This window comes from Celeribacter baekdonensis, assembly GCF_900102315.1.
Lineage (GTDB): Bacteria > Pseudomonadota > Alphaproteobacteria > Rhodobacterales > Rhodobacteraceae > Celeribacter > Celeribacter baekdonensis.
Window position 1 is genome coordinate 1 of sequence record NZ_FNBL01000003.1, and the last position, 56,324, is coordinate 56,324.

Annotated in this window: 58 protein-coding genes (1 of these 58 running past the window's edge); 28 read left to right on the forward strand and 30 right to left on the reverse strand. The window is 57.4% G+C overall.

The annotated features are described in order from the left end of the window. On the reverse strand, positions 1-369 hold a 369-nt coding region (locus tag BLT54_RS06500; RefSeq protein WP_342707844.1), incomplete at its 3' end, for a hypothetical protein. A gap of 232 nt (positions 370-601) precedes the next feature. Here BLT54_RS06500 and BLT54_RS06505 point away from each other — a divergent pair. The 11 genes from BLT54_RS06505 to BLT54_RS22500 all read left to right on the forward strand — a co-directional run bounded on the left by BLT54_RS06505 (position 602) and on the right by BLT54_RS22500 (position 8,616). Next, positions 602-1,456, forward strand: coding sequence for an HpcH/HpaI aldolase/citrate lyase family protein (locus BLT54_RS06505; RefSeq protein WP_074642560.1), 855 nt, complete (start codon positions 602-604; stop codon positions 1,454-1,456). 2 nt (positions 1,457-1,458) lie between these two features. Then, positions 1,459-2,016: an NnrU family protein gene (locus tag BLT54_RS06510; RefSeq protein ID WP_074642563.1), complete on the forward strand. Its 558-nt coding sequence runs from the start codon at positions 1,459-1,461 to the stop codon at positions 2,014-2,016. Further along, positions 2,013-2,216: a DUF1737 domain-containing protein gene (locus BLT54_RS06515; protein ID WP_074642566.1), complete on the forward strand. Its 204-nt coding sequence runs from the start codon at positions 2,013-2,015 to the stop codon at positions 2,214-2,216. The genes BLT54_RS06510 and BLT54_RS06515 overlap by 4 nt, the downstream gene beginning before the upstream one ends. Position 2,217: 1 nt before the next feature. Then, positions 2,218-3,249, forward strand: a complete 1,032-nt coding sequence (locus BLT54_RS06520) for a MaoC family dehydratase (protein ID WP_074642569.1) — start codon at positions 2,218-2,220, stop codon at positions 3,247-3,249. A gap of 316 nt (positions 3,250-3,565) precedes the next feature. Continuing rightward, on the forward strand, positions 3,566-3,955 hold the full coding sequence (gene sdhC, locus BLT54_RS06525; RefSeq protein WP_074642573.1) for a succinate dehydrogenase, cytochrome b556 subunit: 390 nt from the start codon (positions 3,566-3,568) through the stop codon (positions 3,953-3,955). 10 nt (positions 3,956-3,965) lie between these two features. Then, positions 3,966-4,337, forward strand: a complete 372-nt coding sequence (locus BLT54_RS06530; protein WP_074642575.1) for a succinate dehydrogenase, hydrophobic membrane anchor protein — start codon at positions 3,966-3,968, stop codon at positions 4,335-4,337. An 11-nt stretch (positions 4,338-4,348) separates the two neighbouring features. Then, positions 4,349-6,157 carry a succinate dehydrogenase flavoprotein subunit gene (gene sdhA, locus BLT54_RS06535; protein WP_074642578.1) on the forward strand — a complete coding sequence of 603 codons (1,809 nt, stop codon included), beginning with the start codon at positions 4,349-4,351 and terminating at the stop codon, positions 6,155-6,157. Between the two features lie 11 nt (positions 6,158-6,168). Beyond that, on the forward strand, positions 6,169-6,948 hold the full coding sequence (locus BLT54_RS06540) for a succinate dehydrogenase iron-sulfur subunit (protein WP_009573375.1): 780 nt from the start codon (positions 6,169-6,171) through the stop codon (positions 6,946-6,948). A 185-nt stretch (positions 6,949-7,133) separates the two neighbouring features. Beyond that, positions 7,134-7,955 carry a hypothetical protein gene (locus BLT54_RS06545; RefSeq protein WP_074642581.1) on the forward strand — a complete coding sequence of 274 codons (822 nt, stop codon included), beginning with the start codon at positions 7,134-7,136 and terminating at the stop codon, positions 7,953-7,955. Positions 7,956-8,065: 110 nt separating this feature from the next. Next, entirely contained in the window at positions 8,066-8,269 is a 204-nt protein-coding gene (locus BLT54_RS06550) for a hypothetical protein (RefSeq protein ID WP_074642585.1), read from the forward strand. 170 nt (positions 8,270-8,439) lie between these two features. Beyond that, on the forward strand, positions 8,440-8,616 hold the full coding sequence (locus BLT54_RS22500) for a hypothetical protein (RefSeq protein WP_157789832.1): 177 nt from the start codon (positions 8,440-8,442) through the stop codon (positions 8,614-8,616). A 74-nt stretch (positions 8,617-8,690) separates the two neighbouring features. On the opposite strand, the gene BLT54_RS06555 is transcribed toward BLT54_RS22500, so the two are convergent. The 3 genes from BLT54_RS06555 to BLT54_RS06565 form a co-directional block, all read right to left on the reverse strand. After that, the gene (locus tag BLT54_RS06555) at positions 8,691-9,680 is read right to left on the reverse strand and encodes an aldo/keto reductase (RefSeq protein ID WP_245707965.1); all 990 of its coding nucleotides are present in this window, start codon (positions 9,678-9,680) and stop codon (positions 8,691-8,693) included. A 108-nt stretch (positions 9,681-9,788) separates the two neighbouring features. Next, on the reverse strand, positions 9,789-10,496 hold the full coding sequence (deoD, locus tag BLT54_RS06560; protein WP_009573371.1) for a purine-nucleoside phosphorylase: 708 nt from the start codon (positions 10,494-10,496) through the stop codon (positions 9,789-9,791). A 60-nt stretch (positions 10,497-10,556) separates the two neighbouring features. Then, on the reverse strand, positions 10,557-12,524 hold the full coding sequence (locus BLT54_RS06565) for a methylmalonyl-CoA mutase family protein (RefSeq protein WP_074642588.1): 1,968 nt from the start codon (positions 12,522-12,524) through the stop codon (positions 10,557-10,559). A gap of 433 nt (positions 12,525-12,957) precedes the next feature. On the opposite strand from BLT54_RS06565, the gene ccrA reads away from it, so the two are divergent. The 4 genes from ccrA (at position 12,958) to BLT54_RS06585 (ending at position 17,946) form a co-directional block, all read left to right on the forward strand. Then, positions 12,958-14,238 (forward strand): crotonyl-CoA carboxylase/reductase, encoded by a 1,281-nt coding sequence (gene ccrA / locus BLT54_RS06570; protein WP_074642590.1) that lies wholly within the window; start codon positions 12,958-12,960, stop codon positions 14,236-14,238. Between the two features lie 480 nt (positions 14,239-14,718). After that, positions 14,719-15,432 carry a helix-turn-helix transcriptional regulator gene (locus BLT54_RS06575; RefSeq protein WP_074642593.1) on the forward strand — a complete coding sequence of 238 codons (714 nt, stop codon included), beginning with the start codon at positions 14,719-14,721 and terminating at the stop codon, positions 15,430-15,432. Positions 15,433-15,594: 162 nt separating this feature from the next. Next, complete coding sequence (locus BLT54_RS06580) at positions 15,595-16,233, forward strand: acyl-homoserine-lactone synthase (RefSeq protein ID WP_074642596.1); 639 nt, start codon at positions 15,595-15,597, stop codon at positions 16,231-16,233. Between the two features lie 159 nt (positions 16,234-16,392). Then, positions 16,393-17,946 (forward strand): ATP-dependent DNA helicase, encoded by a 1,554-nt coding sequence (locus BLT54_RS06585; protein ID WP_074642598.1) that lies wholly within the window; start codon positions 16,393-16,395, stop codon positions 17,944-17,946. On the opposite strand, the gene BLT54_RS06590 is transcribed toward BLT54_RS06585, so the two are convergent. The 10 genes from BLT54_RS06590 to BLT54_RS06635 form a co-directional block, all read right to left on the reverse strand. After that, positions 17,947-18,693 carry a TIGR02186 family protein gene (locus BLT54_RS06590; RefSeq protein WP_074643479.1) on the reverse strand — a complete coding sequence of 249 codons (747 nt, stop codon included), beginning with the start codon at positions 18,691-18,693 and terminating at the stop codon, positions 17,947-17,949. Further along, complete coding sequence (locus tag BLT54_RS06595; RefSeq protein ID WP_074642601.1) at positions 18,693-19,601, reverse strand: sulfite exporter TauE/SafE family protein; 909 nt, start codon at positions 19,599-19,601, stop codon at positions 18,693-18,695. The genes BLT54_RS06590 and BLT54_RS06595 overlap by 1 nt, the downstream gene beginning before the upstream one ends. 122 nt (positions 19,602-19,723) lie before the next feature. Next, a complete protein-coding gene (locus tag BLT54_RS06600) occupies positions 19,724-20,686 on the reverse strand; it encodes an ABC transporter permease (protein ID WP_074642605.1) in 963 nt (320 codons plus the stop codon). A gap of 2 nt (positions 20,687-20,688) precedes the next feature. Then, entirely contained in the window at positions 20,689-21,786 is a 1,098-nt protein-coding gene (locus tag BLT54_RS06605) for an ABC transporter permease (RefSeq protein ID WP_074642608.1), read from the reverse strand. Further along, complete coding sequence (locus tag BLT54_RS06610) at positions 21,783-23,393, reverse strand: ABC transporter ATP-binding protein (protein WP_176832835.1); 1,611 nt, start codon at positions 23,391-23,393, stop codon at positions 21,783-21,785. Before BLT54_RS06610 ends, BLT54_RS06605 begins: the two co-directional genes overlap by 4 nt. Before the next feature lie 13 nt (positions 23,394-23,406). Then, complete coding sequence (locus tag BLT54_RS06615) at positions 23,407-24,396, reverse strand: BMP family lipoprotein (RefSeq protein ID WP_074642612.1); 990 nt, start codon at positions 24,394-24,396, stop codon at positions 23,407-23,409. Positions 24,397-24,602: 206 nt separating this feature from the next. Continuing rightward, positions 24,603-25,025, reverse strand: coding sequence for a GNAT family N-acetyltransferase (locus BLT54_RS06620; RefSeq protein WP_074642615.1), 423 nt, complete (start codon positions 25,023-25,025; stop codon positions 24,603-24,605). 9 nt (positions 25,026-25,034) lie between these two features. After that, a complete protein-coding gene (locus tag BLT54_RS06625; protein WP_074642619.1) occupies positions 25,035-25,598 on the reverse strand; it encodes a NifU family protein in 564 nt (187 codons plus the stop codon). Between the two features lie 95 nt (positions 25,599-25,693). Further along, entirely contained in the window at positions 25,694-26,173 is a 480-nt protein-coding gene (locus tag BLT54_RS06630) for a DUF2267 domain-containing protein (RefSeq protein WP_074642621.1), read from the reverse strand. 1 nt (position 26,174) lies between these two features. Then, positions 26,175-26,630 (reverse strand): universal stress protein, encoded by a 456-nt coding sequence (locus BLT54_RS06635; RefSeq protein WP_074642624.1) that lies wholly within the window; start codon positions 26,628-26,630, stop codon positions 26,175-26,177. 383 nt (positions 26,631-27,013) lie between these two features. On the opposite strand from BLT54_RS06635, the gene BLT54_RS06640 reads away from it, so the two are divergent. Then, positions 27,014-27,598: a L,D-transpeptidase gene (locus tag BLT54_RS06640; protein ID WP_074642626.1), complete on the forward strand. Its 585-nt coding sequence runs from the start codon at positions 27,014-27,016 to the stop codon at positions 27,596-27,598. Between the two features lie 73 nt (positions 27,599-27,671). Here the strand turns inward: BLT54_RS06640 and trpS are convergent, their stop codons facing one another. Further along, positions 27,672-28,688, reverse strand: a complete 1,017-nt coding sequence (gene trpS, locus BLT54_RS06645) for a tryptophan--tRNA ligase (RefSeq protein ID WP_074642629.1) — start codon at positions 28,686-28,688, stop codon at positions 27,672-27,674. 78 nt (positions 28,689-28,766) lie between these two features. On the opposite strand from trpS, the gene BLT54_RS06650 reads away from it, so the two are divergent. After that, complete coding sequence (locus BLT54_RS06650) at positions 28,767-29,465, forward strand: rhomboid family intramembrane serine protease (protein WP_074642631.1); 699 nt, start codon at positions 28,767-28,769, stop codon at positions 29,463-29,465. 14 nt (positions 29,466-29,479) lie between these two features. On the opposite strand, the gene murJ is transcribed toward BLT54_RS06650, so the two are convergent. The 3 genes from murJ to BLT54_RS06665 are packed head-to-tail and all read right to left on the reverse strand — an operon-like array spanning position 29,480 to position 34,990. Next, on the reverse strand, positions 29,480-31,033 hold the full coding sequence (gene murJ / locus BLT54_RS06655; protein WP_074642634.1) for a murein biosynthesis integral membrane protein MurJ: 1,554 nt from the start codon (positions 31,031-31,033) through the stop codon (positions 29,480-29,482). Continuing rightward, on the reverse strand, positions 31,030-33,852 hold the full coding sequence (locus BLT54_RS06660) for a [protein-PII] uridylyltransferase (RefSeq protein ID WP_425429328.1): 2,823 nt from the start codon (positions 33,850-33,852) through the stop codon (positions 31,030-31,032). The genes murJ and BLT54_RS06660 overlap by 4 nt, the downstream gene beginning before the upstream one ends. Then, positions 33,812-34,990, reverse strand: coding sequence for a penicillin-binding protein activator (locus tag BLT54_RS06665; protein ID WP_074642636.1), 1,179 nt, complete (start codon positions 34,988-34,990; stop codon positions 33,812-33,814). The genes BLT54_RS06660 and BLT54_RS06665 overlap by 41 nt, the downstream gene beginning before the upstream one ends. Before the next feature lie 112 nt (positions 34,991-35,102). Between BLT54_RS06665 and rsmI the strand changes: the two genes are divergently transcribed. The 4 genes from rsmI to BLT54_RS06685 all read left to right on the forward strand — a co-directional run bounded on the left by rsmI (position 35,103) and on the right by BLT54_RS06685 (position 38,322). Next, a complete protein-coding gene (gene rsmI / locus BLT54_RS06670; RefSeq protein WP_074642638.1) occupies positions 35,103-35,972 on the forward strand; it encodes a 16S rRNA (cytidine(1402)-2'-O)-methyltransferase in 870 nt (289 codons plus the stop codon). Positions 35,973-35,981: 9 nt separating this feature from the next. Further along, positions 35,982-36,377, forward strand: a complete 396-nt coding sequence (locus BLT54_RS06675) for a YraN family protein (RefSeq protein WP_176832836.1) — start codon at positions 35,982-35,984, stop codon at positions 36,375-36,377. Between the two features lie 92 nt (positions 36,378-36,469). Beyond that, positions 36,470-37,423: a glutathione synthase gene (gene gshB / locus BLT54_RS06680; RefSeq protein ID WP_281241880.1), complete on the forward strand. Its 954-nt coding sequence runs from the start codon at positions 36,470-36,472 to the stop codon at positions 37,421-37,423. Then, on the forward strand, positions 37,420-38,322 hold the full coding sequence (locus BLT54_RS06685) for an alpha/beta hydrolase (protein WP_074642644.1): 903 nt from the start codon (positions 37,420-37,422) through the stop codon (positions 38,320-38,322). The genes gshB and BLT54_RS06685 overlap by 4 nt, the downstream gene beginning before the upstream one ends. Positions 38,323-38,329: 7 nt before the next feature. On the opposite strand, the gene BLT54_RS06690 is transcribed toward BLT54_RS06685, so the two are convergent. The 4 genes from BLT54_RS06690 to cobU all read right to left on the reverse strand — a co-directional run bounded on the left by BLT54_RS06690 (position 38,330) and on the right by cobU (position 41,805). Beyond that, complete coding sequence (locus BLT54_RS06690; protein WP_074642646.1) at positions 38,330-39,841, reverse strand: YifB family Mg chelatase-like AAA ATPase; 1,512 nt, start codon at positions 39,839-39,841, stop codon at positions 38,330-38,332. A gap of 98 nt (positions 39,842-39,939) precedes the next feature. After that, positions 39,940-40,626 (reverse strand): glutathione S-transferase, encoded by a 687-nt coding sequence (locus BLT54_RS06695; protein ID WP_074642649.1) that lies wholly within the window; start codon positions 40,624-40,626, stop codon positions 39,940-39,942. Positions 40,627-40,705: 79 nt separating this feature from the next. Then, positions 40,706-41,275 (reverse strand): histidine phosphatase family protein, encoded by a 570-nt coding sequence (locus tag BLT54_RS06700; RefSeq protein ID WP_074642651.1) that lies wholly within the window; start codon positions 41,273-41,275, stop codon positions 40,706-40,708. After that, positions 41,272-41,805, reverse strand: a complete 534-nt coding sequence (gene cobU, locus BLT54_RS06705; RefSeq protein WP_083351726.1) for a bifunctional adenosylcobinamide kinase/adenosylcobinamide-phosphate guanylyltransferase — start codon at positions 41,803-41,805, stop codon at positions 41,272-41,274. The genes BLT54_RS06700 and cobU overlap by 4 nt, the downstream gene beginning before the upstream one ends. 124 nt (positions 41,806-41,929) lie before the next feature. On the opposite strand from cobU, the gene BLT54_RS06710 reads away from it, so the two are divergent. The 5 genes from BLT54_RS06710 to BLT54_RS06730 all read left to right on the forward strand — a co-directional run bounded on the left by BLT54_RS06710 (position 41,930) and on the right by BLT54_RS06730 (position 47,749). After that, positions 41,930-42,811 (forward strand): RNA polymerase factor sigma-32, encoded by an 882-nt coding sequence (locus BLT54_RS06710; RefSeq protein WP_074642656.1) that lies wholly within the window; start codon positions 41,930-41,932, stop codon positions 42,809-42,811. Between the two features lie 122 nt (positions 42,812-42,933). After that, a complete protein-coding gene (coaBC, locus tag BLT54_RS06715; protein WP_074642658.1) occupies positions 42,934-44,145 on the forward strand; it encodes a bifunctional phosphopantothenoylcysteine decarboxylase/phosphopantothenate--cysteine ligase CoaBC in 1,212 nt (403 codons plus the stop codon). Positions 44,146-44,167: 22 nt separating this feature from the next. Continuing rightward, positions 44,168-44,635, forward strand: coding sequence for a dUTP diphosphatase (dut, locus tag BLT54_RS06720; RefSeq protein ID WP_074643490.1), 468 nt, complete (start codon positions 44,168-44,170; stop codon positions 44,633-44,635). Then, positions 44,635-45,675 (forward strand): HesA/MoeB/ThiF family protein, encoded by a 1,041-nt coding sequence (locus tag BLT54_RS06725; protein WP_074642660.1) that lies wholly within the window; start codon positions 44,635-44,637, stop codon positions 45,673-45,675. Before dut ends, BLT54_RS06725 begins: the two co-directional genes overlap by 1 nt. Before the next feature lie 52 nt (positions 45,676-45,727). Beyond that, a complete protein-coding gene (locus BLT54_RS06730; protein ID WP_074642663.1) occupies positions 45,728-47,749 on the forward strand; it encodes a M3 family metallopeptidase in 2,022 nt (673 codons plus the stop codon). Between the two features lie 5 nt (positions 47,750-47,754). Here the strand turns inward: BLT54_RS06730 and BLT54_RS06735 are convergent, their stop codons facing one another. Genes BLT54_RS06735 through BLT54_RS06745 form a run of 3 tightly spaced genes read right to left on the reverse strand, consistent with a single transcriptional unit; the run spans position 47,755 to position 50,123 of the window. Then, on the reverse strand, positions 47,755-48,633 hold the full coding sequence (locus tag BLT54_RS06735; protein WP_074642665.1) for a cation diffusion facilitator family transporter: 879 nt from the start codon (positions 48,631-48,633) through the stop codon (positions 47,755-47,757). Positions 48,634-48,680: 47 nt separating this feature from the next. Next, complete coding sequence (locus BLT54_RS06740; RefSeq protein WP_083351727.1) at positions 48,681-49,670, reverse strand: capsular polysaccharide export protein, LipB/KpsS family; 990 nt, start codon at positions 49,668-49,670, stop codon at positions 48,681-48,683. A 6-nt stretch (positions 49,671-49,676) separates the two neighbouring features. Further along, the gene (locus tag BLT54_RS06745; RefSeq protein WP_245707967.1) at positions 49,677-50,123 is read right to left on the reverse strand and encodes an SH3 domain-containing protein; all 447 of its coding nucleotides are present in this window, start codon (positions 50,121-50,123) and stop codon (positions 49,677-49,679) included. Between the two features lie 288 nt (positions 50,124-50,411). Between BLT54_RS06745 and BLT54_RS06750 the strand changes: the two genes are divergently transcribed. Then, positions 50,412-51,398: a 2-hydroxyacid dehydrogenase gene (locus BLT54_RS06750; RefSeq protein WP_074642669.1), complete on the forward strand. Its 987-nt coding sequence runs from the start codon at positions 50,412-50,414 to the stop codon at positions 51,396-51,398. A gap of 50 nt (positions 51,399-51,448) precedes the next feature. Here BLT54_RS06750 and BLT54_RS06755 read toward each other — a convergent pair whose 3' ends face one another. The 3 genes from BLT54_RS06755 to panC form a co-directional block, all read right to left on the reverse strand. Next, entirely contained in the window at positions 51,449-52,366 is a 918-nt protein-coding gene (locus tag BLT54_RS06755) for a pirin family protein (RefSeq protein ID WP_074642673.1), read from the reverse strand. Positions 52,367-52,742: 376 nt separating this feature from the next. Continuing rightward, the gene (gene panB / locus BLT54_RS06760) at positions 52,743-53,567 is read right to left on the reverse strand and encodes a 3-methyl-2-oxobutanoate hydroxymethyltransferase (protein WP_074642676.1); all 825 of its coding nucleotides are present in this window, start codon (positions 53,565-53,567) and stop codon (positions 52,743-52,745) included. A gap of 34 nt (positions 53,568-53,601) precedes the next feature. Then, positions 53,602-54,450, reverse strand: a complete 849-nt coding sequence (panC, locus tag BLT54_RS06765) for a pantoate--beta-alanine ligase (RefSeq protein ID WP_074642678.1) — start codon at positions 54,448-54,450, stop codon at positions 53,602-53,604. A gap of 197 nt (positions 54,451-54,647) precedes the next feature. Here panC and BLT54_RS06770 point away from each other — a divergent pair, with 197 nt between their 5' ends. After that, a complete protein-coding gene (locus BLT54_RS06770; protein WP_074642681.1) occupies positions 54,648-55,136 on the forward strand; it encodes a hypothetical protein in 489 nt (162 codons plus the stop codon). A gap of 61 nt (positions 55,137-55,197) precedes the next feature. Here the strand turns inward: BLT54_RS06770 and BLT54_RS06775 are convergent, their stop codons facing one another. Next, positions 55,198-55,536, reverse strand: a complete 339-nt coding sequence (locus BLT54_RS06775) for a carboxymuconolactone decarboxylase family protein (protein ID WP_074642683.1) — start codon at positions 55,534-55,536, stop codon at positions 55,198-55,200. 200 nt (positions 55,537-55,736) lie between these two features. Beyond that, a protein-coding gene (locus BLT54_RS06780; protein WP_074642686.1) for a BMP family ABC transporter substrate-binding protein crosses the window boundary here: on the reverse strand, positions 55,737-56,324 show its 3' portion. 495 nt of this gene lie beyond the right edge of the window; only the last 588 of its 1,083 coding nucleotides appear in the window; its start codon lies beyond the right edge, outside the window — the gene reads right to left on this strand; it ends in the stop codon at positions 55,737-55,739.

The window sequence follows — 56,324 nt, forward strand, 5'->3', positions numbered from 1 at the left end:
CAAAACATAAACAGGCCGGACAGACGACGGTACTGACGAAAATAACCGCAGAAATTGCCAGAAAACGCTTGCAATGCGGGAGCCACCCACAGAGGTCATTTCAAACGCCTGTCCAGAGGCGATGAGGCAGCTCACGCCATTGGGTTGGGTCATCAAAAGCGTCCATGTGCCGGTCTCGGTGGAGGCAAAGAGTTCCACAACACCGTTGTTCGGTGCAAGGCCGATGGATTGGCGGCTTTCACCATATTGGGTGCCCAGCCGCTCAAGCACTTGATCGCGTTGACCGCAGGATTGTTGCGCGGTGGCCGGAGCGGGGAGGGTGAAACACCCAAACGCCCCGATCAAAGCGGCAAGAGAGAGCAGTTTCATCGTCTTATCCTTTTCTTACGTGGGGCGTCCTATGGTGATGATTGGACATCAAGAGAAAACCATGCGGAAATCCTGCCGCAAGAGCGTTGAAAATATGGTTAATACGCCGGGCTGAGAGGTGATGTATGGGGGGCTTGTCGGGTAAAGTTTCTGCACTGCGGAAATTTTGACCTTGCATAATGGTGCGCTTGTGTGGCCTCTTGCGCAACAATATTGCGGAGGAAAAGAATCAATGTCCCAAGTCACCAATCGCCCCTATCGGTCTGCTCTTTACATCCCTGGTTCGAAAGAACGGGCGCTGGAAAAGGCCAAAGGCCTGGCCTGTGACGCGATCTTGTTTGATCTAGAAGACGCCGTCGCCCCCGATGAAAAAGAAAACGCCCGTGCCTTGCTCAAAGCCACATTGGCGGCAGGCGGCTATGGCAACCGGGCGAAAATCGTTCGGGTCAACGGGTTTGACACCCAATGGGGCCGCGATGATGTGGCGGCTTTCGTTGGCATGGACATTGACGGCATTCTGTTGCCGAAAGTTGAAAGCGCGGCGATGGTCGAAGCTTTGGCGCAAGCGATCCCGGACGTACCGCTTTGGGCGATGATGGAAACGCCTTTGGGGATGCTCAACGCCGCAGAGATTGCCGCCCACCCGCGCATGGCCGGGTTTGTGATGGGCACCAATGATTTGGCGAAAGAATTGAACACCCGCTTTCGCGCCGATCGCCTGCCGATGATGGGCGGGCTGCATCTGTGCCTCATTGCGGCCAAGGCCTATGGGATTGTTGCGCTTGATGGCGTCTATAATGCGTTCAAGGACGAAGACGGCCTGAAATTTGAATGCGATCAGGGCCGCGACATGGGATTTGATGGCAAAACCTTGATCCATCCGGCGCAATTGGACGTGGCCAATGCCGCGTTTGCACCCTCGGAGGCGGAAATTGATTTGGCGAAACGCCAGATCGAAGCCTTTGAGGCCGCAGAGGCCGCGGGCGAAGGTGTTGCAGTTGTGGATGGTAAAATCGTGGAGAATCTCCATATCGTAACGGCACGGGCGACCCTCGCCAAAGCTGATGCGATCAAATCAATGGAGTGATCATGACCCTTCTCATTCTCGGGCTGCTGCTGTGGAGCGGTGCCCATCTTTTTAAACGCGTGGCACCCGATGCGCGCGCCAAACTCGGCGACAAGGGCAGGGGGGGCATCGCGATTGCGCTGTTTGCCGCGCTGATCCTGATGGTTCTGGGCTTTCGGAACTCTGAGACCGTCGATCTTTATGCGATGCCATCCTATCTGCGCCATGTAAACAACACGCTGATGATTGTTGCGGTGTTTTTGTTGGCGCTGGGCCATTCCAAAAGCCGTGTGCGTGCCAAAATGCGTCACCCGATGCTGACCTCCGTTGTGGTCTGGGGCGTGGCGCATCTTTTGGTCAATGCCGATGCGGCATCAATCGTGCTGTTTGGTGGCATGACCCTTTGGGCCTTGGCCGAGATGGCACTGATCAACCGCGCAGAGCCAAAGCCCGTCGCCTATGCGGGCGGGTCTCTGGCCGGTGACATTCGTTTGGTGATCATCAGCCTTGTGGTCTTTGCCGTGATCGCGGGCCTTCATATTGCGCTGGGCTATAACCCGTTTGTGGGGGGGATCGCATGAAAGCCTACCGCCTCCTGACCGAGGACGACACATCGGCCTTTTGTCACAAGGTGACAGAGGCATTGAACACAGGCTGGGCGCTCTACGGATCGCCCTGTTACGCCTATGACGAGAGCACCGGAAAAATGCGCTGTGCGCAGGCGGTGACGAAAGAGGCGGACGGGGACTATAGCCCGGACGTGAAACTGGGAGGACTTTAGGGTGAAAACCAATTCGGGACATTTTTTCGAGGATTATAAGATCGGGCAGGTGATCGAACATGCTGTACCGCGCACGATTTCGGGCGGTGAGCGGGCGATGTATCACGCGCTCTACCCGGCGCGTCATGCGCTTTATTCCTCGGATGAATTTGCGGAAAACTGCGGGTTGGACAAAAGCCCGCTGGATGATCTGATTGCCTTCCATGTGGTGTTTGGCAAATCCGTCCCGGATATTTCCCTGAATGCTGTCGCCAACCTTGGTTATGCCGAGGGGCGGTGGTTAAAGCCGGTCTATCCCGGTGACACGCTGCGCTCCGTATCTGAGGTGATCGGCCTCAAACAGAACTCCAACGGCACATCCGGCGTTGTCTATGTCCGCACCACCGGTCTCAATCAATTTGATGTGCCGGTGTTAGAATATGTGCGTTGGGTGATGGTGCGCAAACGCGATCTGGACGCGCCTGCGCCCGAAACCGTGATCCCGGAGTTGAAGGACGTTGTTGCGCCGGAGGATTTGAGTATCCCCGAGGGGCTTGATTTTCTGCGCTACAATTTCACGCTGGCGGGTGAGCAGCATCGCTTTGCCGATTATGAGATCGGCGAAAAGATTGATCACGTCGATGGCGTGACGATTGAAGAAGCCGAGCACATGTTGGCAACGCGCCTGTGGCAGAATACCGCCAAAGTGCATTTCGATGCGACCAATCGCGAGGATGGCAAACGCTTGATCTATGGCGGCCATGTGATTTCGATGGCGCGGGCCTTGTCGTTCAACGGGCTGGCCAATGCGCAGATGATCGTGGGTCTGAACGGCGGCGCTCACGCGAACCCTTGTTTCACCGGCGATACGGTGCGCGCCTATACCGAAGTGCTCGATAAGGCCGAAACCCCTGCGCCGGGCGTCGGTGCGTTGCGGTTACGCCTTGTGGCCTACAAACACGGCGCGCCGGAGTTTGCCTATAAGGACGCGGCGGGCAAATATCACCCGGATGTTTTGTTGGATCTGGATTATTGGGCGGTTGTGCCACAGTGATGAGGCTCAATCCTGGATTTGTGTCTTGATTTTGTGATCGCAAAAAGGGCCGCGCAGGGGATGTGCGGCCCTTTTTCTGTCCTCGGTGCTGTCGTGGCGTGGATTCGAGGAATGTTTATGTTGAGTAAAACCCTAAGAAAAATGATTTGCCCTCGTTTGTGATCACAGCATAAAATTAGTGATCACAAATGCAAAAATCTAAGGGTGAAATGACAAAATTTAGGCGATGTTAGCGCACTCAACTGATGACTTCGGTCCAGAAAGGTATAATACCAAAGCCAACCTATAACTGCACCCATCGTGAAAGGACGTCACCATGGCTGATGTGAACCGCGGCAATCGCCCGCTGTCCCCCTTCATGTTCGTCAAATATTATCGGCTTCAAATGACCGCGTTTTCCTCGGTCATGGTTCGGATCACAGGCAATGCGCTGATCGCGGCGTCTTTCCTGTGCGTCTGGTGGCTACTCGCCGCCGCAACTGGCCCTGAGTATTTCGAATTCGTCGATTGGCTGATCCGCTCTTGGGTCGGTGACATCGTGATGTTCCTGTCCGTTTGGGCGCTTTGGTATCACCTCGGTGGTGGCATCCGGCACCTGATCTGGGATGCGGGCTATTGCCTTGATGTCGACGTGTCCGAAAAAATGGGATGGGCCATGATCATCGGCGCGACCATCCTGACCGTTCTCACCGCTTTTGTGGTCTAAGGAGGCACCCATGTCATTTCTCACAGATCGCAAACTCGCAGTTGGCCTTGGCGCCGCAAAACACGGCGCAGATCACCACTGGTTCATGATCACCTCTTCGATCGGCCTGTTGATCCTGATCCCGCTGTTCATTTTCACCTTTGGCTGCGCGCTGGGTGGCACCTATGAAGAGGTGCTGGCCTATTACAGCCGCCCATTCCCCTCCATCGTGGCAGGGCTGACCATCATCGTGTCGATGCTACACATGATGCGCGGCTGGCAAATGATGGTCGAGGATTACACCTCCGGATTTTTCCGCAAGTTCCTCGTGATCGGGATGAACTTCTTCTGCTACGCCTTGATCGCAGCAGGCCTGTTCTCCCTCGTGAAACTCGCGCTGTAAGGAAGACCGATATGACCGCTGCATATGAATATGAAACCCACGACTATGACGTCGTTGTCGTTGGTGCGGGGGGCTCTGGCCTGCGCGCCACATTGGGCATGGCCGAACAAGGTCTGCGCACCGCCTGTGTGACCAAAGTGTTCCCGACCCGCTCCCACACGGTTGCGGCACAGGGCGGCATCGCCGCGTCCCTGTCCAACATGGGCCCGGACAACTGGCAATGGCACATGTACGACACCGTCAAAGGCTCTGACTGGTTGGGCGACACGGATGCGATGGAATACCTCGCTCGCGAAGCCCCCAAAGCGGTTTATGAGCTTGAACATTATGGCGTGCCGTTTTCGCGTACCGAAGAGGGCAAGATTTACCAACGCCCCTTCGGCGGTCACACCACCGAATTCGGCGAAGGCCCGCCCGTGCAGCGCACCTGCGCGGCGGCTGACCGCACCGGTCACGCGATCCTGCACACGCTTTACGGCCAGTCTCTGAAAGAGAAAGCCGAGTTTTACGTCGAATATTTCGCCATCGACCTGATCATGTCCGAAGACGGCCAATGTCAGGGTGTGCTGTGCTGGAAACTCGACGACGGCACCTTCCACGTCTTCAACGCCAAGATGGTGGTTCTGGCGACCGGCGGCTATGGCCGTGCGTTCTTTTCCGCCACCTCCGCACACACCTGTACCGGTGACGGCGGCGGTATGGTGGCGCGGGCGGGTCTGGCGCTTCAGGATATGGAATTCGTTCAGTTCCACCCGACCGGCATCTACGGTTCCGGCTGTTTGATCACCGAAGGCGCGCGCGGCGAGGGGGGGTATCTGACCAACTCCGAAGGCGAACGCTTTATGGAACGTTATGCGCCGACCTACAAAGACCTCGCGCCGCGTGACTATGTGTCCCGCTCCATGACCATGGAAATTCGCGAAGGCCGCGGTGTGGGCGAGCATAAAGACCACATCTTCCTCAACCTCAGCCACCTTCCGCCGGAAGCTTTGGCCGAACGTCTGCCGGGCATTTCCGAATCCGCGAAAATTTTCGCCGGTGTGGATGTGACCAAAGAACCGATCCCGGTTTTGCCGACGGTGCACTACAACATGGGCGGTATCCCCACCAACTATCACGGTGAGGTTCTCAACCCGACCAAAGACGATCCGACCGCGATCGTTCCGGGCCTGATGGCCGTGGGTGAGGCGGGCTGTGCCTCTGTGCATGGGGCGAACCGTCTTGGCTCCAACTCGCTCATCGACCTCGTGGTCTTTGGCCGTGCCGCCGCCATCCGCGCTGGCGGGATCGTTGATCCGAAAACGCCGAACCCGGAGCTGAACCAGGCCTCCATCGACAAGGCCTTTGCCCGCTTTGACGGTCTGCGTCACGCCAATGGCGCTGTCGCAACTGCCGAGCTGCGCCTTGAGATGCAGCGCACGATGCAATCTGACGCCGCCGTGTTCCGCACCGACAAAACCCTCAAAGAGGGCGTCGAGAAGATGACCGAAGTTGCCGCCAAAATGGATGATCTGAAAGTCACGGATCGCTCCTTGGTGTGGAACTCCGATCTAATGGAAACGCTGGAACTGGCCAACCTGATGCCCAACGCTTTGGCGACCATTCACGGCGCTGAGGCCCGCAAAGAATCCCGTGGTGCGCATGCCCACGAAGATTACCCGCAGCGGGATGATAAGAACTGGCGGATCCACACGATCAGCCGGGTCGAAGGCAACAAGGTTGATCTGAGCTACCGTCCGATCATCGAGACGCCTTTGACCACTGAGGCCGAAGGCGGCATCAGCCTTGCAAAAATCGCGCCCAAAGCGCGGACGTTCTAAGGGGATCAGAAATGGTACAGTTTAACCTGCCGAAGAACTCCAAAATCGTCACGGGCAAGACCTGGCCGAAGCCCGAGGGCGCGACCAATGTCCGCAAGTTTCAGATCTATCGCTGGAACCCTGATGATGAGAAAAACCCAAGCGTTGACACCTATTTCCTCGATATGGATCGGTGTGGCCCGATGGTTTTGGACGCGCTCATCAAGATCAAGAATGAGATCGACCCAACCCTGACCTTCCGCCGCTCTTGCCGTGAAGGGATTTGTGGCTCCTGTGCGATGAACATCGACGGGATCAACACGCTGGCCTGTATCTACGGTCTGGACGAGATCAAGGGCGATGTCCGCATCTTCCCATTGCCGCATATGTCGGTGGTCAAAGACCTCATCCCCGATCTGACCCATTTCTACGCGCAACACGCGTCGATCATGCCCTGGCTTGAGACCAAGACCAATCGCCCGGCGAAAGAATGGCGTCAGTCGATTGAAGACCGTAAGAAACTCGATGGCTTGTATGAATGCGTGATGTGTGCGTCTTGTTCCACATCCTGCCCGTCTTACTGGTGGAATGGCGACAAATACCTCGGCCCAGCCGCTTTGCTTCATGCCTACCGCTGGATCATCGACTCGCGCGATGAGGCGACGGGGGAACGTCTGGACGAATTGGAAGATCCGTTCAAACTCTACCGCTGCCACACCATCATGAACTGTGCCAAGACCTGTCCGAAAGGTCTGAACCCGGCCAAAGCCATTGCGCATATCAAAAAGCTGATGTTGGAGCGCGCGCACTAAACGCGTGTATCAGAGACGAAATATGGCGCGCTCATCAAGTGCGGCACTACAGTCTACAAAGGGCGCATCTTAGGATGCGCCTTTTTCGTTGAGGCGGGGAGAGCGCCTTTTGGGCCGAGACAGGTTGCCAATGTCAGCAAAACTTGCGATGGGCAATGTCACAGATGTATCAATGAGGTGGTGAGATGAGTGCCAGCCCCCCAGACCTGACCTTGTTGCCTGCAACGTCCGTGCCGGCAGAGGACACGACCGCGCCACTCCGGTTTTCTTTTGTCAGCCTTGTCACAAACCCAGAGCAATATACTGCGATGGTGAAAAGTTTTATCGCCAAAGGGTTTACCACCGACATTTGCGAATATCTTTATGGCGATAACAGGGGCGGGAACGCGTTTGACGGGTTTTCTGGGCTCAACCGACTGATCCGCGCGGCGCGCGGCACATATGTCATTTGCCTCCATCAAGATGTTGTGGCCAGTGATGATGGTATCGACGTTCTGGAAGAGCGCCTTGCCGATTTGCATCGCTGTGATCCCAACTGGGGCGTTGCTGCGAATGCCGGGCGGGTTGGCAAGCAGTACCATCTTCGGATCAGTGATAAACACGGGATGCAACGCAAGCGCGGTGATTTGCCATCACAGGTCGATGTTGTGGACGAGAATTTCTTTATTCTGCGACGTGATCGCCTTGTCTTTCTGTCCTATGATCTCAAAGGGTTTCACCTGTACGGCCTCGATATTGTACTCAAGGCGCAGGCCCTTGGTCTGACAGCTTATGCCATTGACTTCCTCGTGACTCATATGGGGGCTGCGACCGTGGATGAACGCTATTTGGCCTGTCAGGATCAATTCGAAGCCAAGATGGAAAAACTGATGCCCAACCGTGTTGTCCAAACGCTGGCGGAGCCGATCGAGCTGCGTGGCCATCGGTATCGGTTCTTCTATCGGTCATTGCGCCGCTATTTGCGCAGACAGAAAATACTTCGGCGGGCCGAGCGTCAAAAACGCTAAAGCGCTTCAGTCCCATACGCGTCTCGCCCAAACCTGTGTGTCAGGTTTTCTTCGAACCGCTCTTTAGATGTCGCTACTTTGCCTGGTAAGGTGGCGACAGGACCATCATCATGCTTCTCCTCGCCCCCATTCTCATCATTGGTCTCTATGTCGCCATGTACATCCTGCGCACGGAGAAAACGGGGGCGTGCAAATGGCGTCAGGTGAGCAAGGGGGCGGAGGGTGTGGATTGGGCCTGTCCGGTCTGTGGCGCCACGGCACAGACGGCTTCGGGGGAGCCAAAGCACTGTGGCGGACGGATGCCGAAGCTCTGATCTTGTCACCGGATTATGGTTTACACACCGTTGAACTTTCTGCATTGCAGCGACCGCATGGCGAGTATGCGTGTTTTAGGGGCTGTATTGCGCCGCAGCGCGGCATATTTCAAAGTTAAGGGAGGGCGAACCGGCATTTCTATGCACGGACCCTTATTGGAGTGACGACTATGACCTTGCACGATGTTGCACTGACCGCAAAAGACACTGCAGACTCGGCGATGAAAGTCACGGAGTGGCTTGAATATTACGCCCCGGCCACACCGGCTGCGCAATCGAGCGAACAAATCGTTCCAAGCAAACTTGCCGTTTTGGATCAGATGTACGCCTATTACTGCGCGGATTGATGTCTGCCCTCACGGAATTCAAAAAGCCCCGCAGAGGATGCGGGGCTTTTTCATGTCTGGCGTGGTGGAAAGGCTTAGCAATAGCGCTCGACACCAACCATTTGCGCGTCTGAGTAGCGATCCCCATGGGCCCAGCCCACGGGCAGAACCTCTTCGATGTCCCAAAGATCGTCCTCGGAGAGAGAAATCGACGTGGCATCAACCCATTCGGCCAAATGCGCCGCCGTGCGTGTGCCGGGAATGGGCATCATGTGATCGCCCTGATGCAGCACCCACGCCAGTGCCAAGGCCGATGTGGTCACGCCTTTCTTGGCGGCATGGGCACGGAAAGCACGGACATGATCCATATTGGCGGACCAATTTGGCTCCATAAAGCGCGGGTTCACTTTGCGGAAATCATGAGATTCAAAATTGGGTGGATCAAGATCGACATCACCCAATACCCCACGCCCCAAGGGAGAGAAGGGGATGAAGGCGATGCCCAAGTCTTCACAGGTCTGGATGACGCCCAATTCCGGCTGACGCGACCAAAGCGAATATTCGTTTTGCACCGCCCGGAGCGGCACCACCCGATGCGCGCGCTGGATGGTTGACGGCGCGACCTCGGAGAGGCCCCAGGCGTCGATCAACCCCTCTTCGATCAACCGCCCCATGGTTTCGGCCACCTCTTCGACAGGGCGTTCCTGTTCGCGGCGGTGAATGTAATAAAGTTCAACCTTGTCGCGGTTCAGTTTCTCAAGCGAACTTTCAAGTTCGGCACGGATGTAATCCGCCTCATTGGAAAAGCCGCGCGGCGGTCCGGGCACGATACCCACCTTGGTGGCCAGCGTCACTTTCGCTTGGGTTTCTTTCAAATACCGTCCGACGATGCGCTCAGAGCGCCCCATACCATAGATATTGGCGGTGTCCCAAAAGTCGATGCCCGCGGCCTCGACCGTGGCCAATGTTTCAAGGCTGGTGTCATCATCGGCGGGGCCAAAAAAGCCCGCAAAGCTCATGCAACCAAATCCGATGGCGCTGACCATTGGACCGTCTGTTCCCAGTTGGCGTTTGGGCATGGACATGAAAGGCCCTCCTTATCGTCTGATTTTATGGGAAAGGGCCACCCGTCTGGGCAGCCCTTGGATAGTTAGGTTGCAGGTGCAGAAAAACAAGCCGCAGAGCGCGATATTTTAGGCAAAAGCCGCCTCAAGCGCGATTTCGACCATGTCGCCAAAGCTGCGTTCGCGATCCGTCGAGGGCAGGGCCTCATGGGTCAGCAAATGATCCGAGACGGTCATGATGCCAAGCGCGCGCACGCCATGACGGGCGGCGAGATTATAAAGTTCAGCGGCTTCCATTTCGACGCCCAAGATGCCGTGACGCACCATGATCTCGGTCAGGTCGGGCCGTTCGTCATAAAACACATCAGAGGAATAAATCCCGCCGACATGCACGCCAGTGTCTTTGGTCCGCGCGGCCGCGACGGCGGCCTCAAGCAGGCCATAATCGGCACAAGGCGCAAAGTTCAGCTCTTTGAAAATGCCGCGCGAGGGGGTCGAGAGCGTGGTGGCGGTCATTGCGATCACCACGTCACGCACCTTGATGTGATGCTGCATCGCGCCACAAGACCCGATGCGGATCAGGGTTTTGGCACCATACTCGGTGATCAATTCATTGGCGTAGATCGACAGGGAGGGCATCCCCATGCCGGAGCCGTGAATGGTGACGCGATTGCCTTTGTAAGTGCCGGTAAAGCCCAACATGCCGCGCACTTCGTTGACCAAAACGGCGTCATCAAGAAAATTCTCAGCCGCCCATTTGGCGCGATAGGGATCGCCCGGCATCAAAACGGTTTCGGCAATCTCTCCGGCTTTAGCGGCAATATGGGGGGTCGGCATCAGGGCACCTCTTGGTTTGAGTTGCCCCGACTATAGCTTTGATTTTCGCGGGGACCAGCCTTACTCCGCAGCCTCTGACGCGGGATCGACCAAACCGACGATGTCAAACATGATGCGGTTGAGTTCGAAATCTTTCGGCGTGTAGACGCGGGCCACACCCATCGCCAAAAGCGCCTTTTCATCCGCTTCGGGAATGATGCCACCCACGACCACCGGGATATGGCCCAACCCGGCCTCTTTCATCCGCTCCATCAAGTCCGCCATGAGCGGCATATGCGACCCCGACAGGATCGACAGGCCCACCACATGGGCCGCGTCGCGCCCTGCGGCTTCGACAATCTCAGAGGGGGTCAGGCGGATGCCCTCATAGGTGATGTCCATCCCTGCGTCGCGGGCGCGGGCGGCGATTTGTTCGGCACCGTTCGAGTGGCCATCAAGGCCGGGTTTGCCGACGAGGAATTTGAGTTTACGGCCCAGCGAGGTCGAGACACGCGCCACCTCGTCACGGATTTCGTCCAAGCCTTCGGTGCGGTTCGACGGGTTCACGGACACCCCGGTCGGGCCACGGTACTGACCAAAGGCTGCGCGGACCATGTCGCCCCATTCGCCCGTCGTCGCCCCGGCTTTGGCGGCCTCAATCGAGGCGGGCATGATGTTGGTGCCGGATTTCGCCGCCTCGCGCAATTTGGTCAGCGCGGCTTGCACGGCGACCTCGTTGCGTGACTGCCGCCACTCTTGCAAACGCCCGATTTGATCGGCTTCGGCCTCTGGGTCGGATTTCATGATCGCGCCATCCCCGGTGGTCAGCGGCGACGGTTCGCCCACGGTCCAGCGGTTCACCCCGACGACAACGGTCTCGCCGCCTTCGATCTTGGAAATGCGCTCGGCGTTGCTTTCGACCAGCCGCGACTTCATATATTCAATCGCCTCAATCGCGCCGCCCATGCCGTCAAGCGTGTCAAGTTCGGCGCGCGCACCCGCTTTCAACTCGCTCACCTTGCGGTCCACGGCGGGGTTGTTGTCGAACAGGTCGTCATATTCCAACAGGTCGGTTTCATAGGCGAGGATTTGCTGCATCCGCAGCGACCATTGTTGATCAAACGGACGCGGCAGGCCGAGCGCCTCGTTCCATGCGGGCAATTGCACGGCGCGGGCGCGGGCGGTTTTGGACAGGGTGACGGCAAGCATTTCGATCAGGATGCGGTAGACGTTGTTTTCCGGCTGCTGCTCGGTGAGGCCCAGCGAGTTGACTTGGACACCGTAGCGGAAGCGGCGGAATTTCGGGTCCTCGACGCCGTATCGATCACGGGTGATTTCGTCCCACAGCTCGACAAAGGCGCGCATTTTGCACAGCTCGGTGACGAACCGGATGCCCGCGTTGACGAAAAACGAAATCCGCCCGACCATTTCCGGGAAGGCCTCGGCGGGCACTTTTTCTTTCAGGTCATCCAGCACGGCAATCGCGGTGGCCAAAGCAAAAGCCAGTTCTTGCTCTGGCGTCGCCCCGGCCTCTTGCAGGTGATAGGAACAGATGTTCATCGGATTCCATTTGGGCAGATGCTCACGCGTATAGGCGGCGACATCGGTGATCATTCGCAGCGACGGACGCGGCGGGCACACATATGTCCCGCGCGACAGGTATTCTTTGATGATGTCGTTTTGCACCGTGCCCTGAAGTTTCGACACATCTGCGCCTTGCTCTTCGGCGGCGGCGATATAAAGCGCCAACAACCACGGGGCGGTGGCGTTGATTGTCATCGACGTGTTCATTTGTTCGAGCGGAATGTCTTTGAACAACATCCGCATATCGCCCAAATGCGCCACCGGCACGCCGACTTTGCCGACCTCGCCTTTGGCCAGTTCATGATCGCTGTCATAGCCGGTCTGAGTGGGCAGATCGAAGGCCACGGACAGGCCGGTCTGACCCTTGGACAGGTTGGTGCGATAGAGCGCGTTGGAGGCTTTCGCTGTCGAATGGCCCGCATAGGTACGGAAGAGCCAGGGTTTATCCTTTTTCGTATCAGTCATGGCGGGCCTCGTTCGCTGTATCATCTTTCGATGGGCAATAATATTTCTCAGAAGCGTTTATGCGTGGAATAATGTGCCAATGTCAATTCGCCGCGATGCGGCAGGGCGCGAAAAGAGGCGATTTTCCAAGTGACGTAAGGATATTGTCTCGCCCTTTGGTCGTAGGCGGCCTTGTTTTTGCGGGGTTTTTGCGGGGATTTTCTCAAAATGCTGCGATTGCTCGGTTATAAAATTTCAAAAATTGCTGCATCAGCATTGCATAATTACTTTTCAAATCGTATCTAGAGGGCAGAGAGCCCGCGATTCTGCATCGCGGCGCAGGGCGGGGCCCTTTTGATGAAGCACAGTTGGTTGCGTCAAAAGGGTCCCAAACAAAACAGATAAAAGATGAGCCTTTGGGGCGACCCGGCCCCGAAGTTATGGAGGACTGAAGATGGCGCTTGATACGAAGCTGACGACCTACACAGCCGAAGAAAAAGATCTCTATGAGGTCGGTGAAATGCCGCCCATGGGCTATGTTCCAGCCAAAATGTACGCTTGGGCGATCCGCCGCGAACGTCACGGCGAACCTGAAACCTCCTTTAAACAAGAAGTCGTTGAAACGCCGACGCTTGAGCCGCATGAGGTGCTTGTGCTCGTGATGGCGGCTGGCGTGAACTACAATGGCGTTTGGGCCGGTCTCGGCGTGCCAATCTCGCCGTTCGACGGTCACGGCGCAGAATATCATATCGCGGGCTCCGACGCCTCCGGCATCGTTTGGGCGGTTGGCTCGGCGGTGAAAAATTGGAAAGTCGGCGACGAGGTTGTGATCCATTGCAACCAGGACGACGGCGATGACGAAGAGTGCAACGGCGGCGACCCGATGTATTCCCCGTCACAGCGGATTTGGGGCTATGAAACCCCGGATGGGTCTTTCGCGCAATTCACCCGCGTTCAAGCACAACAGCTTTTGCCGCGTCCGACCCACCTGACGTGGGAAGAGAGCGCCTGCTACACGCTGACGTTGGCCACCGCGTACCGGATGCTCTTTGGCCACCCGCCGCATGAGTTGAAACCGGGCATGAACGTTTTGGTCTGGGGCGCGTCTGGCGGTCTGGGCACCTATGCGATTCAGTTGATCAATGCCGCAGGCGCGAATGCGATTGGCGTGATCTCGGACGAAAGCAAACGTGATTTCGTCATGGGGCTGGGCGCAAAAGGCGTGATCAACCGCAAAGATTTCACCTGCTGGGGCCAACTCCCGACCGTGAACACGCCGGAATATACCGCGTGGTTCAATGAGGCGCGTAAATTCGGCAAAGCGATCTGGGACATCACCGGCAAAGGCAAGAACGTCGATATCGTGTTTGAACACCCCGGCGAGAGCACCTTTCCGGTCTCCAGCTTCGTCTGTAAAAAAGGTGGGATGGTTGTGATCTGTGCCGGGACCACCGGCTACAACCTGACCTTTGACGTGCGCTATATCTGGATGCATCAAAAGCGTTTGCAGGGCTCGCATTTCGCCCATCTCAAACAGGCGGCTGCCGCCAACCTGATGATGATCGAAAAGCGCATTCATCCGTTCCTGTCGGAAACCTTCACGTGGGATGAAATTCCCGCAGCCCACACGAAAATGCTGCGCAACGAGCATAAGCCGGGCAACATGTCCGTGCTGGTACAAGCGCCGACAACCGGGCTGCACACGCTGCAAGACGTAATCGACGCGGGCAAATAAGCCCTCTGCGCCAAGCCGAAATGGTTCAATGTCCCGCCCTTCCTCAGAGGGGCGGGATTTTTTTTGCCCGTGGGTTTTCTTCTGAAATGGAGATCAACTCAAGGTTGATAAATTCGGTTGCGCTGGCGAATCTCAGGTGAGTCGGTTTTGACCGGGAAATTTCATTGCGCAACTCTCAGAAAATAAACGAATTATTATAATTCATAGGGTTAGTGAAATTAGGCTCGCTATTTATGGGGAGGCCATATCCGCGAATTTCAAAATGCAAAAGCACCGTCTAGGGTTGTACGTGCAACCACTTTGATAACCGAAAGAGGGTTTACATGCGCAACGATTGGATACTTGATGTACTCACAGACCTGCGGACGTTTGCAGAGCAGAATGGCCTGACAGCGAGTGCTGAGCAGTTGGGCGATGTCTGCCTTGTCGTCGCGGCGGAGCTTTCTAACACGGGCCCGGAGTCGGAACAGGTGGGGGTGCATGACGGCGGATTTGCAAGACTTTCTGGAGGATATCCAGCGAGTTGAAACGTTCGAAGGCTTTCAAAGCGCAACGGAGGATTTGCGTGACCTCTTAGCGATTTCTCATGTGGTCTATCATTGGGTCAATAGCGTGGGGGAAAGGTTCGGCGCAGGCACATATTCCTCCGAATGGGTCGACCGCTACCTTGAAAAAGACTACCTACGCATGGACCCGGTGATTTTTGGATGTTTCCAACGCTTCACACCCGTCAACTGGAAGCAACTGGACTGGTCCTCTAAGGCCGCAAAAACATTCTTTCGCGATGCGTTGGATTATGGGGTTGGGAACCAAGGCTACACCATCCCCATCCGGGGACCAAACGGTCAGTTCGCCCTGTTTACGTTGAACCATACGGCTACGGATGAGGAATGGGATCGCCTGATTTCCCGCATCCAAAGAGATCTCGTCGTTGTTGCTCATGAGTTTAACAAAAAGGCTTTGGCTTTTGAGGCCGTCGACGAAAACCAAACGACTCCGACGCTTTCCCCCCGTGAATTGTCCGCGATCACCCATATTGCCAAAGGGTTGAGCCGGGCACAGGCGGCGGCAGAGCTTGGGATTTCCGAGCATACGCTGCGGGTCTATATCGAATCGGCACGCCACAAACTTGGGGCGTTGAACACGACTCACGCCGTTGCGCGGGCCCTGTCGATGGGGGTGATCATCGTTTAAGAGGCTCTATCAAGGGTGGTTTGTCCCGTGTTGCGCTTAAATAGTAAGCATAGAACGCAAGGTGAACATATGTCACCCCCTCGCGTACGCTTTGGATAGGTTATGGTTAACACTTGGATCGTAGCGTCCTCTCCAGTTGATGGAGACAGGAGCACTCACCCCATGCTGCGCTATATTTACGGCGATGACCTTTACCATTTTCCGCGTCTGCGCGATACCATGTTTCGTGACCGCGCCGATCAGTTCAAAAATCGTCTTGGATGGGACGTGCAGGTGAACGAGGCTGGTGAAGAACGCGACGAATATGATGACATCAATCCGCTCTATGTGATTTGGCAAAAAACCGACGGCACCCATGGCGGGTCGATGCGGTTTTTGCCGACAACTGGCGACACGATGGTCAATGACCATTTTTCCCATCTCACGGACGGCGTGCGCATTGAAAGCCCGTTCATTTGGGAATGCACCCGGTTTTGCCTTGCCCCCGGTGCGGATCGTCGGGTGACCGCCGCACTGACCTTGGCGGCAGGTGAGATCATGGAAGAATTCCAGCTCAAACATTTCGTTGGTGTTTTTGATCCGCGCATGGAGCGGATTTATTCCCTCATGGGCCTCGTCCCGGATGTGTTGGGCCGTGTCGGCGAAGGGCGCGACGTCATTGGCATTGGCCTATGGGAAATGCGCGAAGAGATTTTTACCCCCACATTGGCGCGTGCAGGGATTGATCGGGCGACCTCAAAACGCTGGTTCCGTGCCGCTTTTGATCATCCGCAATGGGATGATATGCGCGCGATTGCCTAAATCTTTCCCTCTGGTGTCCCTGACGGCGGGTCTTTAAAGCGTAACTCCTTAAGCCTGACATAAGGGAAGGGGACGCGCCCAGGATCATTTTGGTCTTTTGGGCGTTTCGACCAAAATCTCTGATACAGGTTTGCTTCGAAACGCTTTAGGGTCGCCGCCATGACTGGAACCGCGCTTACATTCTCTGACGATCAGGCCGACGCCTATGACGCCATCAGCGCCGTGCTGAAACAGGTGGGGGTTGATCTTGAGGATGGGCTGATTTTGCCCATGGCGTCAACGGACACGCAAATTCGCGCGGTGATCGGCAAGGCGGGATCGGGCAAAACCCTTTTGTTGGCAGAGCTGTACAAGGCTCTGGATGAGGCGGGCGTCGATATCGTTTCCGGCGATTGGGAAGGCCGCAAGAAAAAGGAACGCCGCACCTTGGCGATTCTTGCGCCAACCAACAAAGCCGCCTCGGTCTTGCGCACCCGCGGCGTGCCCGCAACCACCATCCATCGCATTCTCTACACCCCGGTCTATGACCCGGAATATGAAAAAATCGCCGAATGGCTGGCGGGCAATGGCGAGCGCCCGGATGTCGAAGCCCTTTCGGTTGAGGGTCTGACAGATGAGGCCTTGGATCGGGCCTATGCCTTTTATCAAACCCATAAATCCATCCCCGGCGCTTTGGCGGCGGCTGGCCTGCGTGGCTCTGATTTCATCACCGGGTGGAAGCGCCGCGAAGACCCGCTCGATATCGGATTCGTCGATGAAAGCTCAATGTTGGACAAACGCCAACTCGATGATCTCAAAGAGATTTTCCCGACGCTTGTGCTGTTCGGTGACCCGGCGCAATTGGCCCCGGTCAACCAAGCCGGCGAGATGGTGTTTGAAACTTTGGGCGCGGAAAACACCTATGTGCTGCACCGTATTCACCGCCAAACCCAAGACAACCCGATCCTCGATCTGGCCCATGCTCTGGCCGATCCGCAGTTGGGGTTTGATCAGTTTGACCGCATGATCCAAGAGGCCGCCGCGCGCGACGAGCGGGTGGTCTATGCCAGCCGGGTCGAAAGCGATTTGATGGCGCGCTCGCCGGTTTTGGTCTGGCGCAATGCGACCCGCATCCGGCTGATCCAAGCGTTTCGCAATGTCCACGGCGCGCCCGTGGATGCGCTGTTGCCCGGCGAACCTTTGATCTGTGATGGCATCGAATTGCCCGCGAAACACCGCAAGAAACGGTTGGACCTTGAGGCGCGGGGCTTGATCAAAGGCGCGCAGGTCGTCTACCTCGGCCCAGGGCGCAAACCCGGCTTTTCGCGGCTACATGTGATCGGCGCGGAGGACCCGAATATCTCGGCGGCCTCCATTGTTAAAATCGAAATTCCCGATGAAGAAGAACCGTTTATCCCCTATGCCGCGCGCATGGGGGCGGCATTTTTGCATGGAGCGGCGGTGACGATTCACAAGGCGCAAGGCTCGCAATGGGACAGTGTTCAGGTCTTTGCCCCCGACATTATGGCCGCCGCGCGCGCCGGTCGGATGGAGGCGGGCATTCCGCTTTGGAAACGGCTGACCTATGTCGCCATCACCCGCGCCGAAACGCGGCTGTTGTGGGTGACGCAGGCGCGGTTGGCCAAACCGACCGCACCGCTGTCTGTTGCGGATTTGACCGCCAAAGAGGCGGCACCTTTGACACTTGAGGCACAGGTCGACGCGCTGCTGTGATCAACGCCGAAGAATGCGAAACGCCTCTGAGGCCCCCCACCCAAACAGCCCGGCAATCGCCAGCGCCATCACGCCGTAGATCAACGCCTGTTGATAGGCCAAATTATAAAGCCAACGCTCAATGCCAACTTTTTGCACGTTGATCGTGGTGCCGTAACTGTCGATCACAGCGCCGTTTCGCAGTAAAAAAATCCGCGTGGTGTAGCCACCTTCGACGATATTGGAGGGCAGGGTGATCGAGGTTTGAAACAGCGTGTCCTCGCTCAGCGTGACGACCCCTTCGCGGGTGCGGTACAGATCATCCGCCTTGCGCAGCCGGATCAAAGCCTCGCGCGCAGGCAGCCCGCGCATCCCTGGCAAAATGCGTTTGTCGGGGGTGATTTTCCAAAGACTGTCGGTCAAGGGCGGCAGTATATCGGCCAATTCCCGCGTCGAGGTGACCGTGTAAAAGGTGGGCGTGTGGCCAATCACCTGTGCCTCGACGTTGATCCAAATGCCAAAACGGCGATCTTTACGGCGGATGGTTTCGACCTTTTCAGGCCCCGCGACGGTGATGATGACATCGAGCGGCTCTCCCTCCGGCGTCGGTTGGTCGCGCTTCACTGCCCCAAAAATCAAAATTTCAGAGCCGTCAAAATTGGCCGTAATGGAAATCCGGCTTTGGCTCAGCGCGGCGACGACTTCTTCGGCACGGCCCGCACCGGGCAGCATCAACAAAGCGAACAGCAGGGCAAAAACGCGTGTCATCATGCCCCCAGTGAGTAGAGTTCTTTGGGCGGCAACAACAGATCGAAGCCCAGTTTGAGACAGACGGCCAGCACCAAAACCGCAAGCCAAATCCGCAATTGCTCGGCCTTCATTTTTAGCCCGATTTGGGTGCCGATTTGCGCACCAATGACGCCGCCGATCAGCAACAGAAACGCCAAAAACACATCTACCGTATGGTTGGTATAGGCGTGCAGCAAGGTGGTGAACCCGGCGGTGAAAATGATCTGAAACAGCGAGGTGCCGATCACAACTTTGGTTGGCATTCCAAGCAGATAGATCATCGCAGGCACCATGATGAATCCACCCCCCACGCCCATAACGGCGCCCAACATGCCCACCATAACACCCACCGCAATCGGCGGAATGGCGGAGATATAGAGCCCCGAGGCGCGGAATTTCATTTTCAGCGGCAGGTTGTGAACCCAAAGGTGTTTTTTGCGCTCCGGGCGACCACCCGGGCGGCCTTTGGCCCGTTTGATGGCACGGATGGATTCGATCAGCATCAAAAACCCGATGATGCCCAAAAACACCACATAACAGAGGGTCACAAGCAAATCGACCTGACCCATGGCTTTGAGCATGTTGAAGATCTGAATGCCGATGGCAGAGCCGACAAGCCCGCCCCCCAACAGCACAAACCCCATCTTTAAATCCACCGTCTTGCGTTTGAAATGGGCAAGCACACCGGAGACCGACGAGGCGACAATTTGGTTGGCAGAGGTGGCCACCGCCACAGCGGGCGGGATGCCGACAAAGAACAAGAGCGGCGTGATCAAAAATCCGCCGCCGACGCCAAACATGCCCGATAATACGCCCACAATCCCGCCAAGTCCGAGCAGGGTGAAGGCATTCACCGAAACTTCTGCGATTGGGAGAAATATTTGCATAGGGGACTTTCGCGACGTCTTTCTTCAGCAATGCAGTGATTTGGCGCGCGCGTCAAATGATCCGCGGCGTTTGAGACACAAAAGCGGACCCGAAGGCCCGCTCTGTGTCATTTTACGGAGGTTTATCGTTCTTTCACATAGGGCGTGCCGCCCGCGCGCGGTGGGATGGCCTTGCCGACAAAGCCCGCCAAAATGATCACGGTCAGGATGTAGGGCAGGGCCTGCATGAACTGCACGGGGATGGTGAAATCGCCCATGGTGATGGATTGGTAACGGTTGCCAATGGCCTCCAAAAGCCCGAACAACATCGTGGCGGAGAGCGCATACCAAGGCCGCCATTTGGCGAAAATCAACGCTGCCAAGGCGATGTAACCGCGCCCTGCCGACATGTCTTTGACGAAACCCGCCGCGAGAGAGGCAAGGTAAGTGCCGGCCATGCCGCACAACACGCCAGCGATGACCAGCGCGGCGAACCGCAGTCTCACCACCGACACGCCCGCCGTATCGACCGCTGAGGGGTTTTCCCCCACAGCGCGCAGGCGCAGACCAAAGCGGGTGCGATACAGCACCCACCACGACAGTGGCACGGCAAGCAGTGCCATATAGGTCAGCGCGGTGTGACCAGAAATCAATTCATGGTAGAGCGGTCCGATAAAGGGCACATCGGCCAATGCATCAGAAAACGGCAGGTTCCATTCGCCAAACCGTGCTTCCGTTGGGAGCGAGGGCGTGCGCCCGCCGAGCTTAAACCAACTTTGGCCAACAACAACGGTCAGTCCGGCGGCGAGAAAGTTCAGAGCCACGCCTGAAATAAGCTGATCGCCTTTGAAGGTGATCGAGGCCAGCCCGTGGATCATGGAAAACGCCAAAGATCCGGCCACGCCCGCCAAAAGCCCGATCCAAATCGACCCGGTGACAGAGGCCGCAGCCCCGGCCAAGAACGCCGCCGCTAACAATTTGCCCTCAAGTCCGATGTCAACGACGCCTGCGCGTTCGGAAAACAGCCCGGCAAGACAGGTCAAAAGCAAAGGCGTGGCAAGGCGCACCGTGCTGTCGAGGATTTGGATGATCGTGAGATAGTCCATGCTCACGCCTCCTTTTTCTTGTTGAGGGCGATGAACAGTTTTTCAAGCGGCGCGCGCACCATATTATCGAGCGCGCCGGTGAACATGATCACAAGGGCCTGAATGACCACGACCAATTCGCGCGGGATCGATTCCCAGAATGATAATTCGCCGCCGCCTTGGTACAAAAAGCCAAAAAGAAGCGCGGCCAAGACGATCCCGATCGGGTGATTGCGGCCCATCAAAGCCACTGCGATGCCGATAAAGCCCGCGCCCTCGACGGCATTGTCGATCAACCGTTCGGCCTCGCCCATCACGTTGTTGATCGCCATCAGGCCGGACAAGGCGCCGGAGATCAGCATGGCGATCACGACGATGCGCACCGGGTTGATGCCGGCGTATTTCGCCGCCGTTTCCGATTGGCCATAGGCGCGGATTTCATAGCCAAGCCGGGTGCGCCAGATCAGGAAATAGAACCCAACAGCCGCCAAAAGCGCGATCAGGAAGGACACGTTGACGGGGGCGTTTTTGTTGAACTCAATGCCCAAGGGCGCCAACATTTCATGGAAAGTCGGCAGGTGTGCCCCGGCGCCAAACCGCGTGCTTTCAGTTGACATAGACCCCGGAACTTTGAGGTAATTCAACAGGATGTAGCCAATCAGCGCAGAGCCGATAAAGTTGAACATGATGGTGGTGATGACGATATGGCTGCCGCGTTTGGCCTGAAGATAGGCGGGGATAAACGCCCAGGCCGCCCCAAAAAGCGCACCGCCGATCATCGCCGCAGGCAGGGCAATGGCCCAATGCGGCCAAGGCACATAAAGGCACACAAGCGCCACCCCCAAACCGCCCAACGCCGCCTGACCTTCAGAGCCGATGTTGAACAATCGGGCGTGATAGGCGACAGCGACCGAAAGGCCGGTGAAGATGAAATTGGTGGTGTAATAGAGCGTGTAACCAATGCCGTTTGAACTGCCAAACGCGCCTTGCACCATGGTTTTGATCGCCACCACCGGGTCTTTGCCGATGGCCATGATCACGAGGCCCGACAGCAAAAAGGCCAAGAAGATCGAGATCAACGGAATGAGGACGGCATCCGCCCATTTTGGCATTTTTGTCATTGACCAGCCTCCCTCGATTTTTCTTCGGCAATCCCAGCCATCATCAGGCCAAGCTCGCCTTCATTGGTCTCAGAGGGCAGGCGTTCGCCCATGATTTTACCGTCAAACATCACCGCAATCCGGTCACTCAGCGACAGGATTTCATCAAGTTCCACCGACACCAATAGGATGGCTTTGCCCGCATCGCGCAGATGTACGATCTGTTGGTGAATGAACTCGATGGCACCAATATCGACGCCGCGCGTCGGCTGACCGATCAACAGCAGGTCGGGGTTGCGCTCGATCTCGCGCGCCAACACGATTTTTTGCTGGTTGCCGCCGGAAAAACTTTTGGCCTCCAGCTTGGGGTTTGGCGGGCGCACGTCGAATTTGGTCATGCTTTCTTGGGTCATTGCCTTGATCGCGGCGTTGTCCATCAAAAAGCGGTTTTTTTGATATTCAGGTGCGTGGTGATAACCAAACACCATGTTTTCCCAGGCTTGGAAATTCAGGATCAGACCCTCATCATGCCGGTCCTCCGGCACATGCGAAATCCCGCGGGCGCGGCGCGATTGGCCGTCGGAGTTCTTGCCTGTCAGGTCGATCTCTTGGCCATTCAGGCGGATCGTGCCCGTGCCGGTTTGATAGCCGCCCAAAACCTCTAAAAGTTCGGTTTGACCATTGCCCGCCACGCCACAAATCCCAAGAATTTCACCGGCGCGCACATGCAAATCAATGCCTTTGACCCGTTCCACACCCTGCTCATCCACGACGCGCAGGTTTTCAATTTCCAAAATCTGCGCTCCCGGTGTGGCGGGCTTTTTCTCAACATGAAGCAAGACTTTGCGCCCGACCATCAGTTCGGCCAGATCTTCGGGGGTGGTGTCGGCGGTCTGCACTGTCGCGGTCATCTCGCCGCGGCGCATCACGGACACCGTGTCGGTGATCTCCATGATTTCGCGCAGCTTATGGGTGATGAGAATGATGGTTTTGCCCTGTTCTTTGAGCCCTTCGAGAATGCGAAACAAATGGTCCGCCTCGGCCGGGGTCAAAACCCCCGTGGGTTCGTCCAAAATCAGGATGTCGGCCTGACGATAGAGCGCTTTGAGGATCTCAACCCGTTGCTGGTGGCCGACGGAGAGATCTTCGATCAAAGCATCTGGATCGACAGAAAGTTGATATTCATCAGAGAGTTGCTTTAAAAGCGTGCGGGCTTTCGCCAGCGAGGGTTTGAGCAATCCGCCATCTTCTGCGCCTAAAATGACATTTTCGAGCACGGTGAAGTTTTCGACCAGTTTAAAGTGCTGGAACACCATGCCGATGCCGGCGGAAATCGCGGCTTGGCTGTCGGCAATCTGGACCTCTTGGCCCTTGATGTGGATCGTCCCCGCATCGGCTTTGTAAAAGCCATAGAGGATCGACATCAGCGTGGATTTCCCCGCGCCGTTTTCGCCGATGATGCCGTGGACCGTGCCTTTTTTGACCGTGATCGAGATGTCCTTATTGGCCTGAACCGGGCCAAAGGCTTTGGAAATCCCGCGCAGTTCAATCGCTGGCGCGTCAATGGGGGCGGAGGAAGCGGTGGGGGCGGCAGTTGCCTGCCGCCCCGCTTCAGACTGGACGCTCATGCGACAGCTGCCCTTAAAACGCCGGGCAGGATTCGTCGGACATGTAGTCGTGCACTACAATTTCGCCGGCGATGATTTTTGCGGTGGCGTCGTCGATGGCCGCTTTCATCTCAGGTGTGATCAGGGCGGCGTTATATTCATCCATCGCAACGCCAACACCGTCGTTGGACAGGCCCATCACATTGATGCCGGTCTCAAGGGTCTCACCTTGGGTGAAGGCATCATACACAGCATTGTCGACGCGTTTGACCATGGAGGTCAGAACCGAGCCGGGCTGGAGGTAGTTTTGGTTGCTATCGACGCCGATGGACAACATGCCCTCATCGGCTGCAGTTTGCAGAACACCAAGACCGGTGCCGCCCGCCGCCGCAAACACAACTTCAGAACCCGCAGATTTTTGCGCGCGGGTCAATTCGCCGCCCTTCACCGGATCGTTCCATGCCGCAGGTGTGGTGCCGGTCATGTTGACGATGACCTTGCCTTCGGGTTTCACGGATTTGAAGCCTTCGGCATAGCCACAGGCGAATTTGGAGATCAGCGGGATGTCCATGCCGCCCACAAAGGACACGGTGTCGCCTTTGGCGGCATAAGCTGCGGCGATCCCGGCCAGGTAGGAGCCCTCTTGTTCGTTGAACACCACGGAGCGCACGTTCGGCGCGTCCACGACCATGTCGATGATGGCGAATTTGGTGTCCGGGAAATCGGCGGCAACGGTTTCAAGCGCGGTGGCGAAGGAGAAGCCTGCCATCACGATCGGGTTAAAGCCCTTTTCAGCGAAGTTGCGCAGATATTGTTCGCGCTGCGCGTCCGATTGCAGCTCGACATCGCGGTAGGTCCCGCCCGTTTCCTTGGCCCAACGCTCGGCACCATTAAACGCAGCTTCGTTGAAGGATTTGTCAAATTTGCCGCCAAGATCAAAAATGATCGCCGGATCGGCCAAAGCTGCGCCAGAGGTCAGGGCCAGAGCAGCAACTGCGCCGAGGAGTGTTTTGGTCAGGGTCATGGGTATCTCCCGTTGGGTATTTAAACTATTGGGGCAGTCCCTTGTCTGAAAACAAGTCACATGCCCATGGAGCGAGCAAATCGTCTCGCAGTATAGCGAGATTAGGGCGCGTCACAGAGGGAGGGTCAATACACATTTTACCATTTTTGACCGTTTGGTCGCGCAATGGAGGGAGATTGGGCATTCCGGTGCACTGTGACGCAAGGTCACGTATGTTTTAATGGCTTGGAAAGGACCAAAGCGTCGATTTTCGTATTCTCAGGCGTTGTGTAGTAGCGCGGACGCCGACCAGATTCGCTGTAGCCTTCGGAAAGATAGAGCGAAATGGCGACGCTGTTATTCTCGGCCACTTCCAAAATGGACATCAACGCGAGGCGCGATTCCGCCTCTTTCTCATAGGCGCGCAGCATCACCCGGCCCAAGCCCAGACCGCGCGCTTCGGGATGGACGGCGAGGGTCAAAACTTCGGCTTCATTGGCGGCATACCGGCCCATGATGAAGGACGGCCCATCGCCCGTGATGATAAAATTCTCGCGCATAGACAAAAGCCCCGCGAAGTCTTTGACAGACCATGGGCGGGGCGTTTGGAAACTTACAGCATGGAGCGTGGCAAGCTCCTCAGGCGACATCTTGGACTCTTAAGCCGCGACGGGGCGCACTTCGAGCACCTCGGGGATGTAATGGCGCAACAGGTTTTCGATGCCCATTTTCAACGTCAGAGTCGAGGAGGGACACCCGGCGCAAGCGCCCTGCATATGCAGGTAAACGATGCCGCGATCAAAGCCATGGAACGTGATGTCGCCGCCGTCCTGGGCCACGGCGGGGCGCACACGGGTGTCGAGCAATTCTTTGATCTGTTTGACGATTTCGCCGTCAGGTCCGTCATGGTCGGCGTGGCCGCCTGCGGCGCTGGCATGTGTGTCCATGACCTGTGCGCCGGATTGGAAATGTTCCATGATCGCGCCAAGGATGGCGGGTTTGATATGGTCCCAATCGGTGGCGTCCTCTTTGGTCACGGTGACGAAATCGGAGCCCAAAAACACGCCGGTGACATTGCCGACCGCAAACACACGCTGCGCCAATGGCGATGCAGCGGCAGAGTCTGCTGTGGGAAAGTCTGCAGTTCCGGCCTCAAGCACGGTCTGACCGGGCAAGAATTTCAAGGTTGCGGGGTTTGGTGTGGATTCGGTCTGAATGAACATTTCGGATATTCCTTAGGATCATAGTCGGATATGCGCGTTCGGACCGCAAAAGTCAAGTTTTAGAATGATTCTAACAATGCACTTGGTCAGCACGCCTAAATGATCTGTTGCTGCAACTCGTTCTCCGCAACCCCCGGCACATGCCAAAACGCCACAGCCTCGGGACCGATCTGGGCCAAAACCCGCGCCAAATCGCGGTGGTCTACATGTCGCCATAGGGCGTACCCCGTGGCTTCGATCACATTAAGCGGCATGATATTGAGCGGCATGATATTGCGGGTCTGGCGCAACTCCTGCGCCTCGCGGATCATCTCTGAACGAGAGCCAAAGGGCAAAGGCACTGCGTCGACATTCCAGCCACGGACCAACATCGCGCGCAAGCTGGAGGGCAAAACATCGCCAAAGGCAATCACCTGCGGCGGGGTCAGGCGGCGGCGAAACACATGCAGCACGCCGTCGACCACCGTATAGGCCATCTTGTCACTCTCAAGAACCGATCCCATGCGGTCCTTTGCATCCTTGAGAAAGGATTTAAACTCTTTTTCGGAATGTCGGTACGTCCATGGCATCGACATCTCAGGTCACCGCCTCCAACCGCTCTTTCGACATCTCGCCGGGCACAAGCGTCATCGGGATCGGCAAAAAACCCGCCTGTTTCATCATCGCCGAAATGAGCGGGCCGGGGCCGGATTTCTCCGTGCCCGCGCCCAAAACCAAAACCCCAATTTTCGGGTCTTCTTTGATTTGCGAGAGGATTTCATGCACCGCCTCACCTTCGCGGATCACCAATTCTGGATCAATGCCCTGTCGGTCGCGCATCCATTTGGCGAAGACTTCGTAATGGGCGATGATGCGGTCGCGGGTCTCTTCGCGCATCAAATCCGCGACACCGATCCAATGGTTGAATTCCTCGGGCGGAATGATTGAGAGGATTGTCACACCACCGTTTGATTTCGCGGCGCGCATCGCCGCAAACCGCATGGCATTGAGACATTCGCGACTGTCATCAAGGATGACGAGAAACTTGCGCATACTGGCCTCTTTGAGTGGCACCCGATCTTTGGGCTTTGCCGGATGATGACCGAGCTACGCGCGCGACGCAACCGCCAGTGCGCGATACAATGGTGGGATGACCCCCAAAAACCCCCGGCTCCTAAGAACCGAGGGTCAACGGGTGCTGATCTGTCGGGGAAACGGATCAAGCCGCGCACATCACGCGCAAGGGCATGCGCTTTGGCGGGGACGGGCCATGATTCTGATGCGCTGCAGGCCAAGCTTAGGACAGGTTTGAATCCCTTCTGTGACATCAGAGTCGCGTTTGTGCTGTGTGTCGGCCAGTTAACCCCATCGTGATTTGAGGTTTGCCGCAGGGATATGTTTGGTGCGCTTAACGCATAAAGCACGAGGACATTCACATGATCGAGTTGAAAAGACGTAGGTTTTTGGCGCTGAGTTTAGCGGCACCCTTTGTTGGCAAAGCCGCCTTTGCCCAAGAGATCGGGTTGACCTTGCCAGATGAATTGCAAGCACCACAAAATGCCCGCCGCAATATCTCAAGTTTTCGCCGGATTGATTGGCACGAGCATTTCGACAGCTTGGGAAAGGGCGCGATTGTCGCCGATACGGTGAGCCGTGCTCTGCATTTTTGGGCGGCCGATGGGGCTTATAAACTTTATCCGACCTCGGTGCCGATCTCTGAGGAACTGACCAAACGCGGCTACACAGAGGTGATCAAAAAGGTGGAGGGGCCGACCTGGACCCCGACGCCGTCCATGCGCGAACGCGACCCGAGCCTGCCAAAAGTCGTGCCCGCCGGACCACAAAACCCGTTGGGCACCCATGCGCTGTACCTGTCGTGGCAATATTACCGCATTCACGGCACCCATGACACCCGCAAGATCGGGCGGCGCTCGTCAGATGGCTGTATCGGGCTTTATAATGAGATGATTGCCGATCTCTACCCCCGCGTGGCAGTGGGCACACAGGTGAAGCTGGTCTGAGTATTTGGACTGCCATGAAAACGAAAAAGGGCGCCTCACCGGGCGCCCTTTTGTTTTGAGTGGGAGGCACTGTTCAGCGCACGAAACCCATGATCTCAAAGGTCTTGTTGAGGATCGGCTGGGCGATCTCATTGGCCTTGTCGGCACCTTTTGCCATGATCCGGTCGATCTCCGCCGGGTCATTCATCAGGCGTTTCATCTCGCTTGAAATCGGCGCGAGTTTTTCGACCGCAAGCTCGGCCAGATCGGGTTTGAACTTGCCCCAACCTTGGCCGCCATAGACCGCCAAAACCTCTTCGCCGGTCATATTGGCCAGACCCGCGTAGATGTTCACAAGGTTGCGCGCGTCCGGGCGGTTTGCGAGCCCTTCCATCTCTTCGGGCAACACATCCGCATCCGATTTGGCCTTTTTGAACTTTTTCGCGATCGTGTCGGCGTCGTCGGTCATATTGACGCGTTCCATGTCCGACTCACCCGATTTGGACATTTTCTTGGTCCCATCGCGCAGGTTCATCACACGCATCGCCGGGCCTTCGATCACCGGGATCGTTTCCGGGAAAAAGTCGACCTTGTAATCGTGGTTGAATTTATGGGCGATGTCGCGGGTCAATTCGACGTGTTGCTTTTGATCCTCGCCCACCGGCACATGGGTCGCGTGATACAGCAAAATATCGGCAGCCATCAGCGAGGGATAGGCGTAAAGCCCAAGCGACACGTTTTCGGCGTTTTTCCCCGCCTTGTCTTTGAACTGAGTCATCCGGTTCATCCACCCAACACGGGCAACACAGTTGAGCAGCCAACCGAGCTCCGCATGGGCCGACACGCGCGACTGATTGAACAAGACCGATTTCTCCGGGTCGATGCCCGCCGCAAGGTAGCCTGCGGCCACTTCACGGGTCGCATGGCGCAGATCCTCGGGGTCTTGCCAAACAGTGATCGCGTGCATGTCCACCACGCAATAGATGGTTTCGAACTCACCGCCCTGCATATCTACGAAACGCTTGATCGCGCCCAAGTAGTTGCCGAGTGTGAGCCCGCCCGAAGGCTTGATCCCCGAAAAAACACGGGGGGTGAAGGCGAGCTTCTCCATCTGGAACTCCGTCACTGGATTGTTAGGTGATCATCGCTTACCTATGCAGGACGAACCCGTCAAGGAAAGCCCCGGAAAATGAATGACATCCCCAATGAGCATCGTCCCGAATTGCCGTTTAACACTCTGCCGCCTGCGGTGGTGGCGCTGGCTTTGGTGCTGGGGGGCATCGAGGCGCTGTTTCAAATCGGCTCTTATGGCATCATCGGGGGGCCCGATGCGGTGGGCTGGCGGCTTGTCGCGATGGAGGATTACGGGTTCTTTGACACCGTTTTTGAGGCGATGCGCACACAGGGCACTTGGCCGTTTGAACATGTGATCCGGTTTCTGAGCTACGGGTTTGTGCATTATTCTTTGACCCATGCGCTGATGGCGATCGTCTTTATTTTGGCTCTGGGCAAAATGGTCGGTGAGACGTTTGGCAATGTCGCGGTGTTCGTGATCTTTTTCGCCTCGACCCTGTTTGGCGCGCTGATCTATGGGCTGGTTTTAAACACCGCTCAGCCGCTTTTGGGCGCTTATCCTGCGGCTTACGGATTCATCGGTGCCTACACGTTTATCCTCTGGCTTGGCCTTGGTCGGATGCAAGAAAACCGGATGCGGGCCTTTACCCTGATCGGATTGTTGATGGGGCTGCAATTGGTCTTTGGCCTGTTGTTCGGCGGCTCTTCCGATTGGGTTGCAAAACTCGCGGGCTTTGTCGCGGGCTTTGGAACGGCGGCGCTTTTGGTGCCGGGGGCAATGGGGCGGATCATGGCGCGGCTGCGGCGGCGTTAACCGCCGCATTCGCATCACTTTTGCCGTTTGACCGCGCCTTTAAGTTCGACAAATCGCACCGCTCCAATCGCTTGGGCCAAGGCGAAATAGCCGGCGATACCAAGGCTGACCAAGATCATCGTGCCAAGCCCGCGCGACAGCTCGAACACGGGTGAGAGCGCGATATTGGCACCATAAAGCAGCGCGCCCATCATCAAAGAGGCAATCAAAATACGCGGCGCGCGCCGGACCAGGCGCGGGTCTGCGTGAACCTCGACGCCCATATCGGACTTGCCAAACCACAATAGTGCGACCATGCCCCAAGCGGCAACTGTGGTCGCGACCGCCGCCGCAAGATAGCCGATGAAAAAAGACAGACCGATGGCCACAGCCGCATTGATCACCATCGAATAAAGCGCATAGCGGAACGGGGTTTTGGTGTCTTCGCGGGCGAAATACAGCGGTTGTAACACTTTTTGCATCACAAAGGCCGGAAGCCCGAGGCCATAAATTGCCACCGCATAGGCGGTCTTATGGGCGTCTTCCGGTGTGAAGGCACCGCGTTGAAACAGGAAGGAAATCAACGGCTCAGGAATGACGATCAGAGCAATCGCGGCCGGGACGGTCAGCAAAAGCGCAAATTCAAAGGCCCGGTTATAGGCATCGCGCGCGCCCTGTCCGTCGCCCGCCTGAAGCCGTCGCGACAGGTCCGGCAAAAGCACAACACCAATGGCAATGGCGACAACGCCCAAGGGCAATTGATACAGCCGATCCGCCAGATTGAGATATTGCAACGCACCGGTTTCAGAGAATGACGCGACTTGCCGACCGATCAACAGGTTGATCTGAACCACCCCGCCCGCCAAGGCGGCAGGGCCGGCCAAAAGAAACAAACGTTTGAGTTCGGGCGTCAGACGTGGCAGGCGTGGACGCAGGCCAAACCCCACCTTGGCCGCCGCACGCCAGACCATCAAAAGCTGCGCCAAACCCGCCACAGGCACGGCCCAGATCAGCGCGCGATCCACCGGCCAGCCCAGTTTGGCCGCTGTGATCATCGCGACCGAGAGCACAACATTGAGCAACACCGGGGCTGCGGCCGCGGCCGCGAAGCGTCCGGTGGCGTTTAAAATCCCCGAAAACAGCGCGCCGAGTGAGATGAAGACCACATAAGGAAAGGCGATCCGTCCGAAATCCACCGCCAAATCAAACCGCGCATCGCCAATGAACCCGGCGGCCATGGCTGCAACCAAAGCGGGCATGAACAGCGTCGCCAAAAGCGTCAAGACGATCAGCACCGTGGCGAGGACCGACAGGGTGTCCTCGGCAAAGCGTTTGGCGTCCCCTTCGGTGTCCCCGGTGGTTTCAAGTTTCTTTGAGAACAGCGGCACAAAGGCCACGTTCAACGTGCCTTCGGCGAAAAAGCGGCGGAACATATTGGGCAGGGAGAAGGCCACGACAAAGGCCTCTGCCGCCGGTCCCGCGCCCAAATAGGCCGCGATCAACGCGTCGCGCACAAACCCAAGCACCCGGCTCATCAAGGTCCAGCCGCCCACGGTCACAAAGCCGCGTACAAGACGGATGGGTTTCATGCGCTGCGCGCCCGTTCCGCGCCTTGATCAATCGCTTCACGCAGCTTTTTTTCTAAGGTGCGGCGTTTGGATTCGCTGTGGAATTTCATTCCGAACATGTCCTTGACGTAGAAGACGTCCACAACCTGTGCGCCATATGTGGCGATCTGAGCGGTGGCGATGGAGACGTTGTTGGCGGCCAAAACGCGGGTCAAATCGTACAAAAGACCGGGCCGATCGCGGGTGTCCACCTCAATGATGGTGAAAATCTCCGAGCCCTCATTGTCAAAACTGATGGAGGTCGGCACCCGGAATTTGCTTTCGCGTTTCTTGATTTTGTCGCGGGAATCGAGCGCTTGGCGTGCGCCCATTTCACCGCGCAAAATCTTGTCGATCATCTGCCGCAGACGCGGCAGGCGAGCCTGTTCAAACGGGTTGCCATCGTTGTCCTGAATCCAAAACACGGCGGTCGCATAGCCATCTTTCGAGGTATAGGTGCGCGCGTCCACGACATTGGCCCCGACCAACGCCAAAGCGCCTGCAAGCCGTGAGAAAATGCCATGATGGTCCGTCAGCGCGAAACAGGCGCGGGTGGCGTCGCGGTCCTCATCGGGGTGAAGATCGGCGCGGATTTCATCGGCTTTGATGCCCTTTAACAGCTCGGCAAAGACCAGATGCGCGGACAGGGGCAGGCCTTGCCAATAGGGGCCATAATGGCGCTGAATTTCTTTGCGCCGCTCGCTCGTGTCCCAATTTGACAATTTGTCGCGCAGGACCTTTTTCGCCTCGCCCTCGCGCGCATCGCGGTTGACCTCTTCCAGCCCGTGTTCCAGCGCATAGGCCGTCTGCGCGTGCAAGTTGCGCAACAACACCGCTTTCCAATTGTTCCACACATTCGGGCCAACGCCGCGAATGTCACAGACGGTCAGCACCGTCAAAAGATCAAGCCGCTCGCGGGTTTTGACCGCCTTGGCAAAATCGCGCACCGTGCGGGGGTCAGAAATGTCGCGTTTTTGCGCCATGTCCGACATCAAAAGGTGATAGCGCACCAGCCATTCCACCGTCTCGCATTCCGCCGGTTTCAGGCCAAGCCGCGGTGCCACTTTGCGCGCAATCTGTGCGCCGATGATCGAATGATCCTCGGGGCGGCCTTTGCCGATGTCATGCAACAACATGGCGACATACAGCACTTTGCGATTGACGCCGGCCTCCAGAATGCTCGTCGCCAAAGGCAGCGGGTCGGTCAACTCGCCGCGCTCGATTTGCGCCAGGTTGGAAATCACCTGAATCGTGTGCTCATCCACCGTGTAGCTGTGATACATGTTGAATTGCATCATCGCGACAATGTACTGAAACTCCGGGATAAAAGCCCCCAGAACGCCCAGTTCATTCATCCGGCGCAGCGCGCGTTCCGGATTGCCGTGTTTGAGCAAGAGATCCATGAAAATCCGCTGTGCCTCGGGCGTGTTGCGCATCTCATTGTCGATTTTATCGAGATTGGCCGAAATCAGCCGCATCACATCCGGGTGCAACAGATAGCCGGTGCGCAGCGCCTCTTCAAAGACGCGCAGGAGGTTGAGTTTGTCCGCCAAAAACGCCTTGCGATCGAGGACATTGAGCCGGTTGTGGACCAGTTCATATTGGTTGTCGATCTTACGCCGACGTTTGAACAGGCGTTGCAGTGCCGGTTCTTGTTTGACGTGTTGCGCCTCAAGTGAGGTCAGGAAAATCCGGGTCAGTTCGCCGACGCGGGTCGCATGGCGAAAGAAATCCTGCATGAAATGTTCGACTGCGCGGCGACCGGAATGGTCGATATAGCCCAACCGATCCGCCACCTCGACCTGCAAATCAAAGGTGAGTTGGTCCATAGGGCGTCCGGCGATCAGGTGAAGCGCATTGCGGGCGGCGTAGAGAAAGGTTTCGGCCTCCTCGAACTGGCGATATTCTTCGGCGGTGAACACGCCCGCTTTGACCAGATCGGCGGTGTTGCGCACGCCGTGGACGTATTTGGCAATCCAAAACAACGTATGCAGATCGCGCAGCCCGCCTTTGCCCTCTTTGATATTGGGTTCCACCACATAACGTTGCCCGCCCTGTTTGCGATGCCGCTCGGCGCGTTCTTGCAATTTGGCTTCGATGAATTCGCGTGCCGTGGTGCGAAACAATTCGTCGCGCAATTTGACATGCAACTCGGTCGCCAAATCCCGGTTTCCGGCCAAATAGCGCAGCTCCAACATCGCGGTGCGAATGGTGAAATCTTCGCGTCCCAGACGGATACAATCGCGGATCGTGCGGGTCGAATGGCCGACTTTCAGGTGCAGGTCCCAGAACATGTAGAGCATGCTCTCGACCAGACTTTCGATCCAGCCGCTGATTTTATGGGGCGCCAAAAACAACAGATCTACATCGGAGTGCGGTGACATTTCGGCCCGCCCATACCCGCCCACGGCCAAAATCGCGATGCGTTCGCCTTCGGTCGGGTTGGGGTTTGGGTGCAGTTTGGTTTGCGCCGTGAACAACACCGAGGTGACGAGGCAATCGGTGAGCCAAGCATAGGAACGTACTGCCGGGCGGGCATTGCGCGGGGCCTCGGCTATGGCGGCGGCAATGGTGGCACGGCCTTTGTCTTGTGCCGCATTGAGGACGCTCACGGTGGCTTTGCGCAGGGCCGCCGCATCTTTCGCCCCCACCCAAGCGGCATCCAACGCCTCCGCCACGGCGGAGACGTCGAAAATTGCCGTTTCAGAGCAAATCAGGCTGCCGGCTGGGGCCGGAACAAAGTCAGCAAGGGCGGGGTCGTTAGAAGCCAGCGCCCGCGAAGGATCTTGGTGCAGGGTCAATCTCGATTACCTGATTGTTTTGGATGGTCGCCACGGAGAGGCCACGTTCGTTGGTGCCATCGGACAAAAGCCGGAAAATTCCGTTCACACCGACAAAGCCGGAGCTGCGGGTCAGGCCTTGAGTGGTGAGGGCGTTTTGGTTGCCGGACTGCACCAAGGCTCCAATTGCCGCGATCCCGTCATAGGCAAGGCCCGCCAAAGCATGCGGTGCTGCGCCATATTGGGCGGAGTAGCGGTTGGAAAAGCTGTTGACGAGGCGTTGGTCGGGGATGGCAAACCAGCTGTCTTGCAGACCTGGCAGGCTCAGCGCGGAGGCAGGGAAATTCCAGCGTTGCAGGCCGATGAATTGCGGCTGCGGCGATTTGATGCCGTTCTCGGGCAACATCTGCGCCAAAAGCGGCATGGCGCCGTCATTGCCTGAGGTAAAGAAAATCGCATCCGCACCAGAGCTGCGCGCGGCTGAGGCGATGGGGCGGATGGACTGAACCACCCCCTGTTGGCTCAACTCAAAGCTCTGTTCTCCGGCGAATGTCGCACCTTCGCGGGCGATGGCGGTTTTGATCGCACTCGCGCCAGAATTTTCCGCCGAGCTTTGGCCGTTCACAACCATGATCCGGTTTTTGCCATTGGCTTTGGCATAGGACACAAGCCGGTTGGCCGTGTTGCTAAAGGTATCGCCAAGGATAAACACATTGCCGCCTGCAATGTCCGGGTTGTTGGAGAAGGACAAGACATTGATGCCCGCGTTGGCGGCCGGAATGCCCGCCAATTTGGCCGAGCCGCCGTACACCGGACCAAGGATGATCTTGGCACCGTCTTTGACTGCTTGCGAAGCGACCGCCGAGGCACGTTCAGCCTGACCCCCGGTGGCATAGACCCGCAAATCAATCGTCACGCCCTGAAGATCCGCCATCGCCAAACGGGCCGCGTTTTCCAGGGACTGTGCAAGGGCAACGTCGCCGCCCTGTTGCGATTCGTACGGCACCAAAAGTGCGACCGGCACAGGTTTGCTTGTGTTGATGGTCGGACCGCCACCAACCTGAAGCGCGCCCGGATCACAGGCAGCAAGGGCGGTAAAAGACAAAGCCAGCACAAGTTTTTTGATGGACTTGCGGGCGGCGCTTAGAACAGCGAACATAGGGGAACCTCACTCCTGACGGCGAACTCTTGGCAACTTGGGTCTGTTAGACACCTGCGCAGACTATGCGACACGCCCCAAAGAGTAAACGCCGCAAAGACCCGGAACTCATGTGATTTACCAAGTCAAGCATCTTCCCGCTGGCCTTCATTTTCTCGCCACTCCCATCGGGAATGCGCGCGATATCACCCTGCGTGCGCTCGATATTCTCGCCTCTGCGGATGTTTTGGCCGCCGAAGACACGCGCACTTTGCGCAAATTGATGGAAATCCACGGTGTTCCCCTCAATGGTCGTCATATCTACGCCTATCACGATCACAACGGCGCTCAGGCCCGACCTCGGCTGATCTCTTTGATGCAGGAGGGCAAATCCGTGGCCTATGCATCTGAGGCCGGCACACCTTTGGTGGCCGATCCTGGCTTTGTACTGTGCCGTGAAGCGCTTTCTCACGGCATCCCAGTGACCTCCGCGCCTGGTCCCTCCGCGATGATTGCGGCTCTGACCATTTCGGGATTGCCCTCTGATCGGTTCCTTTTTGCCGGATTTCCCCCGTCGTCTCGGGGGGCTCGGTTGAAATTCTTTACCTCCTTCGCTCCGGTCCAAGCCACGCTTGGGTTTTATGAAAGCCCAAAGCGGATTCATAAAACGTTAGGAGAATTGTGTGAGACTTTGGGGGGAAACCGACCGGCGGCCCTGTGTCGCGAGTTGACCAAGCGGTTTGAAGAAGTGCGAAAGGGCAGTTTGGCGGAGCTTGAGGAAAGCCTGCGCGACAGTCCGGTGAAAGGCGAAATTGTCCTTTTGGTCGGGCGCGCGGAGCATGAAGAGATATCCGAGGCCGATCTCGAAGCGGATTTGAGGCGGGCCTTGGAAACAATGTCGGTCAAAGACGCCGCAGCGGAGGTGGCCGAGAAACACGGATTGAAAAAACGCGATGCCTATCAAATGGCGCTCGCGATCACGGATCAAAATTCGCCGCAGTAGGAGAAAAGCGTGCCCCTTGATTTTGTCGGATATGACCCGATTTCTGCCCGCCAAACGCGCGGGCGCATGGCTTATGAATTTGGTCACTCCGCCGAAGCTTGTGTTGCACGCCACTATGAGGCCCAAGGCCATGACTTGGCACATGCGCGGTGGCGCGGCGCGGGCGGGGAAATTGATTTGATCTTCCGCGACGGCGACGGTTTCATTTTTGTCGAAGTCAAAGCCTCTAAAACCCTCAGCGCCGCCGCGGCACACCTGCGTCCAAAACAAATCAGTCGCATCTGTGCCAGCGCCGAAGACTACATCGGCCAACAGCCCAAGGGCTTGCTCACCGATATGCGCATTGATGTGGCTCTGGTCGATGCGTCGGGCCATGTCGAAATTCTCGAAAATGCTTTGATGTAAAAGGCTCATGTGAATTCCCGCACAGGACATTCCCATTGAATGCGCGGCAGGGCTGGTCCATCTAAGAGAAAACCATTCTCGGGAGACAAGCCTTGCCCACACCGAAATCGTTAAAAGTCGCCATTCAGATGGACCCGATCGGTCCGGTCAATATCAACGCCGACAGCACGTTCCGCATCATGGAAGAGGCGCAAAAGCGCGGGCATACGTTGTTTTACTACACGCCGGACCATCTTGCCTTCCAAGAAGGCCGGATCACCGCGCGGGGCTGGCCGATTGAGGTGCGCCGGGTTGAGGGCGATCACTACACATTGGGCGAGATGATGGAGGTCGATCTCTCTGACTATGACGTGGTCTGGCTGCGCCAAGATCCGCCGTTTGATATGGGCTACATCACCACCACCCATTTGCTCGACATGATCACGCCGGGCACATTGGTGGTCAACGACCCGTTTTGGGTGCGCAATTACCCGGAAAAACTGCTTGTGCTGAATTTTCCGGACCTGACGCCCCCCACCGCCATCGCGCGCGATCTCGGCACCATTCGGGCGTTTAAAGAAAAGCACGGCGATATTATTTTGAAGCCGCTTTATGGCAATGGCGGCGCGGGCGTGTTCCGTCTGGACCCGAATGACCGCAATCTGTCGTCCCTGCATGAACTCTTCACGGGCATGTCTCGCGAGCCGATGATTGTTCAGAAATTCTTGCCCGATGTATCTAACGGCGACAAACGGATCATCCTTGTCGATGGCGCACCTGTGGGCGCGATCAACCGCGTGCCGCAAAAGGGCGAAACCCGCTCCAACATGCATGTGGGCGGGCGCCCCGAAAAGGTCGGACTGACTGAACGTGATCGAGAAATTTGCGCCAAGATTGGCCCACTTTTGAAAGAAAAGGGTCAGGTTTTTGTCGGGATTGACGTGATAGGTGATTACCTTACCGAGATCAACGTGACCTCGCCCACCGGCATTCAGGAGCTTGAACGGTTTGATGGCACCAACGCGGCAGAGTTGATTTGGCAGGCGATTGAGGCCAAGCGCGCATGAGCTACCGGATGCGGTTCCTTGCCAATGCATTGAGCCCCATCGTGCGCGCCGCCTTTACCCATGCGCAAAACCCGGTGCCCCTGCGCGAGGGCGTGGATTGGGCGGCGCGGCTCTCCGTGCCTGTGACGCTCTCAACGCAGGTGCGCCATGATGCGCTGGGATTTCCGGGTCTGTGGATACGCCCGCCTGACGTCGAGGAGGGTCGTGTGATCCTGTTTTTCCACGGCGGCGGCTATGTTGCCGGAAGCCCGCAGACCCATAAACGCTTGGCGTCGCGCCTGGCACAATTGGCGCGCCGGTCCGTGTTTCTTCCGGCCTATCGTTTGGCCCCGGAACACCCTCTGCCAGCGGCGTTTGAGGATGCCTGTCTGGTCTGGGACGCGCTTTTGGCGTCGGGCTATGCCCCCCAAGACATCAGCCTCGGCGGTGACAGCGCGGGGGGCGGTTTGGCGCTCTCGCTCTTGTCCGAGCTGTGCAAACGCGGCACCCCGCCGGCTTGCGCTTTCGCATGGTCGCCCTTCACCGACCTGACTCTTTCAAGCCCGTCTTTTGTCTCAAATGCCAAACGCGACTATTTTTTTCCGGTCGAACGCGCCCGTGATCTCACCAAAATGATCTTGGGCGGCACGGACCCAAATCAGCCGCAGGTTTCGCCCCTGTTTGCCACGTTCCCGGATGGTCCGCCGGTGTTGCTTCAGGCGTCTGAATGCGAAATCCTGCGCGATGATGCGGTGCGCATGGCGGATCATTTGTGCCGACAAGGCGTGGAGGCGACCCTTAGCCTGACCCGTGGTGCGCCGCATGTCTGGCACATGTTTGACGGGTTTTTCCCGGAGGCGCGACAGGCGATTTCGGAGACCGCAGAATTCATCATCGCCCATGATCCGCAGCTTACATGATCCGCCGCTAATTGAGCGTGTTTGACACCACCCGATAGCTCAGCGCCTCGGCCACATGTGGGCGGCGCACGTTTGTTTCGCCGGCAAGATCGGCAATGGTACGCGCGACCCGCATCACCCGGTGATAGCCGCGCGCGGTCAGGCCCAGTTTTTCAGCTGCCATGGTCAACAGCGCCCGACCTTCTGCATCGGGCGTGGCCGCCTCCTCCAACATTTGCCCTTCGATTTCTGCGTTGGTGCGCAGGCCCGTGCCCTCAAGTCGCACAGTTTGCAGTCTGCGCGCTTCGGCTACGCGCGCCGCAATCACGACGGAGCTGTCGCCCGACGGCGGCAGGTCGAGGTCCATGAATTGCACCGGAGGCACTTCGAGGCGCAGATCAAACCGATCCATCAAGGGCCCGGAGATGCGCCCCAAATAATCTTCGCCACATAAAGGCACCTTGGCGCAGGCGCGGGCCGGGTCGGGCAGATAGCCGCATTTGCACGGGTTCGCCGCCGCCACCAACATGAACCTTGCCGGATAGCGCATATGGGCATTGGCGCGTGCCACCATGACCTCGCCGCTTTCGACCGGCTGGCGCAGGGTTTCCAAGACGGGGCGCGGAAACTCGGGCAATTCGTCCAAAAACAAAACCCCGTTATGCGCCAGGGAAATCTCGCCCGGCTGCGCGCCGCGGCCACCGCCGACGATGGCCGCCATGGAGGCGGTATGATGTGGTTCGCGAAACGGTCTGGCGCGGGAAATTCCGCCTTCGGACAAGAGACCCGCGAGCGAATGAATGATTGAGGTTTCAAGCGCTTCTTGCGCCGACAAGGGCGGTAAAATTGACGGCAAGCGCGCCGCCAACATGGATTTTCCCGACCCTGGTGTGCCGACCAAGAACAGATGATGCGCGCCTGCGGCGGCGATTTCCATCGCGCGTTTGGCCTTTTCCTGCCCTTTCACGTCGCGCATGTCTTTGCGATGCTCGGGCAGGGACACTTCGCCCGGCTCGGCGGCATGAAGCGGGCGATCCCCGGTGAAATGGCGCAGCAATTGCGCCAGCGTTTTGGCACCATAAACCGGCGTTGCGCCAACCCAAGCGGCCTCGGCGCTGCACCCTTCGGGACAGGCCAAAACACAGTCCAACTCGGCGGCTTTCAACGCGGCGGGCAGCGCGCCATTGACCGCCACAAGCGACCCATCAAGGGCCAATTCGCCCAGCGAGAGGGTTTTCTCGGCCTGCTCTTCAGGGATCAATCCGGTGGCGGCGAGGATGGCCAAGGCGATGGGCAGATCGAAATGTGAACCTGCTTTCGGCAGATCAGCAGGGGACAGGTTGATGACCAGTTTTTTTGAGGGCAGCGCGATTTGCATTGACGCCAAAGCCGCCCGCACCCGCTCGCGGGCCTCTGAGACGGCTTTGTCCGGCAGGCCGACGATGGTGAAACTGGGCAGACCGGGTGCTATGGCGCATTGAACCTCGACCCGACGGGCCTCGACGCCTTCGAATGCGACGCTAAAGGTCCGTGCGACCATGATGTCTTCTCCCGCGCGAAACGCATTAACCAATCTTAACCAGTGCTACGATGCACATGGTTAGCAAAGGGTTAATGCGTGCCGGGTTTTTGCGGGAATTATGGCGCAACCGGCCAGTCGGTTTTGGGCAGATCGAGCGCATAGGGCATCGGATCATAGCTGAGTTTGATCCCCTCTGCGCGCCAGGCTTTGAACGCCGGATCGTTCAGATGCGCCGCAACATAGGCTGTGAGGCGTTCAGACACCGGGAGATCATAGCCAGCGATCCGTGCCGCAACCGGGGCGTAAAACGCATCGGCGGCAGAGTAGGCACCAAACAACCAAGGGCCTGCGTCGGAGAAATGCGCAAAGGCATGACCCAGCATGGTTTCAAGGCGGTCCAGGTCGGTCTGAACCGCATCCGAGACAACAAATCCTTGATATTGATGGAAAAGCTGCATCGAACAGGCGGAGCGCAGGGCGGTAAACCCGGCATGCATTTCAGCCACAAGCCAGCGGGCGAATACGCGAGCCTCAGGATCGGCGGGCCAAATTCCCGCCTCGGGATGACGCTCTGCCAAGGTTTCGGCCAAAGCGATGCTTTCGCCGATCACCCAACCTTCGGGTGTGCGCGCAGTGGGCACAAAGCGGGCAGGGGCGAGGGGGGCAAGGTCCTGTTGCATCGTGCCAGTGTAAAGGCCGATCATGTGTTCGCGAAACGGGATGTCGAATTTCTCAAACAAAAGCCAGCCGCGCAGCGACCAGCTTGAAAACCCTTTATCACCAATGAACAGATCGTAAGACATATGAAACTCCTTGTGTGTCAGCACCTATCTTAGATAGGCTTTATGCATCACGAAAAGAGATATTTTTTCATAGTTTGTATTAGTATTTGTGATTTATGAGCGTGCAGTTCCACGCCTTCTCCAGACCCTCAGGACAGTCGATCACCGTACAAGACAGCGGATCAATTTGATGTCCCAGCGCCTCATAGGCCGTACATCCGAGCGCCTTTTGCAACAGCGCCAAAATGACTCCCATATGCGCGACCACAATGGTTTCGCCTTGCAAGGCCGCGACACCCGCATGAACACGGGCGGAAAACCTGTTCCAACTTTCACCACCGGGCGGGGCGATGTCGCCGGGGGTTTCAAACACCCGGCGGGCGAGATCCGTGTCGCGCTGTTGAATCTCGGCCCAAGACAGATTTTCCCAATCGCCAAAATGGGTTTCACGCAGGCGCGGATCATGGGGCAGGCGCGGGCGCGGACCCTGAATGGCGCTTCCTGTGTGAACCGCGCGGCTGAGATCGGAGGAGATCAAGGGCACACGAGGCAGCGCCGATTCAAGCCGTGCAATCGCCGCCCTGTCCGATAGGTCCGCCGGAAGATCGGTCCAGCCGACAAAGCTTTTGGCATGGGTTGGGCCATGGCGGATCAACCATAATGTGCTCATGTCAACGCCTCCGGCCTCTCACCTTTGAGCATAAAGGGCAGCCCGGCCATCACGCCCACAACCGTCCCGGCCTCTGCGGCCAACCGCCGATTGAGCCGCCCTTGTTCCACCCGAAACCGACGCGCGAGAGCGTTTTCGGGGACGATGCCCTGACCGACCTCGTTGCTGACAATGACCACCTGTGCCGGACAGGTTTTGAGCGCGGTCAAGAGCGTGGCCGTCTCCCGATCTATGTCGTGATCGGCCAGAATATGGTTGGTGAGCCAAAGCGTGGCGCAATCAAACAAGAGTATTTGATGTGCCTTTGCCGCTAAAATCACCTGATCCGCACGAAAAGGTTCCTCGATTGTGCGCCAATTTGGCCCTCTGTTTGTGCGGTGTTGCTCAACCTTTGTGCGCATTTCATCGTCATAGACCTGCGAAGAGGCCAGGTAAACGCGATCTAACCCACTGTGAAAACACAATTTTTCAGCAATGTCAGACTTGCCGGACGAAGCGCCGCCGAGAACGAGCGTAAAGGGACTGCACATGTTCGTGAAACTCAAAGTCATCCAATTGGGGTACTGTGTTCGTAACAGGAGAAACCACCGCTCGCAAATGCCCAACGCATATAACGCACATGGAGGCAGAGCGGCCAAACCTCGGGAGGGTCTTATGGCACTCGATATGACTGTATCAGACAACGCATTGCCACGTCGGGCAATGAAAGCGGAAATGCTTGATCTTGAAACAGAACAGGCATTGGCACGCGCGTGGCGCGATCATGGCGATGAGGCGGCTTTGCACCGTTTGATCACCGCCTATATGCGTTTGGCGATTTCGATGGCGGCCAAGTTCAAACGTTACGGTGCGCCGATGAACGATCTTATCCAAGAGGCCGGATTGGGCCTGATGAAAGCGGCGGAGAAATTCGACCCGGACCGCGGCGTGCGGTTTTCGACCTATGCGGCGTGGTGGATCAAGGCCTCGGTGCAAGACTATGTGATGCGCAATTGGTCCTTGGTGCGCACTGGGTCAACCTCTGCACAAAAGTCGTTGTTTTTCAACATGCGCCGGGTTCAGGCGCGGTTGGAACGCGAGGCCTCGACACAGGGCGAGCGGCTTGATCATGCGCAATTGTTACAGATGATCGCAATGGATTTGGGCGTGCCCCTGCGCGATGTGGAGATGATGGACGGGCGGCTGTCCGGCTCTGACTTTTCGCTCAACGCGCAACAATCGGGTGATGAGGATGGTCGCGAATGGATCGACCTTTTGGCCGATGAGGGCGACACCGCCGCCGAAATGGTGGGGGAAGAGCATGATCAAAAGCAACTGAAAACATGGCTCAAAGAGTCCATGAGCGAACTCAGCGACCGCGAGCAATTCATTTTGCGCGCGCGTAAGCTTTCGGATGAGCCGCGCACGCTTGAAAGCCTTGGGGACGAGTTGTCTTTGTCAAAAGAACGCGTCCGGCAATTGGAGGCCGGGGCTTTGGTCAAAATGCGCAAATCCTTGGAACGTCACGGTGAAGCACTTTCGCTGTTGCTGAACTGAGGGTTTGAGTTAGGCTTGAGTTTGTCAAACACGCGCCCTACACCTTTGCCCACCGGAGCACCTTGGGACAGCGCCTTAAACACAGGGCGGTCTCATGGCAAATCGGGGCAAAGGGGCGTGAGATGTTGAACGGAAAGACCATTCTTTTGATCATCGGCGGCGGGATTGCGGCGTTCAAGTCGCTCGATCTGATCCGCCGCCTGCGCGAAGAGGGCGTGCGTGTCGTGCCGGTTCTGACCAAAGCGGCGGAAGAATTCGTGACACCTCTCTCGGTCTCTGCCCTTGCCGCCGAAAAAGTATATCGCGACCTGTTTGACCTGACCGATGAGGCCGAAATGGGTCATATCGAACTGTCCCGCGCCGCCGATTTGGTTGTCGTGTCTCCTGCCACGGCTGACCTTTTGGGCAAGATGGCCAATGGGTTGGCCAATGATCTGGCCTCGACGCTGTTGATGGCGACGGACAAACGCGTGCTCGTCGCCCCGGCGATGAATGTCCGCATGTGGGAGCACCCCGCGACCCAGCGCAATGTGACAACGCTCCAATCCGATGGTGTGCTGTTTGTTGGTCCTGAAGAGGGCACAATGGCCTGTGGCGAATTTGGCCCCGGACGGCTTTCTGAGACCCCTGACATCATCGGCGCGATCCGCGCGGCGCTCACCGAAGGGCCTTTGCTTGGCAAACATGTCCTTGTCACCTCTGGCCCGACCCATGAACCGATCGACCCGGTGCGTTACATCGCCAACCGCTCCTCTGGCGCGCAGGGCACGGCCATCGCCGTCGCGCTGCGCGATCTTGGCGCACGGGTGAGTTTCGTCACCGGCCCCGCCGATGTGCCGCCGCCGCAGGGCGTACACGTGATCCGGGTTGAAACCGCGCGCGAGATGAAAGCCGCTGTCGAGGCGGCTTTGCCCGCCGATGCCGCCGTCTTTGCCGCCGCAGTGGCGGATTGGCGCGTAAGCTCGGAGAGCGGGTCCAAGATTAAAAAGGAAAAAGGCACATTGCCCAGTCTGAGTTTTACGGAGAATCCTGACATCCTTGCGACGGTCAGCCAGATGAGCACGGGGCGTCCCCGCCTTGTCATCGGCTTTGCCGCCGAAACCGACGACGTTGTCGCCCATGCCACGGCCAAACGTTTGCGCAAAGGCTGCGACTGGATTGTGGCCAATGACGTCTCCCCCGCCACGGGCATCATGGGTGGCACAGAGAACGCGGTTGTGTTGATTTCGGATGCGGGCGCGGATGCGTGGCCCCGGATGAGCAAGGCGGAGGTTGCCCGGCAGTTGGCCCATAGAATAGCCGACCGTTTGAGCACGGCCTTTGCCGTGGAATGAGTATTTGGACAACGATGAAAACATGACAGTTGATATTAAAATTCAATGGCTTGAAGGCGCTGATCCGGCGATCAAACTGCCGTCTTACGAAACCGAACATGCCGCCGGAGCCGATGTGCGGGCGAATTTTCCGCCGGAGGCACGAGAGGCTGGATTGGTTTTGGACCCCGGCGCGCGCGCCCTGATCCCGACCGGATTTGCGATGGAAATCCCGCCCGGATTTGAGGTTCAGGTCCGGCCCCGTTCGGGGCTTGCGCTCAAACATGGGATTTCCATGGTCAACACGCCGGGCACCATCGATGCCGATTATCGCGGTCCCATTGGCATTTTGTTGATCAATCACGGCACGGAACCGTTCCACGTCCAACATGGCGAGCGCATCGGCCAGATGGTCGTCGCGCCTGTGGTGCAGGGGGGCTATTTGGTCGTTGACGCCTTGGGCGACACAGTGCGTGGCGCGGGCGGATTTGGCTCGACGGGTCGTAAATAATGATCCCGTTTCTGATCATGGCCTTGGTGCTTTGGGGTGTGGGAGCCGTGACGCAGGCCCCCACACGCGCGCGCTGGGTAATGATCGGCATTTTGTATGTGGCGGTGATCTTGGCGCTGGCTGTGCTGCCAGAGGCGCATCCGATGCGGACCACTCTGGGCGGAAGCCTTGGCGAATGGCTGCTTTTGGGCGGTTTTGCCGCTGTGATTGCGGCCTATCGGTTTGGTTTGCGCGCCTTGCGCGCGCGGGTTGCGCCCGTGGCCGAAAACGCCTCAGACGGCGCGTTTCGCCCCGCCGAATTGGATCGCTATATGCGCCATATCCTGTTGCGCGAAATTGGTGGGCCGGGTCAGAAAAAACTGAAAGAGGCCAAGGTCTTGGTCATTGGCGCCGGGGGGCTTGGTGCGCCGGTTTTGCAATATCTCGCGGCCTCGGGCGTGGGCACCATTGGCGTGATTGACGATGATGTGGTTGAGGCGTCCAACCTGCAACGGCAAGTGATTCACACCGATGCGCGCCTTGGTGTACCGAAAGTGTTTTCCGCCGCCGAGGCGATGCGCGCGCAAAACCCGTTTGTCGAGGTGCGCCCCTATCATCGCCGTTTTGACGCAAGCTGCGCGGTGCTGATCCGCGATTATGATTTGGTGCTGGATGGCTCTGACAATTTCGACACGCGATACCTTGTGAATGCGCTCTGTGTCGCTGAAAAAACACCGCTGATCGCGGCGGCGATCACCCAATGGGAAGGTCAAATCAGCACATATAATCCGGCTGAAAATGGCCCCTGTTATCAATGTGTGTTCCCTGAACGCCCGGCAGAGGGCATGGTTCCAACCTGTGCCGAGGCGGGCGTGGCCGCGCCTTTGCCGGGCATTTTGGGCACAATGATGGCGATGGAAGCGCTCAAGGCCATCACGGGCGCTGGACAGGGCTTGGTCGGGCGGCTTTTGATCCATGACGCGCTTTACACTGAGACGCGGGTGATTACGGTCAAAAAACGGGAAGACTGTCCGATTTGTGGGAGAAATAGTCACGGATAGCCCTTTTCCTTTGCGGGGGTGCGGCATAGCTTCACTCTCAAAGGAGATCTTCATGACCAATCCGCTTTTGTCCGACTGGAACACCCCGTTCAACCTGCCGCCGTTCGAGGCGATTGAGGACACCCATGTCAAACCTGCGGTTGAGGCCGCATTGGCCGAAGGGCGTGCGGCGGTTCAGGCGATCGCAAGCGACCCCGAGGCCCCGACATTCGCCAATACGATTGAGGCCTTGGAGCGTTCGGACAGCACTTTGTCCAAGGTTCTGGGCGTGTTTTATGGCTCGGCGGGGGCGGATGCCAATGATGCGCGCGACGCGTTGATGCGGGAATTTTCCCCGATGCTGTCGGCTTACTCCTCTGAAATTACGTCAAATTCGGCGCTGTTTGCGCGAATTGAGGCGCTTTGGGAGGCCCGCGATACGCTTGATCTGACGCCAGAGCAGGCGCGGGTTTTGATGTTGACCCATCGCTCCTTTGTGCGCTCCGGCGCGAAACTTGCGGGGCCGCAAAAGGCGCGGATGGCAGAGATCAAATCTCGACTTGCCACGTTGGGCACCGCTTTTGGGCAAAATCTTTTGGCGGATGAGCGTGACTGGTTCATGCCACTCGCCGAGGTCGATCTTGAGGGCTTGCCACAATTCGTGATTGATGCGGCGCGTGCGGCGGGTGAGGAAAAGGGCCAAGATGGTCCCGTCGTCACCCTGTCGCGCTCGTTGATTGTACCGTTCATGCAGTTTTCGCCACGCCGTGACCTACGCGAAGCGGCGTTCAAAGCCTGGGCCGCACGGGGCGAAAACGGCAATGCCAATGACAATCGCGACACTGCCGCCGAGATTTTGCGCCTGCGCGAAGAGCGCGCCAAATTGCTCGGTTACCCGAGTTTTGCGGCCTATAAATTAGAGACCGAAATGGCCAAAACGCCGGAGACCGTGCGTGATCTGTTGATGCGGGTTTGGGGTCCGGCCAAAGAAGCCGCCGAACGCGATGGCGCGATCTTGGCCGCGATGATGGCCGAGGACGGGGTCAATGGGCCGTTGGAGCCGTGGGATTGGCGCTATTATTCGTCGATCCGGCGCAAGGCGGAGCATGATCTCGATGAGGCGGAGTTGAAGCCCTATTTGCAGTTGGACCGGATGATCGAAGCGGCCTTTGCCTGTGCGCATCGGCTGTTCGGCCTCGAGTTTGAGCCGCTTGATGTTGCCACCTATCACCCCGATGCGCGGGCGTGGAATGTGACGCGCGATGGCAAACATATCGCCGTCTTTATCGGTGATTATTTCGCCCGTGGATCAAAGCGCTCGGGCGCTTGGTGTACTGCGATGCGCAGCCAACAAAAGCTCGAAGGGGACATCCGTCCTATCGTTCTCAACGTGTGCAATTTTGCCAAACCTTCGAAGGGAGAGGCGGCTTTACTGTCCTATGATGATGCGCGCACCTTGTTTCATGAATTCGGCCACGCCCTGCATCAGATGCTGTCAAATGTGACCTATGGCTCGATTTCGGGCACCTCTGTGGCGCGCGATTTCGTTGAATTGCCAAGTCAGCTTTTTGAACATTGGCTGGAAGTGCCTGAGGTGCTTGAAGAGTTCGCGACCCATGCCAAAACCGGCGCGCCGATGCCGCGTGACATGTTGGATCGGCTGTTGGCGGCGCAGACCTATGACCAAGGGTTTGCCACGGTGGAATACATTGCCTCGGCCTTGGTTGATCTTGATTTCCATGATGGCGATGCGCCAGCGGACCCGATGGTCGCACAGGCCGAAACCCTGGAGCGAATTGGCTTGCCCCATGCGGTGACCATGCGCCACGCCACGCCGCATTTCGCCCATATCTTTTCCGGTGACGGCTATAGCGCCGGCTATTACAGCTACATGTGGTCCGAGGTCATGGACGCCGATGCATTCGAAGCCTTTGAGGAAAAGGGCGCATTTGACCCAGGAGCGGCGCGACTTTTGGAGGAACACATCCTGTCCAAAGGTGGCGCGCAAGATGCTGAGGCGCTTTATACCGCGTTCCGGGGGCGGATGCCGGGCGTCGAGGCGTTGTTGAAAGGGCGGGGGTTGTTCACCACCTGAGTGGGTTAATCCGCCTCGCCCCACACGTCCTTGTGGATGATCACATCGGCGTTGGGGTAGGCGGTGACGATGTGGTGTTTGAGGCTTGCGGAAATCGCGTGGGCCTCACGCAACGTCTGGTCGCCATTCAATTCGATATGGATGTTCACAAACGGTTTCGACCCCGCCATGCGGGTTTTCAGATCATGGAATGCGTGGATTTCTGGGTAGGATTTGGCCATGTTTTCGATGTTGTCGATCATATCCTGAGGCGCCGAGCGATCCATCAACGCATCCCAAGCCGATTTGCCAATGCGCAGAGCGCCGACCACCAAAATCCCAGCGGCGGCCAAGGCGACGACAGAGTCGATCTGATGCATGCCAAAGGCCTTGGCGGCAAAAAGCGCCACAATCGCCCCGATGTTTGGCACCAGATCTCCGACGTAATGCAGGCTGTCTGCGCTGACGACTTTCGATTTGGTCAGCCGCGCCACGCGTCTTTGCCAGAGCACAAGCGCGATGGTCAAAACGATCGACAAGACCATGACCGCGATGCCCGCGCCTTCGGCCTGAACTTCGACCGGGACGGTGGAGAGCAGACGCCGGGTTGAGGTCACGGCGATGATCGCGGCAGAGACCAAAATGAACGCGGATTGGGCCAGCGCTGCGAGGTCTTCGGCGGAGGTGTGACCAAAGGCATGATCGTCGTCAGGCGGGCGCGAGGCATAATAAATCGCCATCAACCCGCCCAAGGCGATCATCAAATCCATGCCGCTGTCGGCCAAAGACGCCGCAATCGAGAGCGAGCCGGTTTGCCCCAAGGCCCAGAGCTTTGCGATGATTAAAATCGTCGCGACAGAGACAGAGGCCAGCCCCGCCGAAATATTCAAACGCGTGTCGCGCATAGGATCGTCCTTTCGCCCGAAGGCTTAGAAGGCGTTATTCGAAGGCTTTAGTCGAGGATCAGCTTGTCACGCACACGCGCCCAAGCGCGGGGGGCGAAATTGTCTTTGGCGGGTTCAAGGCACTGCTTTTCCAAAAACCAGTTAAAATACCCTGCATAGTCAAAAGAGGACATTGTTTCAGGGCCAAACTCAATCGCATCCCGTAATTCGGATATGTTCCTTGGGGTAAGTGTGGCGTGCCAGTAATCGCTCTTGCCACAGGTCACCACCGGCTTTCGCTGCATCAAGGCTTCAAACCCGGCAGAGGAGTTTTGTGTGATCACGACTCGCGCCGCTTCGATCAGATCGTGGATCGAGGCGTCGCTCACTTTGACATTCGGATGATCGGCACAGATTTCAAGGATGTGCCTGCGTCCCAATTTACCCTGATGCGGATGCGGTTTCACATAGACCACCGCATCGCGATCAAATTCGGCGGCGGTCACAATCATCTCTTTCGTCGTGAGATAATGCGTGCGCGGGGTCTCATTTTCGATGGGCTGACACAGGATCGTCGCTGTCGCGGGCCGCAAAGGCGCATCCATGCGCGGCTCCTGACCCAGTTTGGAGACATTTTCGCGCAACATAAACCCTGTCACGCCATTGAAAAAATAATCCGCCTGTTCCCGATCCACCTCATGTTCGGGAAAACGGGAAAAGCGCAGCGAACTGTTGGCGCCATGGCCCAGCTCGTCGAAATACCAAAAGCCCCACAGATAGGAGGGACAGGCATGAAGAATCGTCGGGCCAAACATCGCCGGGCCACCGACGATGATATGGAGATGATTTTCCAGCAAAAGCGCACGAGAGGTGCGGCTGTCGCCCTCAACCAAATAGGGGGTAATGCCCTCACGGGTCAGCTTTGGCATCAGTTTGGTGAAAAAATCATGACGCTCATGGCCAATCGCGTCAAACCAACTGCCAAAACCATGCACAACACAGGATTTAACGCCCTTTGGAATGTTACGGGCGGCGAGGGGGGATTTGAGCTGTTCCATACCGGCTCACTCCAAAATTTCGTTTGAACGCACGCCCCAGAGGCCCGATTTCAACACCCAGCCCTTGTAGCCCGAGGATGAGACTTTGCACCATGAGATGTTGCATTCCAACAGTCGCAAAATCACGCCTTTCTCCGCCTGTGCCGCCAAACGCGATCCGGTGTCGGGCCGCGAAAACAGGTCCACCGTGCCATCCGTCACAAGTGCTGTCCTTACCCCGGAAATCAGGGAGTAATGCAACCATCCGGTTGCGCCTTCCATGTCACGCACACGCCGCCAATGACCATATTCGGCAATGACTTCAAGCGGATAGTTGCGTTTGGTGAAAACCCAGTCAATCCGGTGTGACAGCGATGGCCCACGACGCACATTGGCCTCATTGGCCTTGAGCGAGACAAAGCGCGGCAACGGCAGGTTGGTGGCCGATCCACGGGCCGGGTCGGTTTGTGGCATCTGTTCGACAGCCGGGGCACCTGGATTTTGGGCTGTATCTTCGGTGGCAAAAACTGGCGTCAAACCGAGAAAACAGGCACATGCCACAACACAGGCCCCGCGCAGAAGCGGGGTGAGGCGATGAAACCCATATGATGGACCACTGGATACCATGTGAAATCTGACCTGCTCATAAAAAGGAGGCGCGTCTTGCACGCCAGCGTGTCACGGAACTTATCCTTTACGCCTTGCCGGGATGCAATCCAGTTTGCCAGTATGGGGGTGAAAAAGAAAGGAAGAGGTGCGGTTATGGTGCAGGGTCGGCTAAAGGTCGTGGTCACACGCGCGTTGCCTGAAGTGGTCGAGACGCGGATGATGGAACTCTTCGACGTGGAACTCAATCACGACGACATAAAACTGTCGCGCGACGCGTTGATTGCGGCGATGCAGCGTGCCGATGTTTTGGTGCCCTGTGTCACGGATCGGCTGGATGCGGAGATGTTGGGGCAGGCGGGGGAGCGGTTGAAACTGATCGCCAATTACGGCGCGGGTGTCGATCATATCGACACGATCACCGCCCATAATCGCGGCATCCTTGTCACCAACACGCCCGGCGTGGTGACGGAGGACACCGCCGATATGGTCATGGCGCTGATCCTCGCCGTCACGCGGCGCATCCCCGAAGGGCAGGCGGTGATGCAGGCGGGCAATTGGGGCGGTTGGGCTCCGACCGCCTTTATGGGGCAACGCTTGTCTGGCAAGCGGCTTGGGATTTTGGGGATGGGTCGCATTGGACAAGCGGTCGCACGCCGGGCCCATGCCTTTGGCCTCTCGGTGCAGTATCACAACCGGCGCAGACTTCACCCCGATGTTGAAGCGCGTTTTGCGGCCACCTATTGGGACAGCCTTGATCAGATGTTGAGCCGCGTCGATATCCTCTCGATCAACTGCCCTCACACGCCCTCAACCTTTCACCAAATCAATGCAAGGCGGTTAAAATTGATGAAGCCGACGGCGGTGATTGTGAACACCTCGCGGGGCGAAGTGATTGACGAAAACGCCCTGACGCGGGGCTTGCGCTCTGGCGATATTGGCGGCGCGGGCTTGGATGTGTTTGAGCATGGCCACCAGATCAATCCGCGCCTGCGGGAGCTGCCCAATGTGGTTTTGCTACCCCATATGGGCTCGGCCACGGTCGAAGGGCGGATCGAAATGGGGGAAAAGGTGCTGCTGAACATTCACACCTTTGCCGATGGTCATCGCCCGCCGGATATGGTGTTGCCGTCCATGCTCTGAATGGCTTTACCGCGCCCCTCGGTGAAGGGCGCGGTGTCTCGGATAGCAGATCAATGATCGCGCTGATCCTTGATAAACGTGCCGTTGTTGAGTTCCTGCATCGCCAGCATCAACTCTTCGCGTGTGTTCATCACGATCGGTCCGTGCCAGGCCACAGGCTCCTCAATCGGCTGACCTGAAATCAACAGAAACCGCACGCCTTCAGGCCCGGCGTTTACCACGATTTCACTGCCGGTGTCGAAATTCACCAAGGTGCGGTTACCCGACATGTCGCGGATGTTGATCTCCTCGCCATTCACCTCTTTCTCCACCCGCACGCCGTAGGGATTGGACGCATCACGAAAGGAGCCAGCGCCGGCAAACACATAGGCAAAGGTGTTGGCATAGGTGTCGACCGGCAACACTTTGCGGGTGTTCGGCGGCACGGAAATATCGAGGTATAGCGGGTCCGCCGCCACCCCATCCACGGGTCCGCGTTTGCCCCAAAACGAGCCTGTGACGATCTTCACCTTGGTGCCGTCATCGTCAATAATCTCGGGAATGTCGTGGGCCTGAATGTCCTGATAGCGCGGTGCAGTCATTTTCAAACTGGAGGGCAGGTTGGCCCAAAGTTGAAACCCATGCATCTGACCACGGACATTCCCGCGCGGCATTTCCTGGTGCATGATACCGGAACCTGCCGTCATCCATTGCACCGATCCCGCGCCCAAAACGCCTTTGTTTCCAAGGCTGTCGCCATGTTCGACTTCGCCATCCAAAACATAGGTGATGGTTTCAATGCCGCGGTGCGGGTGCCACGGAAAGCCCTTTTCAAACTGTTTCGGATCATCGTTGCGAAAGTCGTCGAACAACAAAAACGGGTCAAACTCGCGTGGCTTGTGAAAGCCAAAGGCGCGGTAGAGATGAACGCCTGCGCCCTCTAGGGTCGGCTGGCCAACGGATGTCGATTTTACGGGACGAAACGTCATGATGAGTCTCCTTGTTCTGTTGCTTCATCATGTGGTGATTTTCCTCTGTGCGTAAATATCTGCGCGCGAACGGGGTCTGTGCATGAGCGCGCATACAGGACGGCAGATCGGCCAGATTGAGTATTTTCACTGCAATGAAAACGGCAGCAAAAATGTGAATTGCGTCCCGGCCGCTGATTCATGGCGCTGTGGCGTCACCAGAAGGGTTTGGGCCGCACGGGCCGGGACGTCTTCATCGCAGGCGGTCATCGGCTCTCCAGCCTGTACCGCGCCTTCAGCCTGACACATTAACCTTAACGCACGCCTAACCCCGGCTTCATTGCAGCCCAAATACTCAAACAAAGCGCCCTGAAGGGCGCTCTGTCTTTTTCTGGGTTTATTTCTTGTTGGAGCCGTAGACGTTGGCCGTCCCCGGAAAGGCCCGCGATCTGACCTCGGCGGCATATTCCGCCACGGCCTCGTTGATCGCATCGCCCATGGCGCCGTATTTTTTGACAAACTTCGGCACCCATTCGTTGAGGCCCAACATGTCTTCCATAACAAGGATCTGACCGTCACAGGTCTTTGACGCCCCGATCCCAATGGTCGGCACCGCAACGGCTTTGGTGATTTTGTCCGCGAGCGGTTCCACAACCCCCTCGACCACGATGGCAAAGGCCCCCGCTTCGGCCACGGCGATCGCGTCATCAATGTGGATTTGCCAGGTGTCTTCGTCGCGGCCTTGGGTTTTAAACCCGCCCATGATGTTGGTCGATTGCGGGGTCAGGCCGATGTGACCCATCACCGGAATGCCGCGTTCGGTCAGGAATTTGACCGTCTCCGCCATGCGCGCGCCGCCTTCGAGTTTGACGGCCTGACATTGAGTTTCTTTCATGATCGTCGCGGCATTGCGGAAGGCTTGCGAGGGGCTTTCCTCATAAGAGCCAAAGGGCATATCGACCACGATCAGCGCACGTTTTGTGCCGCGCACCACGGCTTTGCCATGCATGATCATCAATTCCAAAGACACGCCAACCGTGCTTTCCATCCCGTGCATCACCATGCCGAGGCTGTCACCGACCAGCAGGAAATCACAATGTTTTTCGGCAATTGCGGCGGTGTGCGCGTGATATGAGGTGAGCGACACGATGGGCTCGCCGCCTTTGCGGTCTCGGATTTGCGGCACGGTCACGCGGCGGATGGTTTCGGTCTGTGTGGACATGGTTTCCTCCTGAGTTCGGGGATCTGGGCCGAACTTACGTCGGGTCTGCGACCCGTTGGTCGATCAATAGCACATCGCCAAAGCGCGCGGCGAGCAAGATCACGGCGGGGCGTTCAATCAGCCCCTTGATCTGTTCCAGTGTGGCGGCGTCGCGCACATCGACGCTCTCAATGGTGGCGCGCGGTTCGCGAGAGATAAAGCTACGGATGTCCGCCTCAAGCTGATCCGCCGTGCGCCCGTCCGACGCCTCATAGGCGCCATACGCCAGCGCTTTGTTGAGGATCAGTGCGGCTTGGCGATCCTCAACCGTCAGGCGCACATTGCGCGACGACATCGCCAACCCATCGACTTCGCGCACCGTTGGCACGCCATGAATCTCAATCGGCATATCGAGATCACGCACCATGGTTTTGATCACCAAAAGCTGTTGGTAATCCTTTTCGCCAAAAAACGCGCGATCTGCGCCGGTGATGTTAAAGAGCTTCGTCACCACCGTGCAGACACCTTTGTAATGGCCGGGCCGAAGCGCGCCCATCAACAGATGCTCCAACTGCTCGGTGACCACGGTGGTCTGTTTCTCGGGGTGATACATTTCTTCGGCGGAAGGGCAGAACACCGCATCCACGCCCGCCGCTTTCAAAAGCGCAAAATCGCGGGCCTCGTCGCGCGGGTAGGCCTCAAGATCGGAGGGGTCGCCAAATTGGGTGGGATTGACGAAAATCGACACAATCACCCGGTCAGATGCGGCCTGCGCCGCGTGCACCAAGCTCAGATGCCCGTCATGCAAATAGCCCATGGTTGGCACCAATCCGACCGTCTCGCCCGCGCCGTGAAACATTGCGACGGCTTCGCGGATGTCGCGTTTGCTTCGACAAATTTTCAATGAATGTCCTCCCAGCCCGCAGCTTGCTTGGTGCAGACCTTACAAAGCTTGCGGCACTGCGGCAAGCGGCTGCCCGCCTTCCCTGTGCCCGTCTGGTTCTCACTGTGTTTCATCAAATGTCCCTAAGCCTTCCCAATTCTCGCCATGTTTTGTTGCGATATTGATGACGATAGCGGTTAAAACGGTAGAATTGTCCAATGGGAACCTTTGGTAAAACACTCAGCCTGATCAGTTTTGTGATCGGAATCACGATCTCGATCCTGGTCTATTTTCAGTATTCTGAGGCGCAAAGCGGGATGATGAAGGCCGTCTCGAGCAATATGTCGGTGACGGGCTCGTATTGGCAGGGCGATGATGAGGATGAGGCACCGACCCTGTCCACAATGCGCGTGGCAGCGCCGAAAGGCGGATCTGCGGCGAAAACCTTTGAGATTGAGCATGTCGATGCGTCTGCTGAGACCGGGACGATTGTCTATGATGACGACACCGGGATATTTGGCGAAGATGTTGCCGCCGCTGAACCCGAAGGGTTTGGTCCGCCCGAAGATGCCACCTTTGGCGAATTGGCAAAATATTATTTTGAAGCGGCCAGCATCTGGTTGTTTGGCGAGCGCGAAGAAACGTTGAAAATGGACTGCAAAGCCAAAGAAGGCGGTGGCAAGGTCTGTAATGTATCGCGCGGCTAAAGCCGGTGATGCGAGAGAAACGAAAATGGCGCGAGGCGGGCCTCCCGCGCCATTTTTGTTTTTAAGCGTTAGATAATTCGTCCCAACATTCCAAAGCCTTGGCCGCATACATCAACACCGGACCGCCGCCCATTTGGACGCCCATCGCCAACATTTCGGCCAGCTCTTCGCGGGTGCCGCCATGTTTCATCAGCGCCTCGACGTGAAAGCCGACACAGGGTTCGCAACGCACACCAATGGCAATCGCCAGCGCCACCAATTCCTTGGTTTTGGTATCAAGCGCATCGCCTTCCATTGCCGCTTTTGACATCGCGCCAAATCCGACCGGGATGTTGCGGTTGGCTTTGTTGAGGGCGCGCAATGCTTCACGCATGGATTCGTTTTTTTCAGCCCAAGACATGGGACTCTCCTTTGTTCGCGGGTCTTATGTTGGCGCCATTTGTGGCATGAGAGTCGTGGCGCGACCTTGATCCGCATCAATCAAATTCGGGGAATTGCATGAGATTTGCGCAGCTTGCACGCTCCCTGCCGCAGATCTTACCATAAAAAGGCCCGCGCCGATCCCTCGGCGCGGGCCATAATCCGTCAATCGCGCAAGGCTTATTGCGGGATGTCGCCGCTCAGGCCTTCGACGTAAAAGTTCATGCCTGCGAGCGTACCATCATCGGCCACTTCGCCATCGGCCAGCCAGACAGAGCCGTCTTGTTTGTTGAGTGGCCCGGTGAACGGGTGATACTCGCCCGCTGCAATGCTGTCGCGCAACGCTTCGGCTTCGGCTTTGATGTCGGCGGGAACGGCAGAGGAAATCTCGCCAATGCCGACCATGCCCGCGCCGATGCCGTCCCATGTTGTGTCCGTTTCCCAAGTGCCATCCATCACCGCCTGAACGCGCTCGATGTAATAGGGGGCCCAGACGTCAATGATCGACGAAATGCGCGGCATCGGGCCATATTCGGCCATGTCGGCGGCTTGGCCAAAGGTGTAAACATTGCCGGCCTTTTGGGCGGCGGCTTGCGGGGCGGTCGAATCCGTGTGCTGCAAAATCACGTCCGCGCCTTGGTCGATCAGCGCCTGTGCCGCATCGGATTCTTTCGCCGGATCGAACCATGTGTAGGCCCAGACCACGTTAAACTCGACATCCGGGTTCACTTTTTTTGCGTGGATATAGGCGGAGTTGATGCCGCGAAT

Excerpts from the sequence above, each read along its gene's own strand:
- BLT54_RS06505 (WP_074642560.1), top strand. The coding sequence starts at position 602 with ATGTCCCAAGTCACCAATCGCCCCTATCGGTCTGCTCTTTACATCCCT.
- BLT54_RS06510 (WP_074642563.1), top strand. The coding sequence starts at position 1,459 with ATGACCCTTCTCATTCTCGGGCTGCTGCTGTGGAGCGGTGCCCATCTT.
- BLT54_RS06515 (WP_074642566.1), top strand. The coding sequence starts at position 2,013 with ATGAAAGCCTACCGCCTCCTGACCGAGGACGACACATCGGCCTTTTGT.
- sdhC (WP_074642573.1), top strand. The coding sequence starts at position 3,566 with ATGGCTGATGTGAACCGCGGCAATCGCCCGCTGTCCCCCTTCATGTTC.
- BLT54_RS06530 (WP_074642575.1), top strand. The coding sequence starts at position 3,966 with ATGTCATTTCTCACAGATCGCAAACTCGCAGTTGGCCTTGGCGCCGCA.
- sdhA (WP_074642578.1), top strand. The coding sequence starts at position 4,349 with ATGACCGCTGCATATGAATATGAAACCCACGACTATGACGTCGTTGTC.
- BLT54_RS06540 (WP_009573375.1), top strand. The coding sequence starts at position 6,169 with ATGGTACAGTTTAACCTGCCGAAGAACTCCAAAATCGTCACGGGCAAG.
- BLT54_RS06545 (WP_074642581.1), top strand. The coding sequence starts at position 7,134 with ATGAGTGCCAGCCCCCCAGACCTGACCTTGTTGCCTGCAACGTCCGTG.
- BLT54_RS06550 (WP_074642585.1), top strand. The coding sequence starts at position 8,066 with ATGCTTCTCCTCGCCCCCATTCTCATCATTGGTCTCTATGTCGCCATG.
- BLT54_RS22500 (WP_157789832.1), top strand. The coding sequence starts at position 8,440 with ATGACCTTGCACGATGTTGCACTGACCGCAAAAGACACTGCAGACTCG.
- BLT54_RS06555 (WP_245707965.1), bottom strand. The coding sequence starts at position 9,680 with ATGTCCATGCCCAAACGCCAACTGGGAACAGACGGTCCAATGGTCAGC.
- deoD (WP_009573371.1), bottom strand. The coding sequence starts at position 10,496 with ATGCCGACCCCCCATATTGCCGCTAAAGCCGGAGAGATTGCCGAAACC.
- BLT54_RS06565 (WP_074642588.1), bottom strand. The coding sequence starts at position 12,524 with ATGACTGATACGAAAAAGGATAAACCCTGGCTCTTCCGTACCTATGCG.
- ccrA (WP_074642590.1), top strand. The coding sequence starts at position 12,958 with ATGGCGCTTGATACGAAGCTGACGACCTACACAGCCGAAGAAAAAGAT.
- BLT54_RS06575 (WP_074642593.1), top strand. The coding sequence starts at position 14,719 with ATGACGGCGGATTTGCAAGACTTTCTGGAGGATATCCAGCGAGTTGAA.
- BLT54_RS06580 (WP_074642596.1), top strand. The coding sequence starts at position 15,595 with ATGCTGCGCTATATTTACGGCGATGACCTTTACCATTTTCCGCGTCTG.
- BLT54_RS06585 (WP_074642598.1), top strand. The coding sequence starts at position 16,393 with ATGACTGGAACCGCGCTTACATTCTCTGACGATCAGGCCGACGCCTAT.
- BLT54_RS06590 (WP_074643479.1), bottom strand. The coding sequence starts at position 18,693 with ATGACACGCGTTTTTGCCCTGCTGTTCGCTTTGTTGATGCTGCCCGGT.
- BLT54_RS06595 (WP_074642601.1), bottom strand. The coding sequence starts at position 19,601 with ATGCAAATATTTCTCCCAATCGCAGAAGTTTCGGTGAATGCCTTCACC.
- BLT54_RS06600 (WP_074642605.1), bottom strand. The coding sequence starts at position 20,686 with ATGGACTATCTCACGATCATCCAAATCCTCGACAGCACGGTGCGCCTT.
- BLT54_RS06605 (WP_074642608.1), bottom strand. The coding sequence starts at position 21,786 with ATGACAAAAATGCCAAAATGGGCGGATGCCGTCCTCATTCCGTTGATC.
- BLT54_RS06610 (WP_176832835.1), bottom strand. The coding sequence starts at position 23,393 with ATGAGCGTCCAGTCTGAAGCGGGGCGGCAGGCAACTGCCGCCCCCACC.
- BLT54_RS06615 (WP_074642612.1), bottom strand. The coding sequence starts at position 24,396 with ATGACCCTGACCAAAACACTCCTCGGCGCAGTTGCTGCTCTGGCCCTG.
- BLT54_RS06620 (WP_074642615.1), bottom strand. The coding sequence starts at position 25,025 with ATGTCGCCTGAGGAGCTTGCCACGCTCCATGCTGTAAGTTTCCAAACG.
- BLT54_RS06625 (WP_074642619.1), bottom strand. The coding sequence starts at position 25,598 with ATGTTCATTCAGACCGAATCCACACCAAACCCCGCAACCTTGAAATTC.
- BLT54_RS06630 (WP_074642621.1), bottom strand. The coding sequence starts at position 26,173 with ATGTCGATGCCATGGACGTACCGACATTCCGAAAAAGAGTTTAAATCC.
- BLT54_RS06635 (WP_074642624.1), bottom strand. The coding sequence starts at position 26,630 with ATGCGCAAGTTTCTCGTCATCCTTGATGACAGTCGCGAATGTCTCAAT.
- BLT54_RS06640 (WP_074642626.1), top strand. The coding sequence starts at position 27,014 with ATGATCGAGTTGAAAAGACGTAGGTTTTTGGCGCTGAGTTTAGCGGCA.
- trpS (WP_074642629.1), bottom strand. The coding sequence starts at position 28,688 with ATGGAGAAGCTCGCCTTCACCCCCCGTGTTTTTTCGGGGATCAAGCCT.
- BLT54_RS06650 (WP_074642631.1), top strand. The coding sequence starts at position 28,767 with ATGAATGACATCCCCAATGAGCATCGTCCCGAATTGCCGTTTAACACT.
- murJ (WP_074642634.1), bottom strand. The coding sequence starts at position 31,033 with ATGAAACCCATCCGTCTTGTACGCGGCTTTGTGACCGTGGGCGGCTGG.
- BLT54_RS06665 (WP_074642636.1), bottom strand. The coding sequence starts at position 34,990 with ATGTTCGCTGTTCTAAGCGCCGCCCGCAAGTCCATCAAAAAACTTGTG.
- BLT54_RS06685 (WP_074642644.1), top strand. The coding sequence starts at position 37,420 with ATGAGCTACCGGATGCGGTTCCTTGCCAATGCATTGAGCCCCATCGTG.
- BLT54_RS06690 (WP_074642646.1), bottom strand. The coding sequence starts at position 39,841 with ATGGTCGCACGGACCTTTAGCGTCGCATTCGAAGGCGTCGAGGCCCGT.
- BLT54_RS06695 (WP_074642649.1), bottom strand. The coding sequence starts at position 40,626 with ATGTCTTACGATCTGTTCATTGGTGATAAAGGGTTTTCAAGCTGGTCG.
- BLT54_RS06700 (WP_074642651.1), bottom strand. The coding sequence starts at position 41,275 with ATGAGCACATTATGGTTGATCCGCCATGGCCCAACCCATGCCAAAAGC.
- cobU (WP_083351726.1), bottom strand. The coding sequence starts at position 41,805 with ATGTGCAGTCCCTTTACGCTCGTTCTCGGCGGCGCTTCGTCCGGCAAG.
- BLT54_RS06710 (WP_074642656.1), top strand. The coding sequence starts at position 41,930 with ATGGCACTCGATATGACTGTATCAGACAACGCATTGCCACGTCGGGCA.
- coaBC (WP_074642658.1), top strand. The coding sequence starts at position 42,934 with ATGTTGAACGGAAAGACCATTCTTTTGATCATCGGCGGCGGGATTGCG.
- dut (WP_074643490.1), top strand. The coding sequence starts at position 44,168 with ATGACAGTTGATATTAAAATTCAATGGCTTGAAGGCGCTGATCCGGCG.
- BLT54_RS06725 (WP_074642660.1), top strand. The coding sequence starts at position 44,635 with ATGATCCCGTTTCTGATCATGGCCTTGGTGCTTTGGGGTGTGGGAGCC.
- BLT54_RS06730 (WP_074642663.1), top strand. The coding sequence starts at position 45,728 with ATGACCAATCCGCTTTTGTCCGACTGGAACACCCCGTTCAACCTGCCG.
- BLT54_RS06735 (WP_074642665.1), bottom strand. The coding sequence starts at position 48,633 with ATGCGCGACACGCGTTTGAATATTTCGGCGGGGCTGGCCTCTGTCTCT.
- BLT54_RS06740 (WP_083351727.1), bottom strand. The coding sequence starts at position 49,670 with ATGGAACAGCTCAAATCCCCCCTCGCCGCCCGTAACATTCCAAAGGGC.
- BLT54_RS06745 (WP_245707967.1), bottom strand. The coding sequence starts at position 50,123 with ATGCCACAAACCGACCCGGCCCGTGGATCGGCCACCAACCTGCCGTTG.
- BLT54_RS06750 (WP_074642669.1), top strand. The coding sequence starts at position 50,412 with ATGGTGCAGGGTCGGCTAAAGGTCGTGGTCACACGCGCGTTGCCTGAA.
- BLT54_RS06755 (WP_074642673.1), bottom strand. The coding sequence starts at position 52,366 with ATGACGTTTCGTCCCGTAAAATCGACATCCGTTGGCCAGCCGACCCTA.
- panB (WP_074642676.1), bottom strand. The coding sequence starts at position 53,567 with ATGTCCACACAGACCGAAACCATCCGCCGCGTGACCGTGCCGCAAATC.
- BLT54_RS06770 (WP_074642681.1), top strand. The coding sequence starts at position 54,648 with ATGGGAACCTTTGGTAAAACACTCAGCCTGATCAGTTTTGTGATCGGA.
- BLT54_RS06775 (WP_074642683.1), bottom strand. The coding sequence starts at position 55,536 with ATGTCTTGGGCTGAAAAAAACGAATCCATGCGTGAAGCATTGCGCGCC.